The 56,230-nt window shown below is 74.0% G+C and carries 52 protein-coding genes and 1 tRNA gene (2 of these 53 running past the window's edge); 28 read left to right on the top strand and 25 right to left on the bottom strand.

The features are described 5' to 3' along the window. Positions 1-669, bottom strand: the 5' portion of a protein-coding gene (locus tag Q1A09_RS06980; RefSeq protein ID WP_299952900.1) for a ribokinase. 255 nt of this gene lie to the left of the window's left edge; only the first 669 of its 924 coding nucleotides appear in the window; the start codon lies at positions 667-669; its stop codon lies off the left edge, out of view. Positions 670-701: 32 nt separating this feature from the next. Further along, positions 702-1,199: a DUF6328 family protein gene (locus Q1A09_RS06975; protein ID WP_299952898.1), complete on the bottom strand. Its 498-nt coding sequence runs from the start codon at positions 1,197-1,199 to the stop codon at positions 702-704. 48 nt (positions 1,200-1,247) lie between these two features. Between Q1A09_RS06975 and Q1A09_RS06970 the strand changes: the two genes are divergently transcribed. Genes Q1A09_RS06970 through Q1A09_RS06955 form a run of 4 tightly spaced genes read left to right on the top strand, consistent with a single transcriptional unit; the run spans position 1,248 to position 3,586 of the window. Beyond that, complete coding sequence (locus tag Q1A09_RS06970; protein WP_299952896.1) at positions 1,248-1,601, top strand: DUF3140 domain-containing protein; 354 nt, start codon at positions 1,248-1,250, stop codon at positions 1,599-1,601. Between the two features lie 9 nt (positions 1,602-1,610). Then, positions 1,611-2,357 carry a methyltransferase domain-containing protein gene (locus Q1A09_RS06965; protein ID WP_299952894.1) on the top strand — a complete coding sequence of 249 codons (747 nt, stop codon included), beginning with the start codon at positions 1,611-1,613 and terminating at the stop codon, positions 2,355-2,357. A 43-nt stretch (positions 2,358-2,400) separates the two neighbouring features. Next, positions 2,401-3,429 (top strand): type III polyketide synthase, encoded by a 1,029-nt coding sequence (locus Q1A09_RS06960; protein WP_299952893.1) that lies wholly within the window; start codon positions 2,401-2,403, stop codon positions 3,427-3,429. A 7-nt stretch (positions 3,430-3,436) separates the two neighbouring features. Further along, a complete protein-coding gene (locus tag Q1A09_RS06955; RefSeq protein ID WP_299952891.1) occupies positions 3,437-3,586 on the top strand; it encodes a hypothetical protein in 150 nt (49 codons plus the stop codon). A gap of 145 nt (positions 3,587-3,731) precedes the next feature. Here Q1A09_RS06955 and dhaM read toward each other — a convergent pair whose 3' ends face one another. From dhaM to dhaK, 3 genes are read right to left on the bottom strand one after another with little or no spacing between them, the layout of a single operon-like run. Continuing rightward, positions 3,732-4,142, bottom strand: coding sequence for a dihydroxyacetone kinase phosphoryl donor subunit DhaM (gene dhaM, locus Q1A09_RS06950; protein WP_299952889.1), 411 nt, complete (start codon positions 4,140-4,142; stop codon positions 3,732-3,734). A gap of 2 nt (positions 4,143-4,144) precedes the next feature. After that, positions 4,145-4,771, bottom strand: coding sequence for a dihydroxyacetone kinase subunit DhaL (gene dhaL / locus Q1A09_RS06945; protein ID WP_299952887.1), 627 nt, complete (start codon positions 4,769-4,771; stop codon positions 4,145-4,147). A 2-nt stretch (positions 4,772-4,773) separates the two neighbouring features. Beyond that, a complete protein-coding gene (gene dhaK, locus Q1A09_RS06940) occupies positions 4,774-5,775 on the bottom strand; it encodes a dihydroxyacetone kinase subunit DhaK (protein ID WP_299952885.1) in 1,002 nt (333 codons plus the stop codon). A 263-nt stretch (positions 5,776-6,038) separates the two neighbouring features. Between dhaK and fdhA the strand changes: the two genes are divergently transcribed. Then, positions 6,039-7,265: a formaldehyde dehydrogenase, glutathione-independent gene (gene fdhA / locus Q1A09_RS06935; RefSeq protein WP_299952883.1), complete on the top strand. Its 1,227-nt coding sequence runs from the start codon at positions 6,039-6,041 to the stop codon at positions 7,263-7,265. Positions 7,266-7,297: 32 nt separating this feature from the next. Here the strand turns inward: fdhA and Q1A09_RS06930 are convergent, their stop codons facing one another. From Q1A09_RS06930 to Q1A09_RS06905, 6 genes are all read right to left on the bottom strand, one after another. Then, on the bottom strand, positions 7,298-7,474 hold the full coding sequence (locus Q1A09_RS06930; protein ID WP_299952881.1) for a hypothetical protein: 177 nt from the start codon (positions 7,472-7,474) through the stop codon (positions 7,298-7,300). Between the two features lie 44 nt (positions 7,475-7,518). Beyond that, entirely contained in the window at positions 7,519-8,064 is a 546-nt protein-coding gene (locus Q1A09_RS06925; RefSeq protein ID WP_299952880.1) for a GNAT family N-acetyltransferase, read from the bottom strand. Between the two features lie 49 nt (positions 8,065-8,113). After that, a tRNA-Gly gene (locus Q1A09_RS06920) sits at positions 8,114-8,184 on the bottom strand. 87 nt (positions 8,185-8,271) lie between these two features. Then, entirely contained in the window at positions 8,272-10,986 is a 2,715-nt protein-coding gene (locus Q1A09_RS06915; RefSeq protein ID WP_299952878.1) for a S8 family serine peptidase, read from the bottom strand. A gap of 133 nt (positions 10,987-11,119) precedes the next feature. After that, the gene (locus Q1A09_RS06910) at positions 11,120-12,079 is read right to left on the bottom strand and encodes a methyl-accepting chemotaxis protein (RefSeq protein WP_299952876.1); all 960 of its coding nucleotides are present in this window, start codon (positions 12,077-12,079) and stop codon (positions 11,120-11,122) included. Further along, entirely contained in the window at positions 12,076-12,654 is a 579-nt protein-coding gene (locus Q1A09_RS06905; RefSeq protein ID WP_299952874.1) for a PAS domain-containing protein, read from the bottom strand. The genes Q1A09_RS06910 and Q1A09_RS06905 overlap by 4 nt, the downstream gene beginning before the upstream one ends. A 123-nt stretch (positions 12,655-12,777) precedes the next feature. Here Q1A09_RS06905 and dcd point away from each other — a divergent pair, with 123 nt between their 5' ends. Together dcd and Q1A09_RS06895 are read left to right on the top strand one after the other, a co-directional pair. Then, on the top strand, positions 12,778-13,383 hold the full coding sequence (gene dcd, locus Q1A09_RS06900) for a dCTP deaminase (RefSeq protein WP_299952872.1): 606 nt from the start codon (positions 12,778-12,780) through the stop codon (positions 13,381-13,383). Between the two features lie 111 nt (positions 13,384-13,494). Continuing rightward, positions 13,495-14,268 carry a methylase gene (locus Q1A09_RS06895; protein ID WP_299952870.1) on the top strand — a complete coding sequence of 258 codons (774 nt, stop codon included), beginning with the start codon at positions 13,495-13,497 and terminating at the stop codon, positions 14,266-14,268. A gap of 7 nt (positions 14,269-14,275) precedes the next feature. On the opposite strand, the gene Q1A09_RS06890 is transcribed toward Q1A09_RS06895, so the two are convergent. The 5 genes from Q1A09_RS06890 to Q1A09_RS06870 form a co-directional block, all read right to left on the bottom strand. Further along, positions 14,276-15,580, bottom strand: a complete 1,305-nt coding sequence (locus tag Q1A09_RS06890; protein WP_299952869.1) for an MFS transporter — start codon at positions 15,578-15,580, stop codon at positions 14,276-14,278. A gap of 45 nt (positions 15,581-15,625) precedes the next feature. Next, positions 15,626-16,591 (bottom strand): DUF389 domain-containing protein, encoded by a 966-nt coding sequence (locus Q1A09_RS06885; protein WP_299952867.1) that lies wholly within the window; start codon positions 16,589-16,591, stop codon positions 15,626-15,628. 143 nt (positions 16,592-16,734) lie between these two features. Beyond that, a complete protein-coding gene (locus Q1A09_RS06880) occupies positions 16,735-17,295 on the bottom strand; it encodes a hypothetical protein (protein WP_299952866.1) in 561 nt (186 codons plus the stop codon). Between the two features lie 121 nt (positions 17,296-17,416). Beyond that, entirely contained in the window at positions 17,417-19,708 is a 2,292-nt protein-coding gene (locus tag Q1A09_RS06875; RefSeq protein WP_299952864.1) for a (Fe-S)-binding protein, read from the bottom strand. A gap of 202 nt (positions 19,709-19,910) precedes the next feature. Then, the gene (locus Q1A09_RS06870; RefSeq protein ID WP_299952862.1) at positions 19,911-20,912 is read right to left on the bottom strand and encodes a type IV toxin-antitoxin system AbiEi family antitoxin domain-containing protein; all 1,002 of its coding nucleotides are present in this window, start codon (positions 20,910-20,912) and stop codon (positions 19,911-19,913) included. A 253-nt stretch (positions 20,913-21,165) separates the two neighbouring features. Here Q1A09_RS06870 and Q1A09_RS06865 point away from each other — a divergent pair, with 253 nt between their 5' ends. The 7 genes from Q1A09_RS06865 (at position 21,166) to Q1A09_RS06835 (ending at position 27,743) form a co-directional block, all read left to right on the top strand. Then, entirely contained in the window at positions 21,166-21,492 is a 327-nt protein-coding gene (locus Q1A09_RS06865) for a PadR family transcriptional regulator (protein ID WP_299952860.1), read from the top strand. Further along, the gene (locus Q1A09_RS06860; RefSeq protein ID WP_299952858.1) at positions 21,489-22,490 is read left to right on the top strand and encodes an HAAS signaling domain-containing protein; all 1,002 of its coding nucleotides are present in this window, start codon (positions 21,489-21,491) and stop codon (positions 22,488-22,490) included. Before Q1A09_RS06865 ends, Q1A09_RS06860 begins: the two co-directional genes overlap by 4 nt. 231 nt (positions 22,491-22,721) lie before the next feature. Continuing rightward, positions 22,722-24,599 (top strand): molecular chaperone DnaK, encoded by a 1,878-nt coding sequence (gene dnaK, locus Q1A09_RS06855; RefSeq protein ID WP_299952856.1) that lies wholly within the window; start codon positions 22,722-22,724, stop codon positions 24,597-24,599. Positions 24,600-24,663: 64 nt separating this feature from the next. Beyond that, complete coding sequence (gene grpE / locus Q1A09_RS06850) at positions 24,664-25,404, top strand: nucleotide exchange factor GrpE (protein WP_299952855.1); 741 nt, start codon at positions 24,664-24,666, stop codon at positions 25,402-25,404. A gap of 82 nt (positions 25,405-25,486) precedes the next feature. Further along, a complete protein-coding gene (gene dnaJ / locus Q1A09_RS06845) occupies positions 25,487-26,737 on the top strand; it encodes a molecular chaperone DnaJ (protein WP_299952853.1) in 1,251 nt (416 codons plus the stop codon). Then, the gene (locus tag Q1A09_RS06840) at positions 26,734-27,165 is read left to right on the top strand and encodes a heat shock protein transcriptional repressor HspR (RefSeq protein ID WP_299952851.1); all 432 of its coding nucleotides are present in this window, start codon (positions 26,734-26,736) and stop codon (positions 27,163-27,165) included. The genes dnaJ and Q1A09_RS06840 overlap by 4 nt, the downstream gene beginning before the upstream one ends. A gap of 44 nt (positions 27,166-27,209) precedes the next feature. Further along, entirely contained in the window at positions 27,210-27,743 is a 534-nt protein-coding gene (locus Q1A09_RS06835) for a MarR family winged helix-turn-helix transcriptional regulator (protein ID WP_299952849.1), read from the top strand. A 204-nt stretch (positions 27,744-27,947) separates the two neighbouring features. On the opposite strand, the gene Q1A09_RS06830 is transcribed toward Q1A09_RS06835, so the two are convergent. The 4 genes from Q1A09_RS06830 to aceB all read right to left on the bottom strand — a co-directional run bounded on the left by Q1A09_RS06830 (position 27,948) and on the right by aceB (position 33,870). Beyond that, positions 27,948-29,351, bottom strand: coding sequence for a (Fe-S)-binding protein (locus Q1A09_RS06830; RefSeq protein ID WP_299952847.1), 1,404 nt, complete (start codon positions 29,349-29,351; stop codon positions 27,948-27,950). After that, complete coding sequence (locus tag Q1A09_RS06825) at positions 29,351-30,613, bottom strand: FAD-binding oxidoreductase (RefSeq protein WP_299952845.1); 1,263 nt, start codon at positions 30,611-30,613, stop codon at positions 29,351-29,353. The genes Q1A09_RS06830 and Q1A09_RS06825 overlap by 1 nt, the downstream gene beginning before the upstream one ends. Further along, positions 30,613-32,169, bottom strand: coding sequence for an FAD-linked oxidase C-terminal domain-containing protein (locus Q1A09_RS06820; protein WP_299952843.1), 1,557 nt, complete (start codon positions 32,167-32,169; stop codon positions 30,613-30,615). Before Q1A09_RS06820 ends, Q1A09_RS06825 begins: the two co-directional genes overlap by 1 nt. Before the next feature lie 99 nt (positions 32,170-32,268). Then, positions 32,269-33,870: a malate synthase A gene (gene aceB / locus Q1A09_RS06815; protein ID WP_299952841.1), complete on the bottom strand. Its 1,602-nt coding sequence runs from the start codon at positions 33,868-33,870 to the stop codon at positions 32,269-32,271. A 248-nt stretch (positions 33,871-34,118) separates the two neighbouring features. Between aceB and Q1A09_RS06810 the strand changes: the two genes are divergently transcribed. Next, entirely contained in the window at positions 34,119-34,904 is a 786-nt protein-coding gene (locus Q1A09_RS06810; RefSeq protein ID WP_299952839.1) for an IclR family transcriptional regulator, read from the top strand. A gap of 392 nt (positions 34,905-35,296) precedes the next feature. Here Q1A09_RS06810 and Q1A09_RS06805 read toward each other — a convergent pair whose 3' ends face one another. Continuing rightward, positions 35,297-36,811 carry an SLC13 family permease gene (locus Q1A09_RS06805; RefSeq protein WP_299952838.1) on the bottom strand — a complete coding sequence of 505 codons (1,515 nt, stop codon included), beginning with the start codon at positions 36,809-36,811 and terminating at the stop codon, positions 35,297-35,299. A 256-nt stretch (positions 36,812-37,067) separates the two neighbouring features. Here Q1A09_RS06805 and Q1A09_RS06800 point away from each other — a divergent pair, with 256 nt between their 5' ends. The 4 genes from Q1A09_RS06800 to Q1A09_RS06785 all read left to right on the top strand — a co-directional run bounded on the left by Q1A09_RS06800 (position 37,068) and on the right by Q1A09_RS06785 (position 43,694). Beyond that, positions 37,068-38,240, top strand: coding sequence for an alanine--glyoxylate aminotransferase family protein (locus Q1A09_RS06800; protein ID WP_299952836.1), 1,173 nt, complete (start codon positions 37,068-37,070; stop codon positions 38,238-38,240). Continuing rightward, positions 38,237-41,167, top strand: a complete 2,931-nt coding sequence (locus tag Q1A09_RS06795; protein ID WP_299952833.1) for an FAD-binding and (Fe-S)-binding domain-containing protein — start codon at positions 38,237-38,239, stop codon at positions 41,165-41,167. The genes Q1A09_RS06800 and Q1A09_RS06795 overlap by 4 nt, the downstream gene beginning before the upstream one ends. A gap of 296 nt (positions 41,168-41,463) precedes the next feature. Then, a complete protein-coding gene (locus Q1A09_RS06790; RefSeq protein ID WP_299952831.1) occupies positions 41,464-41,928 on the top strand; it encodes a MarR family winged helix-turn-helix transcriptional regulator in 465 nt (154 codons plus the stop codon). A gap of 56 nt (positions 41,929-41,984) precedes the next feature. After that, positions 41,985-43,694: an MFS transporter gene (locus Q1A09_RS06785; protein WP_299952829.1), complete on the top strand. Its 1,710-nt coding sequence runs from the start codon at positions 41,985-41,987 to the stop codon at positions 43,692-43,694. 129 nt (positions 43,695-43,823) lie between these two features. On the opposite strand, the gene Q1A09_RS06780 is transcribed toward Q1A09_RS06785, so the two are convergent. Further along, the gene (locus Q1A09_RS06780; protein WP_299952827.1) at positions 43,824-44,258 is read right to left on the bottom strand and encodes an OsmC family peroxiredoxin; all 435 of its coding nucleotides are present in this window, start codon (positions 44,256-44,258) and stop codon (positions 43,824-43,826) included. 293 nt (positions 44,259-44,551) lie between these two features. Next, on the bottom strand, positions 44,552-45,013 hold the full coding sequence (locus Q1A09_RS06775) for a MarR family winged helix-turn-helix transcriptional regulator (RefSeq protein WP_299952825.1): 462 nt from the start codon (positions 45,011-45,013) through the stop codon (positions 44,552-44,554). A 211-nt stretch (positions 45,014-45,224) separates the two neighbouring features. Here Q1A09_RS06775 and clpB point away from each other — a divergent pair, with 211 nt between their 5' ends. Continuing rightward, positions 45,225-47,894: an ATP-dependent chaperone ClpB gene (gene clpB / locus Q1A09_RS06770; RefSeq protein WP_299952823.1), complete on the top strand. Its 2,670-nt coding sequence runs from the start codon at positions 45,225-45,227 to the stop codon at positions 47,892-47,894. A 291-nt stretch (positions 47,895-48,185) separates the two neighbouring features. Continuing rightward, on the top strand, positions 48,186-48,842 hold the full coding sequence (locus Q1A09_RS06765) for a hypothetical protein (RefSeq protein ID WP_299952821.1): 657 nt from the start codon (positions 48,186-48,188) through the stop codon (positions 48,840-48,842). Between the two features lie 6 nt (positions 48,843-48,848). On the opposite strand, the gene Q1A09_RS06760 is transcribed toward Q1A09_RS06765, so the two are convergent. After that, on the bottom strand, positions 48,849-49,334 hold the full coding sequence (locus tag Q1A09_RS06760) for a hypothetical protein (RefSeq protein WP_299952818.1): 486 nt from the start codon (positions 49,332-49,334) through the stop codon (positions 48,849-48,851). 149 nt (positions 49,335-49,483) lie between these two features. Between Q1A09_RS06760 and Q1A09_RS06755 the strand changes: the two genes are divergently transcribed. From Q1A09_RS06755 to Q1A09_RS06725, 7 genes are all read left to right on the top strand, one after another. Then, positions 49,484-50,176, top strand: coding sequence for a fasciclin domain-containing protein (locus tag Q1A09_RS06755; protein ID WP_299952816.1), 693 nt, complete (start codon positions 49,484-49,486; stop codon positions 50,174-50,176). Between the two features lie 62 nt (positions 50,177-50,238). After that, entirely contained in the window at positions 50,239-50,796 is a 558-nt protein-coding gene (pyrE, locus tag Q1A09_RS06750; protein ID WP_299952813.1) for an orotate phosphoribosyltransferase, read from the top strand. 89 nt (positions 50,797-50,885) lie between these two features. Next, entirely contained in the window at positions 50,886-52,322 is a 1,437-nt protein-coding gene (locus Q1A09_RS06745; protein WP_299952811.1) for an FAD-binding oxidoreductase, read from the top strand. Positions 52,323-52,350: 28 nt separating this feature from the next. Next, the gene (locus Q1A09_RS06740; protein ID WP_299952809.1) at positions 52,351-53,700 is read left to right on the top strand and encodes an FAD-dependent oxidoreductase; all 1,350 of its coding nucleotides are present in this window, start codon (positions 52,351-52,353) and stop codon (positions 53,698-53,700) included. A gap of 124 nt (positions 53,701-53,824) precedes the next feature. Then, a complete protein-coding gene (gene fbaA, locus Q1A09_RS06735) occupies positions 53,825-54,853 on the top strand; it encodes a class II fructose-bisphosphate aldolase (RefSeq protein ID WP_299952807.1) in 1,029 nt (342 codons plus the stop codon). 3 nt (positions 54,854-54,856) lie between these two features. Beyond that, positions 54,857-55,264, top strand: a complete 408-nt coding sequence (locus Q1A09_RS06730; RefSeq protein ID WP_299952805.1) for a DUF3151 domain-containing protein — start codon at positions 54,857-54,859, stop codon at positions 55,262-55,264. A gap of 118 nt (positions 55,265-55,382) precedes the next feature. After that, positions 55,383-55,526, top strand: a complete 144-nt coding sequence (locus Q1A09_RS06725; protein ID WP_299952803.1) for a GPGG-motif small membrane protein — start codon at positions 55,383-55,385, stop codon at positions 55,524-55,526. A 38-nt stretch (positions 55,527-55,564) separates the two neighbouring features. Here Q1A09_RS06725 and Q1A09_RS06720 read toward each other — a convergent pair whose 3' ends face one another. Then, positions 55,565-56,230: the 3' portion of an ATP-binding cassette domain-containing protein gene (locus Q1A09_RS06720; RefSeq protein ID WP_299952800.1), read on the bottom strand. 219 nt of this gene lie beyond the right edge of the window; the window shows 666 of its 885 coding nt (coding positions 220-885); its start codon lies off the right edge, out of view — the gene reads right to left on this strand; the stop codon is at positions 55,565-55,567.

Genomic DNA, 56,230 nt, shown 5'->3' with positions numbered 1-56,230 from the left:
CACCACCAGCGCTCCCCGCGCACCGAGGGTGACCACCACGTCGGTGGCGGCCAGCCCGCGGGCCAGCCCGGCCAGGTCAAGCAGCGTCAGGTCGCCGTCGGGGGCGCCCGCCAGCCGGCGCAGCTCCGGCTCGTTCGGCACCAGCACGTCGACCCGGGCCAGCAGCTCGGCCGGCAGCTGCTGCGGCGGCGCCGGGTTGAGCACGACGGTGCCCCGGGTGGCCTCGGCGGCGGCCCGCACGGTGGCCAGCGGGGTCTCCAGCTGCAGCAGCAGCACCCCGGCCCGGTGCACCGACTCGACGTCCACGTCGGCCGGGGTGAGCTCGGCGTTGGCCCCGGGCACCACCACGATCAGGTTCTCCCCGCCGTCGGCCTCCACCGGGATGGTCGCCGTCCCGGTGGGTGCGCCGGGGGTGCGGTGCACCCGGCCCACGTTGACCCGGCAGTCGGCGAGCGCGGCCAACTGCCGGCCGGCGGCGGGGTCGTCGCCGACCCGGCCGACCATGTGCACCCCGGTGCCCAGCCGGCCGGCGGCGGCAGCCTGGTTGGCGCCCTTGCCGCCGGGCAGCACGGCCACGCCTGAGCCGATCACCGTCTCGCCCCGGCCGGGCAGCCGGTCGACGGTCACCACGACGTCCTCGTTGAGGCTGCCCACCACGGTCACGGACACGGCACGCTCCCGGTGATCAGCACGGGGGCAGCCTAGGAGGGGCCGGTGGCGCGCTGCCGCAGCGGCAGCCCGTACCAGGTGACCAGCCCGATCGCGACGACGGCGGCGCACACCGTGATCGCCGGGCTGCGGCCGAGCACCACGTCCAGCACCAGCAGCACCGCGCTGGCGATGCCGGTGAGCAGCAGCGTCAGGCCGACCACCAGCGACCGGTCGGCGAACTGGACGATCGCCGCCTTCTGCCGCCGCCGGAACAGCATCCGGTGGAAGGAGACCGGCGCGATGAGCACCACCGTGGCCAGGGCGGTGCTGATCATCGTCACCGCGTAGACCGTCGTCCCGAAGGTGCCCAGGTCGGCGAAGCGGGACTGGAACGGCAGGGTGAGCAGGAAGGCGAACAGCACCTGGACGGCGGTGATCGCCACCCGGATCTCCTGCAGCACCTCGTTGACGTTGCGGTCCAGCACCTCGTCGGGGCTCTCGCCGCGGGCGAGGGCGGACCGCTCGGCGTCACTCCGTTTCTCCGCCACCCGCCTGCGGTACCGCAGGCACAGCCGATCGACACCCGGGGAGAGACCGTGCCCGAGCACCAGACCGAGGACGCCGACACCATCCGCCGTGAGTTCGGCGAGGCGGTGAACATGACCGCCGGCGAGCTGGAGGAGTGGCTGGGCACCGAGGAGTCCCGGTCGGTCGGGCAGAAGAGCAGCGGCTCGGCGGAGTCCACCGGGCACGAGTCGGGCCGGCGGATCGTGCAGCTGCTGCACACCAAGAAGGCCGACCTCACCGACGACGACCTCGCGCACATGCGCAAGGTGCACGGCTACGTGCAGCGGCACCTGGCCCAGGAGCCGGCCAAGGAGGACGTCGAGACGTCGCGGTGGCGGTGGTCGCTGATGAACTGGGGCCACGACCCGCTGAAGAAGAAGTAGCGTCGCCGCGTGCAGCGCAACGACCCCGCGCAGTACGACCAGCTGGCCGACCAGTGGTGGGACCCCCGCGGGGGGTTCGCGATGCTGCAGTGGATCGCCGCCTCCCGGGCCGGGCACGTGCCCCCGGCGCCCGGCCCCGACGCCGTCCTGGTCGACCTGGCCTGCGGCGGTGGCCTGATGGCCCCGCACGTGCAGCGGCTGGGGTACCGGCACGTCGGCGTGGACATCGGCCGGGCCGGGCTCGAGGTCGCCCGCCGGCACGGGGTCTCCGCCGTCCGCGGGTCGGTGCTCGCCGTCCCGCTGGCCGACGGGTGCGCCGACGTCGTCACCGCCGGGGAGATCCTCGAGCACGTCGCCGACCCCGGGCAGGTGCTCGCCGAGAGCGCCCGGCTGCTCAAGCCCGGCGGGCTGCTGGTCATCGACTCGATCGCGGCCTCCCGGCTCGCCCCGCTGGTGGCCGTGCGGATCGCCGAGCGGCTGCCCGGCGGACCACCCCCGGGCATCCACGACCCCGCGCTGTTCGTCGACCGCCGCGAGCTGCTGGCCACCGCCCGCCGGCTGGGCCTGGACCTGCGGCTGGTCGGCCTGCGCCCCTCGGTCCGCGACCTGGTCGCCTGGCGGCGCGGACGGCGGGACGGCGTGCGGATGCGCACCATGCCCTGGACCGGGATCCTCTTCGCCGGCACGGCGACCAAGACCGCGGTGCCCGCAGCCGAGCGGCGGACGACGGGGTCCGCACGTACCGTCGGGGCATGAGCGACAGCCGTCCCGTGACCCCGTACGCGCCGGGGACGGCCTGGTGACCGCCGCCGTCGTCACGGGCGCGGGCCGCGCCCTGCCGGCCCGGTACGAGCAGGGCGAGGTCTGGGACGGGTACTTCGCCGAGAAGTACGCCGGGCTGCGGGCCGCCGAGCGGGTGTTCCGCGGTGCCGGCGTCGACAGCCGGCACGCGGTGGTCAACCCGGTCGACGAGGACGTGTCGCAGTGGGGCACCGGCGCGCGGATGGAGCGATTCGTCACCGAGGCGATGCCGCTGGGCAAGCAGGCCGTCGCCGCCGCGCTGGACGCCGCCGGCCTGGCGCCGGGCGACGTGGGGCTGTTCGCCGTGGCGACCTGCACCGGCTACGCCACCCCGGGCATCGACATCCGGCTCTCCAGCGACCTCGGCATGCCGCTGGGGCTGCAGCGGCTGCTCGTCGGGCACATGGGCTGCTACGCCGCGCTCCCCGGGCTGGCCGCGGTCAGCGACTTCGTGACGGCCCGGTCCCGTCCGGCCGTGCTGCTGTGCCTGGAGCTCACCAGCCTGCACGTGCAGCCGGCCGTCGCCGACCTGGAGCAGGTGGTCACCCACGCGCTGTTCAGCGACGCCGCGGCCGCCGTCGTCGTCGAGCCCGGCGCTGCGCGGGGCCGGCGGGTGGCCGGGATGGTCGCCCGCACCGACCACGCCACCGCCGACCACATGACCTGGGACGTCACCGACCTCGGCTTCCGGATGGGGCTGTCGCCGAAGGTGCCCGACGTGCTGTCCCGGCACGTCGGCGGCGTGGTCGACGAGCTGCTCACCGAGGCCGGCCTGCGCATCGAGGACGTCGCCGGCTGGGCGGTGCACCCCGGCGGGCCACGGATCATGGACGTCGTCCGGGACGAGCTGGGCCTGGCCGAGGAGCAGATGACCGCCTCGCGCAAGGTCCTCGCCGAGCACGGCAACTGCTCGTCGGCGACCGTGCTGCTGGTGCTCGAGGAGCTCGCCGACGTCGACGGCCCGATCGTCGCCATGGCCTTCGGGCCCGGCCTGACCCTCTACGCCACCCTCCTCCTCCCGGCCTGAGCCGCCGGTGACCGCGCTCCTGGTGGTCGGGCTGGTGCTGCTCGCGCTGATCGGCGGGCTGGCGCTGCTGCTGCGCCGGGTCCGGGCCGACCACGACGCGGCGATCGAGGAGCACTGGCGCCGCAACGGCCGGGAGCGCCCACCGCGCGGCTGGTGAGGTCGGCCGGTCACCCCGGCCCGCCGGTCGGGGCCTCGGCCGGCAGGCGCTCCGCCGGGTCAACCCGCACCGGGTGACGTTGAGCCGCGTGGGCGCGCGGCTCAACGCCGACTCGTCCGGCTCAACCCGGGCGGCGCCAGGCCGCTCAGCCCAGGTGCGCCTGCTTGGGGGCCAGGCCGCGGAGGGCCTCGGTGGCGACCCGGTCGCGGTCCGCGCCGCCGGCGGCGACCACGGCTGCGCCGACCAGGCCCTCGACCAGCGGCGCCGCGCTGAGCAGCACCCGGGCCCGGACGTCGTCGTCCAGCAGCTCCAGCGCCGTCTCGGCCGACATCACCGCGCTGCCCAGGTCCATCAGCACGAGCACGCCGTCGCCGGAGTCGGCCGCGGTGATCGCCGCGGAGACGGCGACCGCGTCGGTGCCCAGCCCGCCGTCGTCGGTGCCGGCGGCCACCTCGATCGGCACGGTCGAGCCGGGCAGCATCTGCCGGGCCAGCTCGACCGCGGCCTCGGCCAGCGGCCGGCTGTGCGAGACGACGACGATCCCCACCTGCGCCACGGTCAGCTCCTCGCCAGGGTCGTCGCGGCGGCCTCGACCAGCAGGACGGCGGAGGCGGCCCCGGGGTCGACGTGGCCGGCGCTGCGCTCGCCCAGGTAGCTGGCCCGGCCCTTGCGGGCGACCGACGGCGTCACCGCGTCGCGGCCCCGCGCCGCGGCATCGGCGGCCGCGCGCAGCGCCGCGTCCAGCTCCTGCCCGGCGCCCACCGCCTCGGTGAGCGCGTCGGCGGCCGGGAGCAGCGCGTCCAGCAGCGTCTTGTCCCCGGGCTCGGCCTTGCCCCGGGCCACCACGCCCTCGACCCCGGCCCGGAAGGAGGCGGCGAAGGCGGCCGGGGAGCCGTCGCCCAGAGCGCCGGACATCCGCAGGAAGAAGGTGCCGTAGAGCGGGCCGCTGGTGCCGCCGACCTTGCTGATCATGGTCATCGCCACGGTCTTCAGCAGCGCCGCGCCGTCGGCCGGCGGGGTGGCGTCCAGGGCGGCGACCGCGGCGGTCATCCCGCGGTCCATGTTGGTGCCGTGGTCGGCGTCGCCGATGGCCGAGTCGAGCTCGGTCAGTTCGTCGCGGTGCTCGCGGACGGCGCGGGCGAACTCGCCCACCCAGGCGCCCAGGGCGTCGGTGTCGAGCGTCATGCTCAGACCCCCCACCGCAGCGCCGGGGTGCGCACCGGGGCGTCCCAGAGCCGGATCAGCTCGTCGTCCACCTTGAGCAGGGTGATCGAGCAGCCGGCCATCTCCAGGCTGGTCATGTACGAGCCGACCAGCGACCGGGCCACCGTCACCCCGGCCTTCGCCAGCACCGCCTGGACCTCGGCGTAGACGACGTAGAGCTCGAGCAACGGCGTGCCGCCCATCCCATTGACGAAGGCGAGCACCCCGTCGCCGCCGGTGAAGTCCAGGTCGGCGAGCACCGGCTCCAGCAGCATCTCGGCGACCTCGCGGGCCGGGGCGAGCGGCACCCGGCGCCGGCCGGGCTCGCCGTGGATGCCCACACCCAGCTCCATCTCGTCGGCCGGGAGGTCGAAGGTGGGCTTGCCGGCGGCCGGCACGGTGCAGGAGGTCAGTGCCATGCCCATGCTGCGGCCCTGGCCGTTGACCCGGCGGGCCACCTCGGCGACCTCGGCCAGCGGCCGGCCCTGCTCGGCGGCGGCACCGGCCAGCTTCTCCACCAGCACGGTGACGCCCACCCCGCGGCGTCCGGCGGTGTAGAGGCTGTCGGTGACGGCGACGTCGTCGTCGGTGACGACCGAGACCACCTCGGTGCCCGACTCGGCGGCGACCAGCTCGGCGGCCATCTCGAAGTTCATCACGTCGCCGGTGTAGTTCTTCACGATGTGCAGCACGCCGGCGCCGGCGTCCACGCCCTGGGTGGCGGCGACCATCTGGTCGGGCACGGGCGAGGTGAACACCTCGCCGGCGCAGGCCGCGTCGAGCATGCCCATGCCGACGAAGCCGCCGTGCAACGGCTCGTGCCCGGAGCCGCCGCCGGAGACCAGGCCGACCTTCCCCGCCACGGGGGCGTCGCCGCGGAAGACGATCCGGTGCTCGGGGTCGATCCGCAGGTCGGGGTGGGCCGCGGCCATCCCGCGGAGGGCGTCGTCGACGACGTCGGCCGGGTCGTTGATGAGCTTCTTCATCGCAGGCTCCTGATCATCTGGGTGCCAGCGAACCGTAGTGGAAGGACCCCCTCCTCCCCACCCCTCGCGAGCTCGGGGCGGTGCCCGGGAGGGGGCCGACGTCGGCAACGGGGGGTGGTCCGCATCGTCGGACGACGCTGGGCAGCGGCCGGTGATCTGGAGCACACTCGCGTCACATGCCCTCCGCCGCATGCAGGGAGAGGAGACGGGCGCCGGAGGGCAGTACGACCCAGACGCGGTCCGACGAGGTGAGGAGCTCCCAGATGACTGGCAACAGAGGCGTTGCGTACATCGAGCCCGGCAAGGTCGAGGTGCACGAGACCGACTACCCGAAGCTGGAACTGCTGGACGGGCCGGGGGTGAACCCGGCCAACGTGGGCCGCAAGCTCAACCACGGCGTGATCCTGAAGGTGGTGACCACCAACATCTGCGGCAGCGACCAGCACATGGTCCGCGGTCGGACGACGGCCCCGCCGAACCTGGTGCTCGGCCACGAGATCCTCGGCGAGGTCGTGGAGAAGGGCCCCGACGTCGAGTTCATCGAGGTCGGCGACCTGTGCTCGGTGCCGTTCAACATCGCCTGCGGCCGCTGCCGCAACTGCAAGGAGGGCAAGACCGGGATCTGCCTGAACGTGAACCCGGCCCGCCCCGGCGCGGCCTACGGGTACGTGGACATGGGCGGCTGGGTCGGCGGGCAGGCCGAGTACGTCACGGTGCCCTACGCCGACTGGAACCTGCTCAAGTTCCCGGACAAGGACCAGGCGATGGAGAAGATCCTGGACCTGACGATGCTGTCGGACATCTTCCCGACCGGCTTCCACGGGGCGGTCACCGCCGGGGTGAAGCCGGGGTCCACGGTGTACATCGCCGGCGCCGGCCCGGTGGGGCTCGCCGCGGCGGTGGGCGCCCAGCTGCTCGGCGCCTCGGTCGTGATCGTCGCCGACCTCGTGGAGCAGCGGCTGGCGCAGGCGCGCAGCTTCGGCTGCGAGACCGTCGACGTCTCCCAGGGCTCCCCGCAGGACCAGATCGAGCAGATCCTCGGCATCCCGGAGGTCGACGCCGGAGTCGACGCGGTGGGCTTCGAGGCCCGCGGCCACGGTGACGGGTCGGGCAAGGAGGCGCCGGCGACGGTGCTGAACTCGCTGATGGAGGTCACCGCGGCCGGTGGGGCGATCGGCATCCCCGGCCTCTACGTCACCGGTGACCCGGGCGGCATCGACGAGGCCGCCAAGGTGGGCTCGCTCTCGCTGAGCCTGGGCACCGGCTGGGCGAAGTCGATCTCCTTCACCACCGGTCAGTGCCCGGTGATGCGCTACAACCTCGGCCTGATGAAGGCGATCCTCAACGACAAGGTGCAGATCGCCAAGGCCGTCAACGCCACGACGATCTCGCTGGACGAGGCGCCGCAGGGGTACCAGGACTTCGACTCCGGCGCGGCGAAGAAGTACGTGATCGACCCGCACGGGATGGTCGGCACGAAGGCCGCCTGACGTGGGGCCCCGCCGCTGGCGCGTCTGTGGCGTCAGCGGCGGGGCAGGCCGGGGCTGTGCCAGCGGCGCAGCCGCCCGCGGGTGAGCGGGACCGAGCAGTCCAGGAAGAAGAGCACCTCACGCAGGCCGGTGACCCGGATGAACCGGGCCCACCGGCGCTGCGCCGGGGTCAGCACCACGAAGCCGATGTCGCCGTAGCCGTCGTCCATGGCGGCACCCTCGCGGCCGGCCGGCCCGCCGGCAAGCCCCCGCGTCACCACAGGTCGCCGCGGCGCCAGTCGCAGACCAGCCGGACGGCGGTGTCCAGCGGCACCGGGGTGGCCGGGGTGGGCAGCACGAACACCGCCTCGTCCGGGCTGTCCACGATGCCGTCGGGGGTGAGGGCAGCGGTCTGCCCCGCCCAGCGCAGCCAGCCCCGGCGCGCGTAGAGGGCCGCGCCGTCCTCGCTCGCCGCCAGCGCGCCCAGCTCGAAGCCGCCGCGGACCAGCCGCTCGACCTCGGCCATCACCGCGGTGCCGACACCGCGGCGCCGCAGGGCGGCATCGGTGGCCACCGCCTCGACGAAACCGGTGCGCAGGGTGGCGGCCCCGACGATCAGCTGCCGGACGACGACCGCCGCGTGGCCCGCCGGCTCGCCGTCCACCGTGGCGAGCACGTGCACCCCGCCCAGCGCGTGCGACCAGTCGTCGTCGCCGAAGCGGCCGGCGTAGGCGCTGTCCAGGAAGGTGCGGAGCCGGTCGAGCTCGGCGGCGGAGAGATCGGCCGTCGGGACGGTGCGGACGGCGGGGGAGGCGCTCACCGGGCCAGCGTCGCCGAACGGCGCGCTCGGCGCAGTGGGAGAAGAGGAGAGCGGGTGACGAGAATCGAACTCGCACTGTCAGCTTGGGAAGCTGATGTTCTACCATTGAACTACACCCGCGTCAGACCGATGGCCTGTGTGGACACCCTAGCAAGACAGTCGCCCCCGACCGGAACCCGGTCGGGGGCGACTGTGCGTCTCAGCGGGTCAGAGCCGCACGCCCCGGCAGCTGGTGCTGCAGTCCAGCGACCAGAACGACGCGCCCAGCGACCGGAACGCCGCCGACCGCACCAGCCGCTCCCCGTTCGGGCCGACCGTCGTCACCGGGTCGCCGGCGCCGCCGCCGGTGCCGTCGGCCGGGGTGGTCCCGCCGCCGGTGCCGTCCGAGCCGTCGCTGCCCGACCCGTCGTCGGTGCCGGGGCTGCTGCCGCCGCCGGCCGGGTCGTCGACGTAGCTGAGGGCATCGGTGAGCACCGAGGACTCCGCGCCGCCGGCGCTGAACACCCAGACGTCGTAGCTGCCGGCCACCCGCGCCGGTGCCTCGAACTCGACCGAGGTGCCATCGGCCCGCAGCACGGTCGCGGCCTGGGCACCCCCGATCCGCACCCCGACGTCGTCGGGCAGGTTCGTGCCGGTGACGGTCACCCGGGTCCCGCCGGCGGTGCTGACCACCGACGGGGAGATGCTGGTCAGGCCGAAGACGCCGGTCTCGGGGTAGGTCACCACGTCGGGCGTGCTGCCGTCGCCGGTCCCGGTGTCGGGGCTGTCCGTGCCCGGCGTCGTCCCGGGCGTGCTCGGGCTGTCGCCCGGCGTGGTGCCCGGTGTGGTGCCGGTGTCGGTCCCGCTGTCGGTCCCGCTGTCCGGTGTCGTGCCCGGGGTCGAGCCGGTGCCGTCGCCGGAGCCCGGGTCGGCGGTCCCGCCGTCACCCGTGCCGGAGTCACCGGTACCGGAGTCGCCGGTGCCGGGGGTGCTGGTGCCCGGTGTGGTGACCGGTGCGTCGGGCGCGCTGCCCGAGTCGCCGGTGCCCGGCTCCGTGGAGCCGCCACCCGAGCCGCCCGTGCCGGTGCCGGTGTCGCCGGTGCCCGACCCGCCGGTGCCCGGGTCGCCCGAGCCACCCGTGCCCGATCCGTCGGTGCCGGTGTCGGTGCCCGTCCCGGTGTCCGAGTCGCCCGTGCCGGGGGCTGCGGGCGTGCTGCCACCGGTCCCGTCCGGGGCCGGCGTGACGTCGCCGACCAGCAGCGGCGCGGCGAACGTCTCGCCCAGCGGCTGGCCGTCGACGAGCAGCTGCACGCTGAGCGCGTACCGCCCCTGGGCGAGGTCGGCCGTGGGGGCCACGGTGAGCCCGTCGGCGGTGGTCTGGTCGCCCAGGGGGAAGGTGACCTGCCCGGCGTCGTCCGTGGTCAGCGTCGTGCCGGCGAAGGTGAGCGGCTCGCCGGAGAGGGCGAAGACCTCGCCGCCGTGCTCCATGCCCAGGCCGACGACGACCTCGTAACGGCCGGCCACGGCCGGGCCGGTGGCGCGGACCTGCGGGCTCACCGGGCCCACCGGGCCGGTCATCGAGGTGAACTCGTACCCCACGCGGACGGCGCCGGCCGGGTCCAGGCGGCTGACGTTGAGCCGGCCGCCGGTGACCGACCGGCCGGTGAACGCCGCCACCGGGTCGACGTCGGCGAGCATCGCCGCGCGCACGTCCGCCAGCGAGGCCGTGGGCATCGTGGCCTGGTACAGGGCGAGCGCGGCCGCGACCTGCGGAGCGGCGATGGAGGTGCCGGACACCAGGCGGTAGTCGCCGTCGTTCCAGGTGGTGATCACCAGGGTGCCCGGGGCGAACAGGTCGACCGAGGTGGCGCCGTAGGCCGAGCTGGGGGCCACCGTGTCGGCGGCGGTGGAGTTGCCGACGGTGACCACGTTGGGCTGGGTCAGGCTGGCCGGGTAGACCAGCGAGGTGTCCCGGTTCCCCGAGTCGTTGCCCGCGGCGGCGACGACCAGCACGCCCTTGCTGGCGGCGTAGTCGACGGCGGACTGCAGGGCGGTCAGCGCCGTGCCGGTGACCGGCCCGCCCCAGGAGGCGTTGACGACGGACGCGCCGTGGTCGGCGGCGTAGCGGATCGCCTGTGCGCCCAGGTTCACGTCGACGCCCTCGCCGGAGCCGATCACCAGCGGCATCAGGGTGATGTCGGGGGCGACGCCGGCCGAGCCGAGGCCGTTGTCCTTGCGGGCACCGATGACGCCGGCGACGGTGGCGCCGTGCGACCCGCCGGTGCCGTTGTCGACGTCCGGGCTGTTGGTGGTGAAGTTCCAGCCGTGGCAGTCGCCGGTGAGCCTGTCGCCGTCGGCGTCCTCCGGACCGCAGGACGGGTTGGTCCACAGCGCGCCGGCCAGGTCGGGGTGGTCGGAGTCGTAGCCGGTGTCGACGACGGCGACGACCATCCCGTCGCCGGTCGTGGCGTCCCAGGCCACCGAGCCGTCGATGTCGGCGTCGGCCCGGACCTCGGTCTGGCCGTAGGCGTTGGCGCCGGTGTTCTCCAGGTGCCAGCCGTACGGGGCGTAGTAGGGGTCCGAGGCCGTGCCGAGCACCGGGACGGACGGCGAGAGCTCGACACCGGACACCCCGGCGACCGCGCGCAGCTGCTGCGGCGTCACCCCGTCGGCCGCCACCAGCGCGCTGCCGTCGAAGAGGCGTTGGGCCGAGTCGACGCCGTCCTGGCCGGCCAGGGTGGCCAGCAGCTCGGGTGAGGCGTCCCCGGAGGTGGCGCTGACGACGTAGCGGGTCAGGCCGTCGCCGGCGCCGAAGCCGTCGGCCACCGCCACGTCCGGCTGGGCCATCGCGTCGACCGCGGCGGCGCCGCCGAACCCGGTGAGCGCAGCCGCCACCACGGCGACGGCGCGCACCTGCCGACTGCTGGTCCGCACGAGACCCATCCGGTCCTCCTCCACCCGCGCCCGGGGAGGGCGCTCGACGGGAGGGCATCGGCGCGCCGGTGGCGGAACTGGAGGAGGCCGGCCGCGGTTCGCCCCATCGGGTGACCGGCGGCCGGCCCCGGCCCGCGGCAGGTCAGCTGCGCATCTCGGCGAGGAAGCCGGTCATCTCGGTGCGCAGCTTCTCCGCCATCCGGGACAACCCGGTGGTGTCCCCGGCCGGGCCCAGGGACGCCGAGCCGTCCACGGCGGCGACGATCCCGTCCACCAGGCCGTTCATCTCCGCCACCGTGGTGCCCACGGTGCTCATGCCGGCGGCGACGTCGTCGCACGCGGTGCGCATCGACTCGACCTGGGCGGTGATCCGCTCGGTCGACCGGGCGGTCTCGTCGGCGAGGTCCTTCACCTCGGAGGCCACCACCGCGAAGCCCTTGCCGGCCTCGCCGGCCCGGGCCGCCTCGATGGTGGCGTTGAGCGCCAGCAGCCGGGTCTGCGCCGCGACCGAGTCGATCATCGCCACGATGCCCTTGATCTCCGCCGACGAGCGGGTCAGCGAGTCGATCGTGCCGCGGGCCGCTGTCACCTCGCCGCTGGCCGCCGTCGCGGCCTGGGTCAGGCCGTGGGCCGAGGCGGACAGCTCGGTCGATGCCGTCGCCACCTGCTCGCTCATCCCGAGCACGACCGTCTCGAACTCGTCGGCCAGCCGCAGCCGGGAGGTCTGCGCCTCGGCCACCCGGGCCGCGGACTCCCGCATCGCCGCGCGGGCGGTGTTGATCACCTCGGCGCCCCGGCGGTAGGCGCCGGACAGCCCGGTCAGCAGCAGCCGGCGGTGGAACCGGCCCTCGGCCGCCGACGTCAGCGCCGCCCCGGCCTCGCGCACGAACGCGTCGGAGACGTCCAGCACCCGGTTGAGGCTGTTGTGCAGTGCGACGAGCTCGGGGACGCCGCAGGAGCCGGGCACCGGGCGGCTGCGCGCCTCCAGGTCGCCGGCGGCCGCGCTCTCGCACGCCGTCACGAGCTGCCGGACGAACGCCCGGTACACCTCCAGCTCCGCGGCGTCGCTGAGCTGGCCGTCTCCGCGGCGACGCACGCTCACAGCTCCTCCTCCCCGATGACCGACCACACGAACTCCTCGTAGGACGACGCGTGCTGCGCGACCAGCTCGCCCAGCAGCCGGCTGGACGCCTCGACCGCGGCCCGGCCGTTGGGCTGGCGGCGTTCCTCGGCGACCAACTGCGCGTACAGCGGGCGTACCGCGGCCACGGCGCGGGCCGACGGACGGCGCCGGTTGGAGTGGTAGCCGACCACCCGCCCGTCGGCGCGGAAGGACGGCGTCACGTGCGCCAGCACCCAGTAGTTGGCGCCGTCGGCGGCCAGGTTGTCGATGTAGGCGAAGACCTCCTGCCCCTCGGCGAGGGTGTCCCACAGCAGCTTGAACACCGCCTTGGGCATCTCCGGGTGCCGGATCAGGTTGTGCGGCTGACCCATGACCTCGTCCAGGTCGTAGCCGCTGACCCGCAGGAAGACGTCGTTGGCGTAGGTGATCACGCCTCGGGGGTCGGTCTTGGAGACGATGAGCTCGTCGGCGGAGAACGTCCGCTCGACGCCGGTCGGTCGGACGACCTGCCGCCTCGATCGGGCCTCGTCGGGCGCCGGCCGCGTCGTGACCATCTCGCCCCTCTCTGTGCGCTGGAGTTCCGGCACCGGCTGGTGCCCCCTCGTCATCGGCAGTTCGACGGCCAGGTGGACGGGACGACGGCCGCCGTCCTCCAGGCGGTCCCTAGACTCCGCGCCATGCTGCTGTCCGACCGCGACATCCGTGCCGCCCTGACCGCCGGCCGGCTCGGCATCGAGCCCTACGAGGCCGCGATGGTGCAGCCCTCGAGCATCGACGTGCGGCTCGACCGGTTCTTCCGGGTGTTCAACAACGCCCGGTACACCCACATCGACCCGGCGCAGCAGCAGGACGACCTGACCACGCTGGTCGAGCCGACCGGGGACGACCCGTTCGTGCTGCACCCGGGCGAGTTCGTGCTCGGCTCGACGCTGGAGGTCGTGCGCATCCCCGACGACCTCGCCGCCCGGCTGGAGGGCAAGTCCTCGCTGGGCCGCCTCGGGCTGCTGACCCACTCGACCGCGGGGTTCGTGGACCCGGGCTTCACCGGGCACATCACCCTCGAGCTCTCCAACGTGGCGAACCTGCCGATCACCCTCTGGCCGGGGATGAAGATCGGCCAGCTGTGCCTGTTCCAGCTCAGCTCCGCCGCCGAGCACCCCTACGGGTCGGCCGTCTACGGCTCGCGCTACCAGGACCAGCGGGGGCCCACGCCGTCCCGGTCGTTCCGCAACTTCAGCCGCGCCGACACCCGGCGCGCGGACCCGGCGACCCCGCCGTCCTGACCCCGCCGTGCTGATCGGCGCCGGGAACGGCTCGGCGACGGCGGCGGCACCACTGGGTGAACGGTTGCCCGGCACCGGGTGACGGAGCGCCGATCGGGGTAGGGGGTCTGCATGGACCCCCGGGACACCGCTGTTCTGCTGCCCCAACCGTCGGGCAACCACGTCGTGGACGGCTTCTTCGACTGTGCCGAGGAATCGGCCCACTACGCGTTCTCCGTGCAGCTGCTGCTCACCCAGTACGCGTCGGTGGTGCCCTGGCAGAGCGAGGGCGTGGCCGAGCTCGGCAGCGGTGACGCGCGGGCCATCGCCCACGTGGTGCGCGCCGTGCCCGGGCTGCGGGTGCACGGCACCGACATCAGCGCGACCTCGGTGGAGCGGGCCCGGCAGACGATCAGCGGCCTGGACGTCGCCGACCGCTACACCGTCGAGCACGGTGACTTCTTCGGCTGGGCCGACTCGCCGAGCGGCCGGGACGTCTCGACGGTGATCGCCAACCCGCCCTACATCCCGGCGCCGGACGGCGACATCATGATGCCCGAGCTGTGGGGTGGCTGGTACGGCAACGACCTGGTGCTCCGGCTGCTGAAGGCCGGCTTCGACCACCTGCTGGTGGCCCTGCCCAGCTACTCCGACCCGGCCGCCACCCTGGCCACCGCCGCAGACCTCGGCTACCGGGTGGTGAACTTCCTGGCGATGGGCCTGGAGTTCGGCGCCTACAGCCGTGAGCCGAAGGTGCGCGAGCACATCACCCGGCTCACCGCGGCGGGCCACGGCTGGGCGGGGGAGGACGAGTACGTGGTCGCGGTCGCCCTGCTCACCCGCTCCCCGCAGGTCACCCGGGACCGGGCCACGGAGCTGAAGCGGGCACTCCAGCTCTCCGCCTGAGGGGCGGCTACTCGCGCGGGCGGAGGGTCACCGGCGGCTCGGCGCCGGCGACCTCGACGTCGTCCCGACCGGGGACGGGCCGGTCGCCCGGGGCCACCAGCCCGGCGACCTCGTCGTCGACGTACCGCTCCCGGCAGATCGACCACCCGGTGACCAGCAGCAGGCCGACGCCGGCGTAGACCAGCACGAACATGCCGGTGTAGCCGCCGGTCAGCCCGCGCAGCAGGCCGACCAGCAGCGGACCCACCCCGGCCACGGCGTAGCCCCAGCCCTGGGCGACCGTGGACAGCGCGCCGACCGACTCCGGCGTGCGGCCGCGGAGGCCGAACAGCGCCAGGATCATCGCGAAGGTGCCCATGCCCAGGCCCAGCAGGCAGACCCACAGCCAGGTGAGGGTCAGCGGCGCCACCAGCAGGCCGGTCCAGCCGGCCAGGTAGCAGGCGACGAACGCCAGCAGCATCGGCCGCTGGAGGTGCTGGCGGACCGCACCCAGCGGGACGACGGCGTTGAGCGGGATCACGATGAGCGCGTTCAGCCCGACCAGGAAGCCGGCCGCGTGCGCCGACATCCCCTGGTCGCGCAGGTACTGCGCCGTCCAGCCGACGATCACGTAGGCCTGCATGGACTGCAGCCCGAAGAAGGCGGCCATCGTCCAGGCCAGCCGGCTGCGGCCCAGCGCGCGCAGCCGGACGGCGGTGTGCCCGCCGCGCGAGGCTCCCGGCCGGACCGGGACGGCGAGCCAGGGCAGCGCGGCGACGAGGGCGAAGACCGCCCAGATGCCCAGCGCCCACCGCCACCCGTCGGCGCCGACCGCCTCGGCGATGGGCGCGGTCGAGACGCTGGCCACCGCGCCGCCGACGGCCAGCGCGGTGCTGTACGCGCCGACCAGCAGGCCGGTGCGGTCGGGGAACCACCGCTTCACCAGCCCGGGCAGCAGCACGTTGCCGAGCGCGCCGCCGACCATCGTCGCCACGGTGCCCACCAGGAACACCCAGATGCTCGGCACGGCCACCCGCAGCAGGAGGCCGAGGGTCATCACCAGCAGCGCCGCGGCGAGCACGTGCCCGTCCCGGAACCGGGCAGCCAGCGGCGGGCCGGCGAAGCCGATCAGCGCGAAGCAGATCAGCGGCATGCTGGTGATCAGCCCGGCCAGCCCGGAGGAGATGCCCAGGCCGTGCTCGATCTCCTCCAGCACCGGGCCGACGCTGTTGACCGCGGTGCGCAGGTTGAAGCCGGTCAGCACGATCGCCGTCCCGACCAGGACCAGGCCCCGGCGGCTCGTCTCGGGAGCGGGGGCGGCGGCGCGGGTCACGTCCGCCCATCCTGCTCCACCCGGGCGCCGGCGCCGCGGATCGGGTCAGTGGTGGGCGCGGCCGACCGTCCGGACCCGGGGCGCGGTGGTCGGCACCCGGTGCCACAGCGCCCGCTGCACGGCCAGCGTCACCAGCGCGGCGAGCACGATGCCGACCAGGTTGATCACCAGCTGGGTGGTCGCCTCGCGGAACTCGGTGCCGCCGCCGAGCGCCAGCGACAGCGCCATGTCCCCGGCCGCCGGCACGGTGGTCACCGAGATGAACACGCCGACCAGCGCGCCGGAGCGGGCCGAGGTCAGCGACAGCACGCCGGCGACCCCGGCCAGCACGGCAACCACCACCGACCACCGGTCGGGCTGGGTGATGAAGCCGGTGGCCGGGCGCTCCTCCGCCAGCAGCTCCGGGCCGAACCAGCCCAGCCCGCGGCCGGCCAGCACGGCCAGCGCGGTGACCGCGATCGCCACCGCGAAGCCGGCGGCCAGCGAGACCAGCGCGCGGCGGGTCATCGCCCGCCGGCGGTGCACCAGGCCCACGGCGAGGGCGGCCAGCGGACCGAACTCCGGGCCCAGCACCATCGCGCCGATGACCAGCACCGCGGAGTCGTTGATGATCGCCACGGTCGCCAGCAGCGTGGCGATGGTGAGGAACGCCAGGTAGGAGACCGACAGGGCGGCGTCGGTGTCGGTGGTGCGCACCACCTGCTCCCACACCACCGCGTCGGTCCCGTCGCCGGGCGCCCGCCGTTCGGCCTCCTCGGCCATCCGGGAGACCGCGGCGTCCACCGCCTCCATGGCGATGCCGCCGTCCACGTCGACCCGCAGCCCACGCAGGCCGTTGACCAGCGAGTCGGCCGACTCCCGGGCCACGTCGACGAGGAACACGTCACCTGCGGGGCGCAAGGAGGCAGCGGGCAGGACGGCGAGGTGGGCGACGCCGGGGCAGGCGTCGAGCAGCTCGGTGACGGCGTCGGTGCGATCGGCCGGCACGGTGACCCGCAGGTGGAGGAGCACCGGGTCACTCTGCACGGTCCCACCGCTGACCCGTGGGTGGTGGGGCCGGAGTCGTCGTCCCGCTACAGCATCCGCGTGGGTCGGCCGCCCTGCAGGGTCCCGCCGCGAGCTTGCGAGTGGTGGGGGGCGGGGTGGTCCTTCCGCTAGCGGGTGCCGGTCACCGTCACCGTGACCGCCGTGACCTGCTCGGTCGTGCCGTCGGCGGCCACCCGGGACGCGGCCAGCTCGCGGGGACCGTCGCCGGCCGGGGTGGCCAGCCGCAGTGTCGGGCTCAGGCACTGGGCCAGCTGGAACGTCGGCCCCGCCGGGGTCTGGGTGTAGGCCACCGTCCCGCCGGCGTCACCGCGCACCGGTTCGCCGTCCAGGGTCATCACGTAGTCGACGTCGTCCGGTCCGGTCAGCCGGAACCGCAGCGGCTGGCCGGCGGTGACCAGGCTGGACTCCACGGCGATGGCCGGCTGGTCGCAGTCGGCGGTCAGCGGCACGTCCTGCGGGCCCCGGCTGCCGGCGAAGGCCAGCACCGACATGACCACGACCGCGACGGCCAGCCAGGTCCAGTTCCGTCCGCGGCGGATGGCCGGCCGGTCGTCGGCCAGCGCGCGCTCGTCGTTGACGTCCCGGGCGTAGTGCATCCGGGTGCGGCGGTTGCCGGCCGCCAGCTCGGGGTCCTCGTGGCCGCGGACCCCGCCGAAGATGAAGCTCACCCGGCCAGTGTCCCCCGGCGCCGGGCTCCCGCCGTCCCCCTGCACCAACGACTGTCCCCCCGCACCAACGCTGGTGCGGGGGGACAGTGGGTGATCAGGTGAGGTGATCAGTGCTGGGTCTTCAGTCGTGCTGGGTGGCGGCGGAGCCGGTGCCGGCGGGGTCGTCGGGCTCGGTGCCCACGCCCGGGCCGGACGCCGTCCCGGGGGCGCCCGCCGGGGCCATCGAGCGGAGCAGGATCTGGCTGACGTCGAGCACCTCGACGTGGTCCTTGGCCTCGCCGGCCTGCTGCTTGCTGGTCACCGCGTCGCTGAGCATGGTGATGCAGAACGGGCAGGCGGTGGAGATGACGTCCGGGTCGAGGTCGAGCGCCTCCTCGGTGCGCTCCACGTTGATCCGCTTGCCGATCTTCTCCTCCATCCACATCCGCGCCCCACCCGCGCCGCAGCAGAAGCCGCGGTCCTTGCAGCGGTGCATCTCCTGGGTGGTCAGGCCCTTGACCGAGTCGAGGATCTCCCGCGGCGGCGTGTAGACCTTGTTGTGCCGGCCCAGGAAGCACGGGTCGTGGTAGGTGACCTTGCGGTCGATCGGGGTGACCGGGGTCAGCCGCCCCTCCTCGACCAGCTGACCGAGCAGCTGCGTGTGGTGCACGACGTCGTAGTCGCCGCCCAGCTGCGGGTACTCACGGTTGATCGAGTTGAAGCAGTGCGGGCAGGTGGCGACGATCTTGCGCCGTCCGGCCGGGCGCTCCTCGAAGACGGCGTTGAGCGTCTCCACGTTCTCCTGCGCCAGCTGCTGGAAGAGGAACTCGTTGCCCATCCGGCGGGCCGGGTCGCCGGAGCAGGTCTCCCCGTTGCCCAGCACGGCGAACTCCACGCCGGCGATGTGCAGCAGCTCGGCGACGGCCTTGGTGACCTTCTTGGCCCGGTCGTCGATGGCGCCGGCGCAGCCGACCCAGAACAGGTACTCGACGTCGTCCTCGATCGCGCCGTCGACCTGCCGGACCTCGAAGTCCAGCTCCTTCATCCACTCCTCGCGGATGTTGCCGCCCACGCCCCACGGGTTCCCGCGGTTCTCCAGGTTGCGCATCATCACGCCGGCCTCGGAGGGGAAGGAGGACTCGATCAGCACCTGGTAACGGCGCATGTCCATGATGTGGTCGACGTGCTCGATGTCGACCGGGCACTGCTCGACGCAGGCACCGCAGTTGGTGCAGCTCCACAGCACGTCGGGGTCGATGACCCCGCCCTCCTCGAGGGTGCCGACCAGCGGGCGGTGCGCCTGGGCGTCGTTGGTGCCCTCGATCCGGGCGTAGCCCGAGGCCCAGACCTGCTCGTCGCTGGCCTTCAGCGTGGAGTAGTCGGCGAAGTCGGGGGCGTTGTCCGACGCCTTCGTCGCGCCGGTCAGGTACGGGGCCTTGGCGTACAGGTGGTCCCGCAGGTCCATGATCACCATCTTCGGCGACAGGGGCTTGCCGGTGTTCCAGGCCGGGCACTGGCTCTGGCACCGCCCGCACTCGGTGCAGGTGGTGAAGTCCAGCATCCCCTTCCAGGTGAAGTCCTCGATCTTGCCGCGGCCGAAGACGTCGTCCTCGCCGGGGTCCTCGAAGTCGATCGGCTTGCCGCCGGAGGTCATCGCCGGCAGCGGGCCGAGCGCCTGGCCGCCGCCGTCCTCGCGCTTGAAGTAGATGTTGAAGAAGGCGCTGAACCGGTGCCACGCGACGCCCATGTTGAGCACCCGGGAGATGGTGATCAACCAGCCCAGGCTCACCGCGATCTTGACGAACGCGACGACCGACAGCAGGTCGGGGCTGGCCGGTACGACGTTCGCCAGCAGCCCGGAGATCGGGTGCGACCAGGCCGGGGCGTCGGTCAGGTCGGCGGAGACCTTGATCGCCCGGATCAGCAGGATGCAGATGCCGATGGTGAGGACGACGGCCTCGACGAAGTAGCCGCGGCCCTCGTTGGACCCGGCGAACCGGCTGTCCCGGCCCTTGCGGCGCGGGTGGTCCAGCTGCCGCCGGACGATCAGGTACAGGATGCCCAGGATCGTGGCGGTGCCGATCAGGTCGGCGAAGAGGTTCCACAGGCTCCACTCGCCGATGAGCGGCAGGTGCCACTCCGGGTTCCACACCTCCCCGAACGCCTCGACCAGGGTGAGGAACAGGCCGTAGAACCCGATGAAGACGAACCAGTGGGCGGCGCCGATGGCCGACCACTTGAGCATCCGGGTGTGGCCCAGCGACTCGACCGCCAGCGTCTTCAGCCGCGGGCCGACCGGACCCGAGCGGGTCGGGTCGGGCTGGCCGGTGCGGAAGATCCGCAGCATCGCGCGGACGGCCTTGGTGGCGTAGACCACCGAGACGACCAGCAGGAGCACGGCCAGCGTGCCGAGGACGATCTGCAACGGGCCCATGAGCTCCCTCTCGTGCGTGCGCGGGCGTCATCGCCCACCCGGCACGGACACTAACCGGGCGGCCACAGGCTACTCGCCGGTAACCCCGGCGACGCCGCTCCGTGAGGGCCGGCGCGGCCCGGGCGTCGTCCTCACCTGGTGGTCGCGGACCGCACCCGGTGGGCGGAGGTTGGCCACCACAGGGTGAGGTCGGAGGGGGCGGTCAGCGGGTGCGGAGCACGCCCGCCTGCCGGCGGACGACGGTGAACCGCCGGACAGTCGGTCCCGGCCGGCTCAGCAGGTCGCGCAGCCGCTGCTCCACCGGCGGCCAGCCCCGGGTCACGTCGGCGTCGGCGATGCGGAGCACCCGGACCTCCAGGCCGCGGAGCGCGTCCTCGCGCCGCTTCTCCTCCCACAGCACCTGGCCCGGGGAGCGGTCGCGCCACGGGTCGGTGTACTTCTCCCGGCCGTCGAACTCCACGGCGACGGCGGCGTCGTCGTACCAGCCGTCGACCACGGCGACCAGCCGGCCGCCGGCCCAGATCTCCACCTGTGGCTCGAAGCTCGCCAGACCGGCGCCGATGACGCGCAGCCGCCCGCGCGTCTCCAGCGGCGACTCGGCCCGCCCGTCGGCCAGCGCGACGGCCCGGGCCGCCCGCGCCGCGCCGCGCCAGCCGCGCGCCGAGGCGAGGGCCTGCGCCAGTTCGTCCGGGCTGGTGTGCCCGCGCAGGAGCGCGGCGTCGAGGGCCACCACCGCATCGACCAGGTGCCACTCGCGGGCGCAGTCGACCAGCGTGCGGGCGGCCGCGGTGACCGGGACCGGTCCCCGGGTGCCGACGTGGGTGGCCGGCAGCGGGGCGCACGCGATCGCGTGGTCGTCTCGACGGCGCCACTGGTCGGGGTCGGTGAGCCGGACCAGTGGGCTGAGGTCGCGCGCCAGCGGCCATCCCCAGAGTCGCGCCGCAGAGGAGTGGCTGGCCACGGTGGCGGGGCGCCCGAGGGTGAGGAGCACGGCGAGGCAGTCGACCGCGTGCCTCGCGGCGACCCGGCCCTCCACCCGGCTCAGGTCGTCGGCGGTGATGAACACGCCTCGTCGCAGTCGCACCCACCTGCCGGACGTGCACAGGTGCCGCACCTCGCCATGGGAGTACCCCGCCGCGAGCGCCTCCGCCGAGGTGAAGACGCCGTGTCGCTGCGATGCCCGGTGGCGGAGGGTCGGGTGCACCGGGCGAGTCTCGGGTGCCCGGCCCGGGTGTGGGGCCGGGTGACGTCGACCTGTGGACACCGGCCCTCGACTCGGGCGTCGTCCTCACCTGCTGGTCGCCGCCCTCACGTCCTGTGGTGCGGGCGGCGGCCACGAGGTCAGGTCGAGGGGTGAGTCGGGACGGCGACACGCCGCTGTCCTCGCCCGTCCGCGGTACTGCGCATGGTGCACTACCGCGGACGCCGCCACCGGGCCGTGTCGGAAGGGGGTGGCGATGGACGCCAGTCAGCTGCTCAAGGGCGTGCTGGACGTCGCGGTGCTGGCGGTCGTACGGGAGGCCGACGGCTACGGCTACGACGTCGTCCGGCGGCTGCGCACGGCCGGCCTGGAGGACGTGGGCGACGCCTCGGTCTACGGGACGCTGCGCCGGCTCTACCAGGCCGGGGCGCTCACGTCCTACGTCGTCCCCAGTGACGAGGGGCCGCACCGCAAGTACTACGCGATCAACGACAGGGGACGTTCGGTGCTGGAGGACTCGGGCAAGACGTGGAGGACGTTCGTCGACGCCGTCGACGGCCTGCTGAGCGGGGCTGCGGCATGAGCTCGCCGACCGCCCCCGGGGTGACGCAGGAGGCGCGGGACTACCTGGCCGACGTCGAGCGCGAGCTCGCCGACCTGCCCGCCGAGGAGTCCGCGGCCCTCCTGGAGGACCTCGAGCAGCACCTCGCGGCGCTGGCCGAGGAGGGGGACGACTGCCCGGTCGTCATCCGGCTCGGGTCGCCCGCCGCCTACGCCGAGGAGCTCCGGGCCGCCGCCGGGCTGCCGGCGCGCGGCGTCGCCCGCCCGCCGGTCCGGCGGGACGAGCTGCGGCGGACGGTCGCCGAGCTGCGTGCCCACCCGTTCGCCAGGGAGGTCTCCCGGCTGTGGGCCGAGCTCCGCCCGGCCTGGTGGGTGCTGCGCGGCTACCTGGTCATCGCCGTCCCCTGCGCACTGGCCGGGCAGTGGGACTTCCCCGTGCCGGCGCCGCTGGGCAGCGACGAACTGGGTCTGCTGCTGGTGCCGGCCGCGATCGCCGGCTCGGTCGTGCTCGGCCGGCGGCAGCTCACCCCGGTGACCGCCCGGCTGCTGACCGGCGCCGGCGCCTTCCTGGCGCTGGTGGCCTTCGTGCTGGCCGCGGACGGCACCTCGTACCCGTCCTACGACCCCGGCTACGCCTACCCGGCGGTCTACGACCAGGCCGTGGGGGAGCAGCCGCTGGTGTCCCGGTACGGGCCGGTCACCGACGTGCTGCCCTACGCCGCCGACGGGACGCCGCTGGAGGACGTGCTGCTCTACGACCAGGACGGCCGCCCGCTGCAGGTCGGCTTCCAGGAGTGGTGGGCCGACGGGTGTGCCCGCGTCCTCCGGCAGCCGCTGGCGGCCGACGGCGTGCCGGTGCCGCACGCGTTCCCGCAGACCTACGCACTGGACCCGGTCTTCGGCGACCCGGCGCTGTGCGACGCCACGGTCGCCCGGCCGGAGGTCTCGGTGCCGACCTTCCCGCAGCCGGTGCCGACCGCGGCGACCGGCACCGGCCCGGCGGGGGTCGCCGGCGACTGACCGCCGGGCCCCACCGTGCGCGCCGCTCGCCCGGCCCGCACGGTGGGGGAGGCGGAGCTCGGCGGGGCCCGGGAACAGTGCGGCGCAGACTGCCGTTAGGGTGGGCAGGAAAGTTGAGCGGACCACGCGCAAGGCGATCGGCCGGCGTCCCGGACCCGGCGTCCCCGGCGTGGTGGCCCTCAGCTCCTGGACCAGCACCACCCCGTCAGCAACGCACAGGAGAGTCCTTCCATGGCACGAGCAGTCGGAATCGACCTGGGCACGACGAACTCCGTCGTGGCAGTCCTCGAGGGCGGCGAGCCCACCGTCATCGCCAACTCCGAGGGTGCCCGCACCACCCCGTCGGTCGTGGCCTTCGCCCGGAACGGCGAGGTCCTGGTCGGCCAGTCGGCGAAGAACCAGGCGGTCACCAACGTCGACCGCACGATCCGCAGCGTCAAGCGCGAGATCGGCACGACGTGGAAGACCGGCGACATCGACGGCAAGCAGTACACCCCGCAGGAGATCAGCGCCCGGGTGCTGCAGAAGCTCAAGCGCGACGCCGAGACCTACCTGGGCGAGCCGGTCACCGAGGCCGTCATCACCGTCCCCGCCTACTTCGAGGACGCCCAGCGCCAGGCCACCAAGGAGGCCGGTGAGATCGCCGGCCTGAACGTGCTGCGCATCGTCAACGAGCCGACCGCGGCCGCGCTGGCCTACGGGCTGGACAAGGGCGAGACCGAGCAGACCATCCTCGTCTTCGACCTGGGTGGTGGCACGTTCGACGTGTCCCTGCTCGAGATCGGTGACGGCGTCATCGAGGTCAAGTCCACCGCCGGTGACAACAAGCTCGGTGGCGACGACTGGGACGAGCGGGTCGTCAAGCACCTCGTGCAGACCTTCAACGCCACCAGCGGCATCGACCTGTCCAAGGACAAGCTGGCCATGCAGCGCCTCCGTGAGGCCGCCGAGAAGGCCAAGATCGAGCTGTCCGGCGCGCAGTCGACCAACGTGAACCTGCCCTACATCACCGCCGGCGCCGAGGGTCCGCTGCACCTGGACGTCACGATCACCCGCGCGGAGTTCCAGCGGTTGACCCAGGACCTCCTGGACCGCACGAAGGCCCCGTTCAACCAGGCGATCCGGGACGCCGGCGTCAAGGTCGGCGACATCGACCACGTCGTCCTGGTCGGTGGCTCCACCCGCATGCCCGCCGTGAGCGAGCTGGTGCGCGAGCTGACCGGCGGCAAGGAGCCCAACAAGGGCGTCAACCCCGACGAGGTCGTCGCCGTCGGCGCCGCGCTGCAGGCCGGTGTGCTCCGTGGCGAGGTCAAGGACGTCCTCCTCCTCGACGTCACCCCGCTGTCCCTGGGCATCGAGACCAAGGGCGGGATCATGACCAAGCTCATCGAGCGGAACACCACGATCCCCACCAAGCGCTCGGAGATCTTCACCACCGCCGACGACAACCAGCCGTCGGTGCAGATCCAGGTCTTCCAGGGCGAGCGCGAGATGGCCGCCTACAACAAGAAGCTCGGCATGTTCGAGCTGACCGGTCTGCCGCCGGCGCCTCGCGGCGTCCCGCAGATCGAGGTCGCCTTCGACATCGACGCCAACGGCATCGTGCACGTGTCCGCCAAGGACCTGGGCACCGGCAAGGAGCAGTCGATGACCATCACCGGCGGCTCGGCCCTGCCCAAGGACGACATCGAGCGGATGATGCGCGACGCGGAGTCGCACGCCGAGGAGGACAAGAAGCGCCGCGACGAGGCCGAGACCCGGAACCTGGCCGAGTCGCTGCAGTACCAGACCGAGAAGTTCCTGGCCGAGAACGGTGACAAGATCCCGGCCGACAAGAAGGACGAGCTCGGTGAGGCGCTGACCGAGCTGCGCTCGGCCCTCGGTGGCTCGGACATCGACGCGATCAAGTCCGCGCAGGAGAAGGTCGCCCGGGTCTCCCAGGAGGTCGGCGGGGCGCTCTACGCCCAGGCGCAGGCCGACGGTCCCGACGGCGCTCCCGCCGCTGACGCGGGCTTCGACGGTGCCACCGGTGCCACCTCCTCCGGTGCCGCGGCCGACGACGACGTCGTCGACGCCGAGATCGTGGACGACGACACCGACAAGCGGTGACCCCAGCTGCCACGTGCGTGTCCACCGGCCCGGTCCGCCGGGCCGGTGGGCACCGGGGGAGACGATGAGCCAGCAGGACGAGGTGTCGCGAGTCGTCGACGGCGACGAGCGGCGCACCGACCCGACCAGCGGAGCGGGCCGGGTGCCCGACGGCGACGCGCCGGCGGGCACCGCGAGCGAGCAGGGAGAGCAGATGAGCGAGCAGCACAGCGACATGGCCGGGATCGACGACGGGGCGGCTCCGCTCGCCGACCAGCCGGTGGCCGGCGCGGCCGACGGCGGGTCCGATCCGGCCGCCCGCCAGCTGGCCGAGCGGACCGAGGACCTGCAGCGGGTCACCGCCGAGTACGCCAACTACCGGCGGCGGGTCGAGCGGGACCGGTCCCTGGTGGTGGACCAGGCGGCGGAGCGCTTCGCCGGTCAGCTGTTCCCGATCGTCGACGACATCGAGCGCGCCCGGGACCACGGCGACCTCACCGGCGCCTTCAAGGTGGTCGCCGACCGGGTGCTGGGGCTGCTGGACGGCCTCGGCGTGACCACGTTCGGCCAGCCGGGCGACGTGTTCGACCCCGCACTGCACGAGGCGGTGCTGCACGACACCTCCCCCGAGGTGAGCGAGCCGACCGCCACGACGGTGCTGCGCCCGGGCTTCCGGCGCGGTGACCGGGTGTTGCGCACCGCGATGGTCGGCGTCACCGACCCCGAGGCGCCGGCCCCTGCCGCCGAGCCGGCCGCGGTTGCCGCCGACGGCGAACTGCCGGTCACCGAGGACGACCAGCCGGGCGCGGGCCCGGCCGCCGGCTGAGCACCACCCTCAGGCCGGTCCGGCCTCCGGTCCCCGGAGGCCGGACCGCCCCGTTCCCAGCCCAGCAGAGAGGAGGCGTCCGATGAGCAGCACCCGGGACTTCATCGAGAAGGACTACTACGCGGCCCTGGGCGTCGCCAAGGACGCCGATGCCGCGGCCGTCAAGAAGGCCTACCGCCAGCTGGCCCGTGAGCTCCACCCGGACAAGAACCCGGGGAACACCCGGGCCGAGACCAGGTTCAAGGAGGTCTCCGAGGCCTACGACGTGCTGTCGGACCCCAAGCGGCGGGCCGAGTACGACGAGGCCCGCCGGCTGTTCGGCAGCGGTGGCTTCCGGCCCGGCGCGGGCGCGCCGGGCGCGGGCTTCCCGGGCGGTTTCCCCGGCGGCGGTGCCGGCGCGGGTCAGCCCTTCGACCTCGGTGACCTCTTCGGCGGAGCCGGCGCGGGCGCTCCCGGGGCCGGTGGTCGGGCCGGTGGGCTGGGTGACCTGTTCGGCGGCCTGTTCACCGGTGCCGGGGCCCCTGGCGGCGCCGGCACGGCCCGGAGCCGCAGCCAGGCCGGGTCCGGCCCGGCCCGAGGTCAGGACGTCGAGACCGAGGCGACGCTGGCCTTCGACGAGGCCGTGCTCGGCGTGACCGTCCCGCTGCGGATGCAGAGCCCGGGCACCTGCCCCACCTGCTCGGGCAACGGTGCCCGCCCGGGCACCACCCCGCACACCTGCCCGGTCTGCAACGGCGCCGGCGTCACCAGCCGCAGCCAGGGCGCGTTCGCCTTCTCCGAGCCGTGCAAGGAGTGCCGCGGCACCGGCTCGGTGGTCGACGACCCCTGCCCGGAGTGCCGGGGCAGCGGCGTCACCAACCAGACCCGCACCATCACCGTCCGCATCCCGGCCGGCGTCAAGGACGGCCAGCGGATCCGGCTGGCCGGCAAGGGCGCTCCCGGACGGCGCGGCGGGCCGGCCGGTGACCTGTTCGTCGTCGTCCACGTGACCGGGTCGGAGCTGTTCGGTCGGTCGGGCAACGACCTCACCCTCACCGTGCCGGTCTCCTTCGCCGAGGCCGCGCTCGGGACGACGCTGACCGTGCCGACCCTGGACGGCTCGGTGTCGCTCAAGGTGCCGGCCGGCACGTCCAGCGGCCGCACGATGCGGGTGCGCGGGCGCGGCGTCCCCGGCAAGGGCGTCACCGGCGACCTGCTGGTGACCGTCGAGGTCGCCGTCCCCAGCCGGCTCACCCCCGGCGCGCGGGAGGCGATCGAGAAGCTCGCCACCGAACTGCCCGACGACCCGCGGCCGGAGATCACCGCCGCCCTGCGTGAGGGCGGCGCCCGATGACGCTGCCCGGCCCGGGCCGGTCCTTCGCCGAGGACGCGCCGGTGTTCGTCATCTCCGTCGCCGCCGAGCTCGCCGGCATGCACGCACAGACGCTGCGCCAGTACGACCGCCTCGGGCTGGTCAGCCCCGGCCGCACGGCCGGCGGCGGGCGCCGGTACAGCGCCCGGGACGTGGCGCTGCTGCGCGAGGTGCAGCGGCTCAGCCAGGAGGACGGCGTCAACCTGGCCGGGATCAAGCGGATCATCGAGCTGGAGTCCCGGGTCGAGGCGCTGCAGGCCCGGGTCGCCGAGCTGCTGGACGAGCTCGAGGTCTCCGAGACCCGCCGGATCGCTGCTGAGGCGGCGGTCTCGGCCACCTACCGCCGCGATCTGGTGCCCCGTACGTCCAGTTCTGCTCTAGTGGTGTGGCGGCCCCGGGGGCAGCAGTGACCGGTTCCGGGAACGCTGGGTCCGCGTCGGACGTGGAGAACCACGTGACCGTCGACAGCGCATCGCGACCGCAGACCGCCGAGGGCGGTGCCGGGCCGCAGGACACCTCCCGGGACAGCCACGCCGCCTACGTGGCGCTGGAGCGTGAGGTCGCCCTGCTGCTCCGCCGGTCCCGGGCGATCTCCGGCCGGCTGGGCGGCGAGCTGCACCAGGACCTGGACGGCGCGGCCTACGGACTGCTCGTGCTGCTGGACGACGCCGGTCCGCTGCGGGCCAGCGACGTCGTCGCCCGCCTCGGCCTGGACAAGAGCACGGTCAGCCGGCAGGTGGCCTCGCTGGTCGACCTCGGCCTGGTCGACCGGGCCGCCGACCCCGACGACGGCCGGGCGCAGGTGCTGTCCACCTCCGAGGAGGGGCACCGCCGGCTGAGCCGGCTCCGCGACGCCCGCCGTGCCCGCTGGGAGGCCGACCTCAGCGACTGGGACACCGCCGACGTGGCGACGCTGGCGCAGCTGCTGGGCCGGCTCAACCGGCTCGGTGAGGCGCACGAGGCCGAGGTCACCGGCCGCACCGACTGAGCACCGGACGACCCGTCCTCACGGGCCGTCCGTCCTCGCGATCAGGCCCCGTCCCGAGGCTCGCCCCGAGCGTGCGAGGGGTGAGGAGAACGGTCAGGCCCCGTTCCGAGGCTCGCCCCGAGCGTGCGAGGGGTGAGGAGAACGGTCAGGCCCCGTCCCGAGGCTCGCCCCGAGCCTGCGAGGGGTGAGGAGAACGGGGTCCTTCTAGTGCTGCGGGCCGAGGGTGTCCACCGGGAGCCCGCGGATCGAGGCGTCCAGCACCTCGATGGTGTGCGCCAGCCCGATCCGGGTGCCCTGCCGCTCCAGCGACGACGACACCTGCATGAGGCAGCCGGGGTTCGCCGTCACCAGCAGGGCCGCGCCGGTGGAGGCGATGTTGCGCGCCTTCCGGTCCCCGAGCTCGCGCGCGGGCTCGGGGTTCAGCACGTTCCAGATGCCGGCCGAGCCGCAGCAGATGTCGGCCTCCGGGATCTCCTTCAGCTGCAGGCCGGGCACCTCCTTGAGCAGGCTGCGCGGCTGGCTGCGGATGCCCTGGGCGTGCCCGAGGTGGCAGGCGTCGTGGTAGGCCACGGTCACCTCCAGCGGGTGCCGGACGGCGACGCTGCCCAGGTCGGCGAGGAACTCGGAGACGTCGCGCACCTTGCCGGCGAACGCCTTCGCCCGCTCGGCGTACTCGGCGTCGTCGGCCAGGATCTCGGCGTACTCCTTCATGCTGGAGCCGCAGCCGGCCGCGTTGACCACCACGGTGTCCACCCCGGCGGCCTCGAAGGCGTCGATGGTGGCCCGGGCGAAGGACTCCGCCTCCTCCTGCCGCCCGTTGTGCACCGACAGCGCGCCGCAGCAGCCCTGCCGCCGCGGGATGATCACGTCGCACCCCTCGGCGGCGAGCACCCGGGCGGTGGCGGCGTTCACGCCGGGGAAGAACTCGCCCTGCACGCAGCCGGTGAGCAGCCCGACCACGGCCCGCCGCGTGCCGGTGGCCGGCACCCGCTCGGGCAGCTTCTCCCGCTTCTCCAGCACCGGGGCGAGGCCTTCCATCGCGGCGAGCTTGGGGGCGAGCCGGTCGAGCAGCCCGCTCTTGCGGACGACGCTCGGCAGCCCGCTGGCCTGGTAGGCGCGCAGCGGCCCGCGCAGGGCGCGCAGCCGCTTCTTGTAGGGGAACAGCGCGAAGATGGCCGCGCGCATCGCCCGGTCGCCGGGGCTGCGCGTGTGGTGCCGCTCCACCTGCACCCGGGTGGCCTCGATCAGCTTGTCGTACTGGACGCCGGAGGGGCAGGCGGTCACGCAGGCCATGCAGCCCAGGCAGGCGTCGAAGTGCTGCACCATCGTGTCGCTCATCGGCGCGCCCTGGAGGCCGGCCTTCATCAGGTCGATCCGCCCGCGCGGGGAGTCCATCTCCTCGCCCCACAGCGTGTACGTGGGGCAGGTCGGCAGGCAGAAGCCGCAGTGCACGCAGTCGCTGATCAGCTCGGCCGAGGGCGGGCGCTCGTCGTCGAAGGCCGGCCGCACGGTCGGGGTGCCCACCGGCACCGGCCCGGCACTGAGGGCGTCGGCCTTGCGGGGGTCGCTCTGCGGCTCGTCGGAACGGGCGCGGGTGGACTCGACCATCAGATGCCTCCGACGAACCGGCCGGGCGCCAGGCGGCGCTCGGGGTCAAACTGTTCCTTCACACGGCGCATCAGGTCGATCGCCGGCACCGGGCCCCACGTGTCGAGGGCCGCCTTGACCGCCGGCGGGCCGTCGAGGACGACCAGCGCGCCACCGTGCTCGGTGCACACCGCCCGGGTGCGGGCGACCACGTCGGCCACGGCCTCCGTAGAGGCGTCCCCGCCGAGCGCGGCGTAGAGGACCCCGGCCGCACCGGAGCCGCGGACGGTGAGCGCCACCCCGGCGTCTGCCGCCGCCCGCTGGACGGCGGCGAGCACCGGGGCGACCCCGGAGAGCGCGCAGGTGAGCTTCAGGCCGGTCGCCCCGGGCTCGTCGGTCCACGGCAGCACGCCCCAGCCGGGAGGCGCGGTCTCCGCCGCCTCCGCGCCCGCGCCGAGCAACCGCCGGGTGGTGCCCGCCCGGGCCTCGACGCCGGCGGCGGTGCCCTCGAGCAGGACGACGACCGTGCCCGCGCCGTCGACGCGCCACTCCACCTCGACGGCGGCCGGCACGACCTGCGCGTGCACCACCGACTGGACGAGACGGGAGGCGTCCTCGGCCGTGCCGAACGGCACCGAGACGAACCGCCGGGCGGCCGGCACGGGGTGCAGCCGGAACACCGCCCGGGTGACGACGACGAGGGTGCCGAACGAGCCGATGACCAGCTTGCCCAGGTCGTAGCCGGCCACGTTCTTCACCACCCGGCCGCCGGCCTTGGCGATCACGCCGTCGGCGCGGACGACGGTCACGCCGATCAGCAGGTCGCGGGCGGTGCCCACGGCGACCCGGCCGGGCCCGCTGGCGTTGGTGGCCAGCATCCCGCCGACGGTGCCGCCGGCGACCGGCTCGTCCAGTGCGAGCCGCTGCCCGGCCGAGCCGACGGTCTGCTGGACGTCGGAGAGCAGCGCGCCGGCCTCGGTGTCGACGATGAGGTCGCCGGCGGCGTGGTCGAGCACCCGGTTCATCCGGCTGAGGTCCAGCACCACGTCGGCGGACTCCGGCGGCCGGCCCCAGGTGAGCTTGGTGCCCCGGCCGCGGGGGACGACGGTGAGCCCCTGCGCGGCGGCGGCGCGCAGCACGGCGGCGGTCTCCTCGGTGGAGCCGGGCCGGGCGACGAGCGCCGCGGGCACCCCGTCGACGGCGTCGGCCGGGGTGGCGTCGGTGACCTCGCCGCAGGCGTCGGAGAGGGCGGTGCGGGCGGCGTCCAGGCTGACGGTGGTCATCAGAACGCGTCCGCCAGGCCGGCCTCGACCAGCGGGTGCGCCTTCTTCCGCTTGCCGGGCACCTCGCCGCACAGCCGCGGGGTGGGGAAGACCTTGCCGGGGTTGGAGATGTTGCCCGGGTCGAAGGCGCACCGCACCAGCTGCATGGTGTCCAGGTCGTCGTCGGTGAACATCTTCGGCATGTAGGCGGCCTTGTCCACGCCCACCCCGTGCTCGCCGGTGATCGCCCCGCCGTGGGTGATGCAGAGGTCCAGGATCGCGCCGCTGACCTCCTCCGCGGCCTCGGTCGCGCCCTCCTTCTCCCCGTCGAAGAGCACCAGCGGGTGCAGGTTGCCGTCGCCGGCGTGGAAGACGTTGGCCACCCGGACGCCGGAGGACGACGACAGCTCGGCGATCGCCCGCAGCACCTCGGGGAGCGCGGTCCGCGGGATGACGCCGTCCTGCACGATGTAGTCGGGGCTGATCCGGCCGACCGCGGCGAAGGCGGACTTGCGGCCCCGCCAGATCAGCGCCCGCTCGGTGGCGTCGATGGCCAGCCGCAGCTCGAAGGCGCCGTTCTCCTGGCAGAACCGCTCGACCAGGGCGTACTCGTGCTCGACCTCGGCGGCGGCCCCGTCGAGCTCGATCACCAGTACCGCGCCGGCGCCGTCGGGGTAGTTGCAGTGCACCGCGGCCTCGGCGGCCTCGATGGCCAGGGCGTCCATCATCTCGATCGCCGCCGGCAGCACGCCGCTGCCGATGATCGCCGAGGTGGCCGCACCGGCGTCGTCGGTGCTGTAGAAGCCGACGAGCAGGGTGCGCACCTCCTCGGGCAGCCGCACCAGCCGGACGGTGGCGGTGGTGGCGATGCCCAGGGTGCCCTCGGAGCCGACGACGGTGCCCAGCAGGTCGTAGCCGGGGGAGTCCGGCGCCAGCCCGCCGAGCTGCACGACGTCGCCCTGCGGGGTGATCAGCTCGGTGCCGAGCACGTGGTTGCTGGTGAACCCGTACTTCAGGCAGTGCGCGCCACCGGAGTTCTCCGCCAGGTTGCCGCCGATCGAGCAGATCTGCTGGCTGCTGGGGTCGGGGGCGTAGTAGTAGCCCTCCCCGGTCGCGGCCCGGGTGACGTCGAGGTTGATCACGCCGGGTTCCACGATCGCGCGCTGGTCGGCGCGGCGGATCTCGCGGATCGTCCGCATCCGGGAGGTCACCAGCAGGACGCCGTCCGCGCGGGGGAGCGCACCGCCGGACAGGCCCGTGCCCGAGCCGCGGGCGACGAAGGGGACGCCGTGCTCGGCACACGCCTTGACCACGGCGGCGAGCTGCTCGGTCGTCTCGGGGAGGACGACCAGCGCGGGGGTGACCCGGTAGTGGGCCAGGCCGTCGCACTCGTAGGTGCGCAGCTGGGTGGGGTCGGCGATCACCCCGGTCTCGGGCAGCACCTCCCGGGCGACCCGGCCGACGGCCTCGATCCCCGCGGCGTTGTCGCCCGCCTCGCCGGTGGCCGACGTCGCCTCGGGTGGGGTGTTCCCGAGGACCGGGCCGGCCGTCGTCTGGGTGCCGTGCGTACCGCTCATGAGGTTCCGCCTTCGTTGCCGGACCTGCAGGTTCCTACGTGGTGATGCGGCCCCGCTGACCACCGAGATGGCCATCTTGGTGGTCAGCGGGGGTGGAGATCAGGGCATGCGCTCGTAGGCCGGGACGGTGAGGAAGTCGTTGTAGTGCTCCCCCAGGGCCATCTCGGTGAAGAGCGCACGGGCATCGTCCCACCGGCCCGAGGCGTACGCATCTCCCTTGGCCTCGGCGATGGCCGCGACCTCCTCGTCGATCACCCGCTGCACCAGCTCGGTGGTGACCTGCTGGCCGTCGTTGAGGGTCACGCCGTTGTTCAGCCACTGCCAGACCTGGCTGCGGCTGATCTCGGCGGTGGCGGCGTCCTCCATCAGGCCGTTGATCCCGGCGGCGCCGGAGCCGCGCAGCCAGGACTCCACGTACTGGATGCCGACGCTGACGTTGGCCCGCAGCCCGGCCTCGGTGACCTCGCCCGGGGTGGCCTTGACGTTGAGCAGGTCGGCGGCGCTGACCGACACGTCCTCGCGCAGCTTGTCCAGCTGGTTCGGCCGGTCACCGAGCACCTTGTCGAAGGCGTCCATCGCGGTCTGGACCATGCCCGGGTGGGCGACCCAGGAGCCGTCGAAGCCGTCGTTGGCCTCGCGCGTCTTGTCCTCGGTGATCTTGTTGAAGGCGAACTCGTTCTTCGCCGGGTCCTTGCTCGGGATGAACGCCGACATGCCGCCCATCGCGTGCGCGCCGCGCTTGTGGCAGGTGCGCACCAGCAGCTCGGTGTAGGCGCGCATGAAGGGCACGGTCATGGTGATCGAGTTGCGGTCGGGCAGCGTGAAGTCCTCGCCGCGGGTGCGGAAGGTCTTGATCACGCTGAACAGGTAGTCCCAGCGGCCGGCGTTCAGGCCGGAGGAGTGCTCGCGCAGTTCGTAGAGGATCTCCTCCATCTCGAACGCGGCCGGGTAGGTCTCGATCAGGCAGGTCGCGCGGATGGTGCCGCGCGGGATGCCCACGAAGTCCTGGCCGAGCGCGAACGCGTCGTTCCAGAGCCGCGCCTCGAGGTGGCTCTCCATCTTCGGCAGGTAGAAGTACGGCCCGTGGCCGCGGTCGATCTGCTTCTGCCCGCAGGCGACCAGGTAGAGCGCGAAGTCGACCAGGCTGCCCGAGGTCTGCTCGCCGTCGACGGTGATGTGCTTCTCCGGCAGGTGCCAGCCGCGCGGGCGCACGATGATCGTGGGCAGCTCGTCGTCCGGCTTGAGCTCGTAGGACTTGCCCTGCGGGCTGGTGAAGTCGATCGTGCGGTCGATCGAGTCCATCAGGTTCAGCGGGCCGTTGACGACGTTCTCCCAGAGCGGGGAGTTGGCGTCCTCCTGGTCGGCCAGCCAGCACTTGGCGCCGGAGTTCAGCGCGTTGATCGTCATCTTCCGGTCGGTCGGGCCGGTCATCTCCACCCGGCGGTCGACCAGCCCGGGGGCCGGGGGAGCGACCCGCCACGAGTCGTCCTCGCGGATCGAGGCGGTCTCGGGCAGGAAGTCCAGCGTGCCGCCGTCGGCCAGTGCCTGCACCCGCTCGGTGCGCGCCTGCAGCCGCTCGAGCCGGCGCCCGTTGAGCTCCCGGTGGAGCAGGGCGATGAGCTCGAGAGCCCGAGGTGTCAGGACCTCGTCGAACCGCGGGCCCATCGGGCCGGTGATCTCCACGCCGTCGACCGTGCTCATGACTCTCCCTGGAGGTCGGTCTCGCGCGGGGGCCGTCCGGCGCTCCGGGGCCGCACGCGGTGAGACGAAGCGAACGCACCTTCCGTGAAGCGGAAGGTTCCATCTGTGATGCGGAAAACGTATCCTCGGTCACCAGTCGGGTCAAGACGAGGCCGGGGCCAGCATCCCGCCCGTCCGGCCCGGGAGCACCCGTCGGTGGAGGCGACGACGGCCACGTCCGACGGGTGCCCACGACGGAGAGGAACGACATGGCCGACGGCACCGACGGTGGGGTCCAGTCCCTGGAGCGGGCGTTCCTGCTGCTGGAGCTGATGGCCGAGGACGGCGGCGAGGTGGCGCTCTCCCGGCTGGCGGTGGACAGCGGGCTGCCGCTGTCCACGATCCACCGGCTGGTGCGCACGCTGGTCGCCCGTGGCTACGTGCGGCAGCTGCCCTCCCGGCGCTACGTGCTGGGTCCGCGGCTGATCCACCTGGGCGAGAGCTCCTCCCGCACGCTGGGCACCTGGGCGCGGCCGCACCTGAGCGACCTGGTCGACGCCACCGGGGAGACGGCGAACCTGGCCATGCTCGACGGCGACCGGGTCGTCTACGTCGCCCAGGTCCCGTCCCGGCACTCGATGCGGATGTTCACCGAGGTGGGCCGGCGGGTGCACCTGCACTGCACGGGGGTGGGCAAGGCGCTGCTCTCCCAGCTGCCCGCCACGACCGCCCGCGACCTGCTCGAGCGCGGCGGCATGCCGCGGCGTACCGCCAAGACCCTCACCGACCCCGACGAGCTGCTGGCGCTGCTGCCGCAGATCGCCGCCCAGGGCTACGTGCTCGACGACGGCGAGCAGGAGATCGGCGTCCGGTGCGTGGCGGTGCCGGTGCCCGGCGGCCCGGCCCAGACGGCGATCTCGGTGTCCGGCCCCGAGGGACGGGTGCCGATGGAGAGCGTCCCGGAGATCGTGGCGCGGCTCCAGACGACCGCGGCCGCGCTCGCTGCCGAGCTGCACGAGGACGGCGGCCGCGCGCTGAGCGCCCGGTCCAGCTGACCGGACCGGCGCGGGGCACGCCCGGGGGCTCCCCAGCCCGCGGTGTGCCGAGCCCGGCCGGCTGCACCGGGGTGTGCGGCCGGCGGCGTCCCGTGCGGTGCTGTCGGTGGGTGCCTGGTCGTCCCGGGGCGGGGTGCGCACGGCTGCCTCCACGAGGTGGTCAGGTGCTCTCGGGTCGTCCGGCCCGGGACGCGACCGCGCCCCGGGCGGCGGGTGGCCGTCCGGCCCGGGACGAGACCGCGCCCCGGGCGGCGGGTGGCCGTCCGGCCCGGGACGAGACCGCGCCCCGGGCGGCGGGTGGCCGTCCGGGGCGCGGGTGGTGCACGTGCTGGTCGGCCCCGTCCCGGGTCCCGCCGCGAGCGTGCGAGGGGTGGGGAGGACGGGGCCCTTCCTCAGAGCCAGCCGGGGACGATCAGGATCAGCCAGGTGACGATCGGGATGATCGCCACCATCGAGAAGCCCCAGATCATCAGGGTCTTGAAGGTGCTGTCCCGTTCGGCCTCGGTGGCGTTGGCGACCACGAGTGCGCCGCTGGTGGAGAACGGGCTGGAGTCGACGATCGAGGACGACAGCGCCAGCGCGGTGATCAGGCCGATCGCACCGATCGCGTTGTCGCCCTGCAGGAAGGGCACGGCCAGCGGGATGAGCGCGCCCAGGATGCCGGTGGTCGAGGCGAAGGCCGAGACGACGGCGCCGATGTAGCAGATCAGCAGGGCGGCGATCAGCGGGACGCCGAGCCTGGCCACGTTGTCGCCGAGCCAGCCGGGCACGTCCTCCTCCTGCATGAGGCCGACGTAGGTGACGATGCCGCAGATCAGCAGCACGGTCGGCCAGGCGATCTGGCCCACGGCGCCCTTGGCGCCGCGCGGGGCGACGATCGACAGGATCACGCCGACGGTGACCGCCATGAGGCCGATGTCCAGGTCGAACACCAGCGCGCCGACGACCAGCAGCACCAGCCCGCCCAGGGTGAGGGAGCGGTCCCGGTCCAGGGTGGTGACCTGGCCCTGCGCCTCGGGGGCCAGGGCGGTGGTCTGCAGCGACCGCTGGTCGGCGCGCTCGCCGGCCGTCGGGTGGTGGTGGCCGGGCTGGCCGTGCACGGGCTCGGTGACCCGGCCGCCGGACAGCGCCGCCCCACCGGTGCCGGTGCTGCCCACCGCGGTGCGCTGCGCGCCGCTGCCGCCGCCGCCGGGGATGTCCTCGCCGGTGTCCTCGGTGGCGTCACCGGCGACGGTGGCGGCCACGAAGTCGTCGTCCCGCTGGTCGGTCACGTCGACCCGGCCACCGCCGAGCAGCTTGCGCCCGTCGAAGAGGAAGAAGACGGCGATCGACAGCAGGATGTTGATGACGATCGAGGCGCCCCACAGGAAGAGCGGGCTGCCGGCCAGGCCGTTGTCGTCGACCACGGTGTTGGTGATGACACCGAAGATCGACAGCGGCGAGAACCCGCCGGCGGTGGCGCCGTTGATGATGAACAGGCCCATCAGCACCGGGTTGATGCCGTAGCGGCGGGCGAAGGACATGCCGACCGGGGCGATGATCGCGACCACGGCCGGGACGACGCCGCCGATCGCGGTGAGTGCGCCGGTGACGGCGAACATCGCCCACGGGATGGCCGCGAGCCGCCCGCCGGACGCCTTCACCGCGGCGTGCACCAGCCAGTCGACCGTCCCGTTGTTCTTCGCGATCGCGAACAGGTAGGTCACCCCGACCAGCACGACGAACAGCGACCCGGGGAAGAACCCGAAGACCGCGTCGTCGTAGGGCAGGTCTCCGTCGGTGCCGAAGATGAAGTACCCGGCGACGAAGGCCGCGACCAGGGCCAGTGCGCCCATGTGCACGGGCAGCACCGTGGCGATCAGGAAGATCGCCAGGAGGATCAGGATCAAGACGAGCTGTACGGACACCGGCGTCCCCATGCGTTCGTCGGAACGGGACGGCGCCCGTTCGGTGGCGCTTCCGCGATACGGAAGCGTGTTCTCGCTCAGCGGGGATTGAAGTGGGCGCGGCGATCAGTGTCAAGGGTCACAGGACGTCCGAGAGGTCTGTTCGCGAATCCACCAGCCGGTAGTAGCCTCCCGCATGGTGGACTTCCGGCCGAGCGCGGTCTGCGCCGAGGCGGGAGTCCAGACTCAGAGCGCCAGATCCCATGGAGGCACGGGCATGTCAGTGACGACGACGACCGGCGGGCGGCACTTCCTGCAGATCCCGGGGCCGACCAACGTGCCCGACCGGGTGCTGCGGGCGATGTCCGCCCCGACCATCGACCACCGCGGCCCGGAGTTCGCCGCGCTGGGCCTGGAGGTCCTCGAGGCGGTCAAGCCCGTCTTCGGCACCACCCAGCCGGTGGTCATCTACCCGGCCTCGGGCACCGGGGCGTGGGAGGCGGCGCTGACCAACACGCTCTCCCCGGGTGACAAGGTGCTGGCCTTCGAGACCGGCCACTTCGCCACGCTGTGGCAGGACATGGCCACCCGGCTGGGCCTGCAGGTGGAGTTCGTGCCCGGCGACTGGCGGCACGGCGCCGACCCGGCCGCGGCCCAGGAGCGGCTCGCCGCCGACACCGGCCACGAGATCAAGGCCGTCATGGTGGTGCACAACGAGACCTCCACCGGCGTGACCAGCCGGGTGCCCGAGGTGCGGAAGGCCATCGACGCCGCCGAGCACCCCGCCCTGCTGCTGGTCGACACGATCTCCTCGCTGGGCAGCATCGACTACCGGCACGACGAGTGGGGCGTCGACGTCACCGTCGCGGGCTCGCAGAAGGGGCTCATGCTCCCGCCGGGGCTGAGCTTCAACGCGGTCAGCGAGAAGGCGCTGCAGGCGTCGAAGACCGCCGGCCTGCCCCGGTCGTTCTGGGACTGGCAGCCGATCCTGGCGGCCAACGAGCGCGGCTTCTTCCCCTACACGCCGGCCACGAACCTGCTCTACGCGCTGAAGGTCGCGCTGGAGATGCTCGACGACGAGGGCCTGGCCAACGTCTACGCCCGGCACACCCGGCACGCCGAGGCCACCCGGGCCGCCGTCCGTGGCTGGGGCCTGGAGGTGCTGGCCCTCGACGAGCGCGAGTACTCCGGCTCGCTGACCGCCATCTACCTGCCCGACGGCGGCGCGGACGCGATCCGCGAGGTGATCCTCCGCGAGTACGACATGTCCCTGGGCGCCGGGCTGGGCAAGCTCGCCGACAAGGTGTTCCGGATCGGGCACCTGGGCCACTTCAACGACCTGACCCTGGTCGGCACCCTGGGTGGGGTGCAGATGGGCCTGGTGCGAGCCGGCGTGCAGATCGACCCGACCGGGATCCAGGCCGCCCTCGAGCGCCTGCAGCAGGCATGACGGCGGCCCCGGAGCGCCCCCGGGTGGGGGTGGTGGACCTCGAGCAGGAGCTGACCCGGGTGCTGGACGGTGAGGTCGCCTTCGACGACTACACCCGGCACCTGTTCAGCCAGGACGCCTCGATGTACACGATGACGCCGGTCGGGGTCGCCTACCCGGCGCACACCGCCGACGTGGTGGCTGCGGTGCGGCTGGCCCGCGAGGCGGGCATCCCGGTGCTCGCCCGCGGCGCGGGCACCAGCCTGGCCGGGCAGACCGTCGGCCCCGGCCTGGTGCTCGACCTGTCCCGGCACATGCACCGGATCACCGAGCTGGACCCGCAGGCGCGCACCGCCCGGGTCGAGCCGGGCGTGGTGCAGGACGACCTGAACCGGGCCGCCGCCGAGCACGGGCTGATGTTCGGGCCGGACACCTCGACGTCCAACCGGGCCACGATCGGCGGGATGATCGGCAACAACTCCGCCGGCAGCGGCTCGGTGCGCTTCGGCATGACCATCGACCACGTCGAGGAGGTCGACGTCGTCCTGGCCGACGGGTCGACGGCGACCTTCGGGGTGGTGGACGAGGCCGAGCGGGCCCGCCGGGCGCAGGGCGACAGCCTGGAGGCGGAGATCTACCGCCGGCTGCCCGAGCTGGTGGCCGAGAACGCGGAGGCGATCGCCACCGGCTTCCCGTCGTTCTGGCGGCGGGCCGGTGGCTACCGGCTGGACCGGCTGACCGAGGGGCAGCCGTTCGACCTGGCCAAGTTCCTGGTCGGCTCCGAGGGCACGCTGGCGATCATCACCGCGGCCCGGGTCGGGCTGGTGCCCAAGCCGTCGAAGCAGGTCTTCGCGGTCGGGCACTTCGAGACGGTGCAGGCGGCGATCAACGCCACCGAGGACGCACTGTCGGTCGACCCCGCGCAGGTCGAGCTGCTGGACCGCACGATCCTCGACCTCTCCCGGCAGAAGATCGAGTACGCCGGGCTGGGCAAGATCCTGCAGGGCGACCCCGACGCGCTGTTGTTCGTCTCCTTCACCGGGGACGACGAGGCCCAGCTGGTCGCGTCGATGGAAGCCCTCGTCGAGCTGTGGGAGCGCAACGGGCACGGCTACCACACGCTGCGGGCGGTCACCCCGGCCCAGCAGGGTGCGCTGCTGAAGGTGCGCAAGTCGGCCCTGGGCCTGCTGATGGCCAACTCGGTGGGTGCCCGCCGGCCGCTGGCGTTCATCGAGGACACCGCGGTCGACCCCAGGCACCTGGCCGAGTACACCGCCCGGTTCAAGGACGTGCTCGACCGGCACGAGCTGGAGGCGGGCTTCTACGGGCACTGCTCGGTCGGCTGCCTGCACATCCGCCCCTTCGTCGACCTGAGCCAGCCCGGCCAGGTCGAGGTCATGCGCTCGGTCGCGGTGGAGATCAAGGACCTGGTGCGCGAGTACGGCGGGGTCAACTCCAGCGAGCACGGTGACGGCCTGGCCCGCAGCGAGTTCAACCGCGAGCTGTTCGGTGACGACCTCTACGAGGCGATGCGGCAGGTCAAGGGGATCTTCGACCCGCAGGGCACGCTGAACCCCGGCAAGATCGTCGACTCGCCGGCGATGACCGAGCACCTGCGGGACGCCAACCCGCCGATGCCCGGCCCGCTGCGCACCCGGCTGCAGTTCGACGTCGTGGGCGGGATGTTCGGCGCCGCCGACCGCTGCATGAACATCGGGCTGTGCCGCAAGTCCACCACCGGCGCGATGTGCCCGTCCTACATCGCCACCCGGATGGAGGAGCACTCCACCCGCGGCCGGGCCGGCGCGCTGGTCAAGGCGCTGAGCGAGGGCGACCCGCACACCGCGCTGGCCGACGAGCGGCTGCACGAGGTGCTCGACCTGTGCCTGATGTGCAAGGCGTGCAAGAGCGAGTGCCCGCTGGGCGTCGACGTCTCGGCGATGAAGAGCGAGGCACTGGCGGCCAAGCACGACGTGCACGGCACCCCGCTGCGGTCGCGGGCGTTCGGGGCGATCCGGACGCTCAACCGGCTGGGCTCGGCGACGGCGCCGCTGTCGAACCTGCCGCTGAAGATCAAGCCGCTGCGGGCGCTGATGGACGCCCGCCTCGGCATCGCCCGCCAGCGGGACCTGCCGGTCTTCCACCGGACGACGCTGATGCGCTGGTTCAAGCGGCACGAGGCCCCGACGGCGCTCACCCAGCAGCCGGTCACCATGCTGGCCGACTCGTTCACCAGCTACACCGAACCGGGCATCGGCCAGGCCGTGGTGCGGCTGCTGGAGGCGGCCGGGCACCCGGTGCGGCTGGAGAGCAAGGGCTGCTGCGGCCGCGCGAGCATCTCCAAGGGCCTGCTCGACGACGCCCGGGGCAAGGCGCAGAAGCTGGCGGCGAACCTCTGCGAGGGCTCCGAGCCCGGTTCGCCGATCGTGGGCTGCGAGCCCTCCTGCATCCTCACGCTGCGCGCCGAGCACGTGGAGCTGCTGCCCGACGACCCCAACGTCCGGGACGTCGCGGCCCGGGTGAAGCTGCCCGAGGAGCTGCTGGTCGAGGCGATCGACGCCGGCCGCCTGCAGCTGCGCGAGGACAGCTGGCTGGCCGGGCGGACCGTGGTCTTCCACGGCCACTGCCACCAGAAGGCCGAGGCCGGGACGGCGGCCACGGTCGCCCTGCTGTCCCGGATCCCCGGGGTCACGGTGCAGGAGCTGGACGCCGGCTGTTGCGGCATGGCCGGGTCGTTCGGCTTCGAGTCCGAGCACTACGACGTGTCCCTGCAGGTGGGGGAGGACCGGCTGTTCCCGGCCGTGCGAGCCGCGGCGGCCGACGCGGTCATCGCCGCGACGGGCGTCTCCTGTCGGCAGCAGATCTTCCACGGCACCCAGCGCACGGCCTGGCACCCCGCGGAGCTCGTGTTGGAGGCCCTGGCCCCGGAGGCGCGGGCCACCAGCTGATCGGCGCCGGCCGCCAGGCCGGCTGGGCACGGCCGCGACGGGCGGCGATCGGACCTCGATGGTCCGGTCGCCGCCCGTCGTCGTCCGTGCAGACGCCACCGCCGCTCCCGCGCCGCAGGGCCGCCACCGCCGCTCCCGCGCCGCAGGGCCGCCCCCGCCGTTGATACGGCCGTCCCGGTGGCGGGAGACGCGACTCACTCCAGCGGGTTGTTGCAGACACCAACCAACAGGTGCATCATGGTTGCTGTCTACACGTAACGGGCACCGGCCCGGCGACCGACGAGGCGGGGGACGACGTGGCACCCACCCGGGAGACGTCCGAGCGGATGACCGCCGGGGTGGCCCGGCTGGTCCGCACCGCCAGGCACCTGGGCACCCGGGTGGCCGACCACCTCTACGGCGACCTGCCGTCCTTCGGCTGGGCGCTGCTCGCCCCGCTCGAGCGCGACGGTGCCCAGCGCTGCAGCGTCCTCGCCGGGTACGCCGGCGTCGACGTCTCGGTGGTCAGCCGCCAGGTGTCGGCGCTGGAGCGGGCCGGCCTCGTCGAGCGTCGGCCCGACCCGCTCGACGGGCGGGCCAGCCTGATCAGCCTCAGCGCCGCCGGCGCCGCCGCGCTGGCCCACACCCGGCAGGTCCGGAGCCAGTGGGCGGTCGAGGCCCTCTCGGACTGGACCGAGGAGGAGGCGCAGCAGCTCAGCCGCCTGCTCGACAAGCTCGCCGACGGCCTGGACCGCGCCGGCCGCCGGCGCCCCGCCGCCTGACCCCCAGCGCACCCCCGCACCGCACCAGCCGCACAGCAGGACCAGGAGAGACGCAGATGAGCACGCCAGCACCCGTCCGGCCCACCGCCGGACCCACCGCGGCACCCGCCGCCGACCCGGCGGTCGCCCCGGCCGAGCAGCAGGGCCGGATGACCCACCGGGAGATCCTCAGCGCGCTGTCGGGGATGTTGCTGGCGATGTTCGTCGCCTTCCTGTCCTCGACGGTGGTCTCGAACGCGCTGCCGACGATCATCACCGACCTGCGCGGCAGCCAGAGCCAGTACACCTGGGTGGTCACCGCCACCCTGCTGGCCTCGACGGCGTCCACCCCGATCTGGGGCAAGCTCGCCGACCTGTTCAGCAAGAAGCTGCTGATCCAGATCGCGATCGTGGTCTTCGTCGTCGGCTCCATGCTGGCCGGGCTCTCGCAGTCGGTGCCCACGCTGATCGGCTGGCGGGTGCTGCAGGGCCTGGGCCTGGGCGGCCTGCAGGCGCTGGTGCAGATCGCCATGGCGGCGATGATCAGCCCGCGTGAGCGCGGCCGGTACTCCGGCCTGCTCGGCTCGGTCATGGCGGTGGCCACCGTCGGTGGGCCGCTGATCGGTGGCCTGCTGGTGGACACCAGCTGGCTGGGCTGGCGCTGGTGCTTCTTCGTCGGCGTCCCGTTCGCCGCGGTGGCCCTGGTGCTGCTGCAGCGCACCCTGCACCTGCCGGTCACCAAGCGGGCGGTCTCGATCGACTACCTGGGCGCGGCCTTCCTGACCGCGGGCGTCTCGGCGCTGCTGATCTGGGTCACGCTGGCCGGGGACAGCTTCGCCTGGATCTCGCTGGAGACCGCGCTGTTCGTCGGCGGCGGTGTGCTGGCGATCGTGGCGTTCGTGGTGACCGAGCTGCGGGCGACGGAGCCGATCGTCCCGCTGCGGCTGTTCCGCGACCGCACCACCACCCTGGCGATCATCGCCAGCGTCGCGATCGGCGTGGCGATGTTCGGCTCGACGGTCTTCCTCGGCCAGTACCTGCAGATCTCCCGCGGCTACTCGCCGACCGCAGCCGGGCTGCTCACCATCCCGATGGTCGGCGGGCTGCTCGTCTCCTCCACCGTCTCCGGGATCCTGATCACCCGCACCGGCTTCTGGAAGCGCTACCTGGTCGCGGGCTCCCTGCTGGTGGCCATCGGGTTCGGCCTGCTGGCCACGATCGACCACGCCACGAACATGGTCGTGCTGTGCGTCTTCCTCGCCGTGCTCGGCGCCGGCATCGGCATGACCATGCAGAACCTGGTGCTGGCCGTGCAGAACACCGTCGCCGCCACCGACCTGGGGGCGGCCAGCTCGGCGGTGGCCTTCTTCCGCAGCCTGGGCGGCACGATCGGCGTCTCGGTGCTGGGTGCGGTGCTGTCCGGCCGGGTGGGCACGCTCATCCAGTCCGGCCTGGCCGACGTCCCGGGTGGGGCGGCTGCCGCCGGCTCCGGGGACGTGGGGCTCGCGTCCCTGGCGGACGCGCCTGCCCCGGTCCGCGAGCTGATCCAGGTCTCCTACGGCGACGCGACCGGCCGGGTCTTCCTGATCTCCGCGGTGCTGTCGATCATCACGATCCTGGCGATCCTCTTCATCCGCGAGGTCGCGCTGCGCACCGAGTCCGGGAGCGAGCGGATGCAGGGCGGAGGGCAGGGCGAGGGGCAGGGCGAGGGCACGGTGGAGCCGAACACCACCGCGGACGTCGACGACCAGCTCGCCGGCCGGACGACGGCGGACCAGCGGGTGTGACGCCTGCCCGTCCCTGACGACGGAGGCCCGTCTCCCCTCGGGGGAGACGGGCCTCTGTCGCACCCGGACCGGCCCCCCCCTGCAGGGGTCGGCGCGAGCCTGCGAGTGCTGGGGGCAGGGGGGCCTTGATCAGACCAGCGCGGCGTCCAGGGAGATGTCCACCGCGGACAGGGCCTTGCTCACCGGGCAGCCGGCCTTGGCCGCCTGGGCCGCCTTGTCGAAGCCGTCGGCGTCCAGGCCGTCGACCTCACCGCGGACGGTGATCGCGATGGCGGTGATCGTCGGGGCGCCGTCCTGCTGGCCCAGGGTGACGTCCGCGCTGACCTCCAGCGACTGCGTCGTGCCGCCGGCCTTGCCGATCTCGCTGGACAGGGCCATCGCGTAGCAGGAGGAGTGGGCCGCGGCGATGAGCTCCTCGGGGCTGGTGGTGCCCCCGGCGTCGTCGGCGGCGCGCTTGGGGAAGCTGACGTCGAAGGTGCCGACCTTGGAGCTGGAGAGCTCGACCTGGCCGGACCCCTCCTGCAGCGAGCCGTTCCAGGCAGTGCGTGCGGTGCGGGTGGGCATCGGACCTCCTCTTCGGGGGTGAGCGCCGGGCGCGGGCTGCGCGCCGGCCGGTCACCGTGCTGTCCCAGACAACCTCACCGGGACGACGGTGTTCCCGCCACCCGGGGACCAGATGTCCCGGCGCCGTGGAGGACGGCGGGGACCTGCGGGCAGGGCTCGGCGGCCGTCCCGAGGGGACGGTCGGCCGCGTCGCGGGCCTCGCGCCGGTCGGCATGCTCCGGACCTCTCCGAGGTGGGGGATGGTCCGAGGCACGCCCCGAGCGTGCGAGGGCGACGAGGGGTGGGGCGCTCCGTCAGGCGGGGGCGTCCACACGGGCGTCGGAGACCCGTGCGGTGATCAGCCGCAGCTGGTCCTTGAGCTCGTCGAACTGCTGCTGGTCCAGCGCCAGGGCGTCGATCATCTGGCTGGAGATGGCGCACGCCGGGCCCTCCAGGGCGCGGCCGGCGTCGGTGAGCCGCACGGAGACCGAGCGCTCGTCGTCGGCCCGGCGGTGCCGGGTGACGAGCCCGGCGGTGGTGAGCCGCTTGAGCAGGGGGGAGAGGGTGCCCGAGTCCAGTGCCAGGCGGGAGCCGAGCTGCCCGACGGTCTGGCCGTCCTCCTCCCACAGCAGCATCAGCACCAGGTACTGGGGATAGGTCACGCCCAGCTCGTCCAGCATCGGCCGGTAGCGGGCCGTGACGGCCCGGGAGGCGGCGTACAGGGCGAAGCAGAGCTGGTCGTCGAGTGCCACGCTCGGCGACGGGGTGTCCGTCATGGGCCCCACAGTAGGACGCCACCCGGCCGCAGACCGCCGTGTGGTTCGTCTCGGCCAGCGAGTTGTCCTCTGCAATCGTTCCCGCCGGCCCGCTGCCGGGCAGACTGGACGTCCGGAGTTGAGCGGAACAGACTCAACTCCTGCTCCGTTGGACCCGCCGAGACGTCCCGCAGCCCGGCTGCCAGTCGCAGAGAGGACACCCGCACCGACCATGCAGAGCAAGCTCACCACCCGTTCGCAGGAGGCGGTCGCCGCAGCCCAGCGCATCGCGGTCGACCGCGGCCAGGCCGCCCTGGAGCCCCTGCACCTGCTCGTCGCCCTGCTCGAGCAGCCCGACGGCATCGCCGGCCCGCTGATGCAGGCCACCGGCGCCGACCCGGCCGACGTCCGGGCGAAGGCCGACGCCGCGCTGCGCCGGATGCCCAGCGTCAGCGGCGCCACGGTCGCCGCCCCCGCGCCGTCCCGCGAGCTGCTGCGGGCGATCAACGCCGCCGGCGAGCAGGCCGGTGCGCTCGGCGACGAGTACGTCTCCACCGAGCACCTGCTGGTCGGGCTGGCCACCACCGAGGGCGAGGCGGGAGCGGTGCTCACCGGCGCCGGCGCCACCCGCGACGCCCTGGTCGCCGCCTTCCGCACCGTGCGGGGCAACCGCAAGGTCACCAGCCCCGATCCCGAGAGCACCTTCCAGGCGCTGGAGAAGTACGCCGTCGACCTCACCGAGCGCGCCCGCGAGGGCCGGATGGACCCGGTGATCGGCCGGGACACCGAGATCCGCCGGGTCGTGCAGGTGCTCTCCCGGCGGACGAAGAACAACCCGGTGCTGATCGGCGAGCCCGGGGTCGGCAAGACCGCGATCGTCGAGGGCCTGGCCCAGCGGATGGTGGCCGGCGACGTCCCCGAGAGCCTCAAGGGCAAGCGGCTGATGGCGCTGGACCTGGGTTCGATGGTCGCCGGGGCCAAGTTCCGCGGCGAGTTCGAGGAGCGGCTCAAGGCCGTCCTCCAGGAGATCACCGACGCCGAGGGCCAGGTCGTCACCTTCATCGACGAGCTGCACACCATCGTCGGGGCCGGCGCCAGCGGTGACTCCGCGATGGACGCCGGGAACATGATCAAGCCGATGCTGGCCCGCGGCGAGCTGCGGATGGTCGGTGCCACGACCCTCGACGAGTTCCGCGAGCACATCGAGAAGGACCCGGCCCTGGAGCGCCGCTTCCAGCAGGTCTACGTGGGCGAGCCGTCGGTGGAGGACACCATCGGCATCCTGCGCGGGCTCAAGGAGCGGTACGAGGTGCACCACGGTGTGCGGATCACCGACGCCGCGATCGTCGCCGCCGCCACGCTGTCCGACCGGTACGTCACCGCCCGCTTCCTTCCGGACAAGGCGATCGACCTGGTCGACGAGGCCGCCAGCCGGCTGCGGATGGAGATCGACAGCCGCCCGGTCGAGGTCGACGAGGTCGAGCGGGTGGTCCGCCGGCTGGAGATCGAGGAGATGGCGCTGGCCAAGGAGGACGACCCGTCGTCCCTCCAGCGGCTGGCGGCGCTGCGCGACGAGCTGGCCGACCGGCGGGAGGACCTCGCCGAGCTGACCGCCCGCTGGCAGCAGGACAAGACCGCGATCGACCGCATCCAGCGCTCCAAGGAGGAGCTGGAGGGGGCGCGGCTGGATGCCGAGCGGGCCGAGCGGGACGGCGACCTGGCCCGCGCGGCCGAGCTGCGCTACGGCCGGATGCCGGCCCTGGAGCGGGCGCTGCGGGAGGCCGAGACGTCGGTGGCCGGCGAGTCGATGCTGAAGGAGGAGGTCGGCGCCGACGACATCGCCGAGGTCGTCCAGGCCTGGACCGGCATCCCGGCCGGTCGGCTGCTGGAGGGGGAGACCCAGAAGCTGCTCCGGATGGAGGACGAGCTCGCCCAGCGGGTCGTCGGCCAGCCCGACGCGGTCCGGGCCGTCGCCGACGCCGTCCGCCGGGCCCGGTCCGGCGTGGCCGACCCCGACCGGCCGACCGGGTCGTTCCTCTTCCTCGGCCCCACCGGCGTCGGCAAGACCGAGCTGGCCAAGGCGCTGGCGGAGTTCCTGTTCGACGACGAGCGGGCGATGGTCCGCATCGACATGAGCGAGTACTCCGAGAAGCACTCGGTCGCCCGGCTGGTCGGGGCCCCGCCCGGCTACGTCGGCTACGAGGCCGGCGGCCAGCTCACCGAGGCGGTGCGGCGCCGCCCCTACACCGTGGTGCTGCTCGACGAGGTGGAGAAGGCCCACCCGGACGTCTTCGACGTGCTGCTGCAGGTGCTCGACGACGGCCGGCTCACCGACGGGCAGGGCCGCACCGTCGACTTCCGCAGCACGCTGCTGATCCTCACGTCCAACCTGGGCTCGCAGGTGATCGCCGACCAGTCGATCCCGGAGGAGAGCAAGCGCCGCGCCGTGCAGGACGTGGTGCGGGCGCACTTCAAGCCGGAGTTCCTCAACCGGCTGGACGACGTCGTCACCTTCCGTGCACTGGGCTCGGACGAGCTGGCCGGGATCGTCGACATCCAGGTCGGGGTGCTCGCCCGCCGGCTGGCCGCCCGCCGGCTCACCCTGCACGTCACCGACGCGGCCCGCGAGTGGCTGGCGCTCAACGGGTTCGACCCGGTCTACGGCGCCCGGCCGCTGCGCCGGCTGGTGCAGTCGGCCATCGGCGACCAGCTGGCCCGCGCCCTGCTGTCCGGTGAGATCCGGGACGGCGACGAGGTCCTCGTCGACTGGCCGGCCGACGTCGCCGACGGCGACGCCGGGCTGAGCGTCACCCGCTCCGCCGGTCCGGGGGGCGACCCCGGCCCGGAGGCCGCCGCGGCCGACCCGGCGGCTCCGCTGGCGCTGGGGTCCGGCTCCGAGTGAGCGACCCGTGCCCGCCGTCCGCTGCCGCGGGCGGCGGGCACGGCGGTCTCGGGCTGCTCGTCGCGGCGGCCCGGTAGCCCGTCATGGGCTCGTCGAGGCGGTGGCGCCGGGGCGGAGGACGGGCCGGAGAGCAGTCCGGTCACCGGGCCGACGGGCGCCGCCCCGCGCGTGGTGCCGGAGGGACTCGTCCGGGTGGAGGGGGTGCGGCGAGGCGGCTGTTGCGGTGCCGGAAGAGCCGGGATACGGGATGATCATCGACGTTCGTACGCGAAGGTCACCCGAGGAGCCGTCATGACGTCAGGACCGCAGGACCCCCAGCAGGGTGGGTCCGGCCAGCAGCCCCCCTACGGCCAGCAGCCCGGGTACGGGCAGCAGCCCGGCTACGGCCAGCAGCCCGGGTACGGGCAGCAGCCCGGCTACGGCCAGCAGCCCGGCTACGGCCAGGGCGCCCCGGGCCAGCCGGGCCAGTACGACTACCCCGTGGCGCCGGGCGCCCCGTACGGCGGCGAGCCGAGCGCCCCGACGGAGCGGCCGACCACGGTCAAGGCCGGCATCGGCGCCTTCCTGGCGAACACCGTCATCGGGCTGATCAGCTCGATCCTGACCTTCGCCGACCTGGACGCCTACATCGACGACGCCGCGCTCGACCAGAGCCTCAGCCGCGACGAGGTGTCCACGGTCATCACCATCGGCGCGGTCATCGGCCTGGTCATCACGGCGGCCTTCCTGCTGGTGCTCTGGTTCGCCTGGAAGGGCCACAACTGGGCCCGCATCGTGCTGTTCGTCCTCGGCGGGCTCAACGTGCTGTTCAGCCTGCTCGGCGCCTCGGCGCTGGGGTTCCTCGGCCTGCTCCAGCTGCTGCTGGTCATCGCCGGCATCGTGCTGCTGGCGCTCAAGCCCTCCAACGAGTGGTTCAAGGCCGAGACACAGCGGCGCAACCGCTTCTGAGCCGGGTCAGTCCGAGCCGCGGCTGCGTGGACCAGCGGTCCACGCAGCCGTGGTGCGGGCCGCCAGGCTGGCCACGGCCGCCGCGCACAGCACCAGCACCAGCAGGGTCGAGACGGCGACGCCGCCGGCCAGGAACGTCGCCGCGAGGGTGACCAGCCCCAGCACCGCACTGGTCGCGATCCCCGCCCAGCGGGCCCAGCCGGACCGGCGGGCCAGCCCGGCCGCCGAGACGGCCGCCAGTCCCCCGAAGACCACCGCCTGCACCAGGTTGACCAGCACGATCCGCTCGGCGTCCGACCGGGGCGAGCCGGGCTGGGCGTCGGCGAGGGCGTCGACCACGGCGTCCCGGGCCAGGAACGTGAACAGCGCGTTGAGCAGCAGGAGCACGGCCAGCCCGGCGAGCAGGCCCACCGACATCCGCGCCGACAGCGGCATCCCCGGGCGGGCCTCGCCCGAGCCGAGCGGACCGGGGGACGACGAGCGGGCACTCACCCGCCCAGCCTGGCACGCCGTCGGCGCGTGCAGCCGCCGTCCGGGGCGGCACCGCGTGGCGAGCCGGCCCGGCTGCCATGCTCGACGGCCAGCGCACCCGACCGCCGCACCCCGCCGGCGTCGTCCCGACGAGCAGGAGCCCCCCCACCGTGAAGGCCCCCCGGTCCCGACCCCTCCTGCCGTCCCGGCCCGGCGCCGCCCGGCTGGCCCCGCTGCTGGCGGTCCCCCTGCTGCTCGGCGGGCTCGCGGCCTGCAGCTCCGACGACGAGAGCGGCGCCGCCGCCGCCAGCAGCGCGTCCGCGGGCGCGGCCGGCAGCACCGCGCCGAGCAGCCCCCCGGCGGTGACCGGCCCGATCGGGCCCGGCTGCGCGGTGTTCCCGGACGAGGGTCCCGCCAGCCCGGCCGCGCTGGCCACCACGCCGGTCGGCGCCGCCGCGGGCGCCGTCCCGGAACTGAGCACCCTCACCTCGGCCGTGCTGACGGCCAACCTGGTCGACGTGGTCAACACCCGCGAGGACGTCACCCTGCTGGCGCCCACGAACGCCGCCTTCGACGCGCTCGGCCCCGAGGCGCTGCCCGCCCTGCTGGCCGACGTGCCCCGGCTGACCGCGCTGCTCACCCACCACGTCCTCCCGGGCCGGCTGGCGCCCGAGGAACTGGTCGGCGAGCACACCACCCTCGCCGGCGACCGGGTGACCGTCACCGGGCCGGCCGAGGCCCCCAGCGTGTCTGCCGACCAGACGGTGGCCGGCGCCGCACCGGCGACCGTCGTCTGCGGCAACGTGCCGACGGCGAACGCCACCGTCTACCTCGTCGACCAGGTGCTCGCCCCCGTCGGCTGAGCGCTCCGGCGGGCTCCCCGGCCGCCGACCGGGCCCGCCGGGGCTCAGTAGGGTGGCCGGCCATGGACGTCCCCACGCCGGCGCACCCCGATCGCGACCGACTGCTCGAGCTCATCGTCGACCTCGCCGTGGTGCACGGGAAGGTGACGCTCTCCTCCGGGCAGGAGGCCGACTGGTACATCGACCTGCGCCGGGTGACGCTGCACCACGAGGCCGCGCCGCTGGTCGGCCGGGTGATGCGGCAGCTCACCGGCGACCTGCGCTACGACGTCGTCGGCGGGCTCACCCTGGGCGCCGACCCGGTGGCCACCGCGATGCTGCACGCCGCCTCCGCCGGGGAGGGCTTCCTGGACGCCTGCGTGGTGCGCAAGCAGACCAAGCAGCACGGCATGCAGCGCCGGATCGAGGGCCCGGACGTCGCCGGGCGCCCGGTCCTGGTCGTCGAGGACGTCTCCACCACCGGCGGCAGCCCGCTGACCGCGGTCGAGGCGCTGCAGGAGGCCGGCGCCGAGGTCGTCGCGGTCGCCGTCATCGTCGACCGCGGGGCGCGGGCGGCCGTCGAGGCGGCCGGCCTGGAGTACCGCGCGGCGTTCGACCTGGCCGACCTCGGTCTCGCCTGAAGAAGGACCCCCGTGCCCCCCACCACTCGCAGGCTCGCGGCGGGGCCCTGCACGGGGGCCGGGGGGCTGGGCGGACGTACCGTGGCGCCGTGACCGCCCTCACGACGACGTGGGTCCGCGAGCTCCAGGACGCACTGGGCCCGGACGGCGTGCTCACCGACCCCGACGTCACCACCGCCTATGCCCGCGACCAGGCGATGCTCGCCCCCGCCGGGCTGCCGGCCGCGGTGGCGCTGCCGCGCAGCACCGAGGAGGTCGCGGCCGTGCTGCGGCTGGCCGGCCGGCACGGGGTCCCGGTGGTGCCGCGCGGCGCCGGCTCCGGACTGGTCGGGGCGGCCAACGCCGTCGACGGCTGCATCACCCTCGCGCTGACCCGGATGGACGCCGTCCTGGAGGTCTCCGCGGCCGACCGGCTGGCCGTCGTCCAGCCCGGCGTGGTCAACAAGACGCTGCGCGACGCCGCCCGGGAGCTCGGGCTGTTCTACCCGCCGGACCCGGCCAGCTACGACTGGTGCACCCTCGGCGGCAACCTGGCGATGAACTCCGGCGGGCTGTGCTGCGTCAAGTACGGGGTCACCACCGACTACGTGCTCGGCCTGGAGGTGGTCCTCGCCGACGGGCGGGTGCTGCGTACCGGGCGGCGCACCGTCAAGGGCGTGGCCGGCTACGACCTCGCCCGGCTGTTCGTCGGCTCCGAGGGCACCCTCGGGGTGATCACCGAGGCGACGCTGGCGCTGCGCCCGGCCCCGCAGCCGCCGGTCACCCTGGTCGCCAGCTTCGGCACCAGCGCCCAGACCGGCCAGGTCGTCGAGCAGGTGGTCACCAGCGGCCTGGTGCCCAGCATGCTCGAGGTGATGGACCGGACCTGCATCCGCGCCGTCGACGACCTGATGAAGGCCGACCTGGACCGGGACGCCGCGGCCCTGCTGCTGGCCCAGTCCGACAGCGGCGGCGAGGTGGCTGCCGCGGAGATCGCCGCGTTGACCCGGCTGTGCGAGGCCGCGGGCGCGGACTTCGTGCACTCCACCGACGACCCGGCCGAGGGCGACCTGCTGATGATCGCCCGGCGGATGGCGCTGCCCGCGCTGGAGCGGCTGGGCAGCAGCCTGCTGCTGGACGACGTCGCCGTCCCCCGGTCGCAGGTGGCCACCTTCATCGACGGCTGCGACGCGATCGCCGCCACCGCCGGCCTGGTGGTGGGGGTGGTCGGGCACGCCGGCGACGGCAACATGCACCCGACCGTCGTCTTCGACGGCGCCGACCCCGACCAGCGCACCCGGGCCTTCGCCGCCTTCGACGCCATCCTGGAGCTCGGGCTGTCCCTGGGCGGCACGATCACCGGCGAGCACGGCGTCGGCACGCTCAAGGCCGACTGGCTGGAACGGGAGATCGGCCCGGTGTCGCTGTCGGTGCACCAGGCGATCAAGGACGCGCTCGACCCGGCCGGGATCCTCAACCCGGGGAAGGTCTTCCGCCGCGCCGCCGTCGGCGACCTGGCCGCCGTCGGCCGGCTGCCCGGCGCCTGACCGCCGCCGCGGTGGCAGGGTGGCCGGCATGAGCGAACGCCTGCTGGTCATCGGCGGGGACGCCGCCGGGATGTCCGCCGCCGCGCAGGCCCGCCGGTTGCGCACCGCCGACGAGCTGGAGATCGTCGTCCTGGAGCAGGGCGAGGACGTCTCCTACTCCGCCTGCGGCATCCCCTACTGGGTCGGCGGCCAGGTCACCGACCGGGCCGACCTGATCGCCCGGACGCCGGCGCAGTTCGCCGCCGCCGACATCACCGTGCGCACCGGCACCCGGGCCGAGGCGATCGACCTGGACGCCGGCGCCGTGCGCACCGCCGGCGGGGAGCGGATCGGCTACGACCGGCTGGTGGTCGCCACCGGTGGCCGGCCCACCCGGCCGCCGATCCCCGGCCTGGACGCCGACGGGGTGTTCGGCGTGCACCGGCTGGACGACGGCGCAGCGGTCCGGGCCGCGGTGGCGGCCGGTGCCCGCCGCGGGCTGGTGCTCGGCGGTGGCTACATCGGCCTGGAGATGGCCGAGGCGCTGCAGCGCCGCGGGCTGGAGGTCACCGTCGTGCTCGCCGACCCGCTGCCGATGCAGCTGCTGGACGCCGACATGGGCCAGCGGGTCTGCGACGGCATGGTGGCGATGGGCATGACGGTGCACACCGACCAGGCGGTGCGCGAGGTGCTGGTGGACGCGGCCGGCCGGGCGTGCGGGGTGCGCACCGACGTCGGCAGCTACGAGGCCGACCTCGTCGTCCTCGGGCTGGGCATGGGGCCGGAGGCGCGGCTGGCCGCCGACGCCGGGCTGGCGATCGGGCCGACCGGTGCGGTCGACGTCGACCGCAGCCAGCGCTGCCGCGACCATCCGGAGGTGTTCGCGGCCGGCGACTGCGCGCAGACCTTCCACCGGGTCACCGGCGAGGTGGCGCACGTGGCGCTGGGCACGCACGCCAACAAGCAGGGCCGGGTCGCGGGCTCGGTGATCGGTGGCCGGCCGGCCCGGTTCGCCGGGGTGCTGGGCACCGCGGTGACCAAGGTGGGGGAGCTGGAGATCGGCCGCACCGGGCTGTGCACCACCCAGGCCGAGCAGGCCGGGTTCGCCTACCGCACCGACGTCATCGAGGGCACGACCCGGGCCGGCTACTACCCGGGCGCCGAGGACATCGCGGTGAAGCTGGTCACCGAGGCCGGCTCGGGCCAGCTGCTGGGTGCCCAGGTGGTCGGCGGAACGGGGTCGGCCAAGCGGATCGACGTGCTGGCCACCGCCATCTGGGCCGGCATGACCGCCGAGGAGCTCGCCGGCAGCGACCTGTCCTACGCGCCGCCGTTCTCGCCCACCTACGACCCGGTGGTGGTCGCCGCCCGCGCCGTCAGCCGCATCGAGCAAGGCTGATCAAGGGCCCCGCTGCCCCCCACGCCACGCTGCGCGCGGCGCGGGCCCCTGCAGCGGGGCCGGAGGTTGGCGCGATACTGGCGGCGAGTGAGCGCAGCTGGTCCCGACGTCAGGAGAGCACCGCATGCCCATCGCGACCCCCGAGGTCTACGCCGACATGATCACCCGGGCGAAGGAGGGCGGCTTCGCCTACCCGGCGATCAACTGCACCTCGTCCGAGACGATCAACGCCGCGCTGCGTGGCTTCGCCGACGCCGGCAGCGACGGGATCATCCAGTTCTCCACCGGTGGCGCCGAGTTCGGCTCCGGCACCCGGGTCAAGGACATGGTCACCGGCGCGGTGGCGCTGGCCGAGTTCGCCCACGTGGTCGCCGACCGCTACCCGGTCAACGTCGCGCTGCACACCGACCACTGCCCCAAGGACAAGCTGGACGACTACGTCCGCCCGCTGATCGCGATCAGCAAGGACCGGGTCGACGCCGGCCAGGCGCCGCTGTTCCAGTCGCACATGTGGGACGGGTCGGCCGTCGAGCTCACCGAGAACCTGCAGATCGCGCAGGAGCTCATCGAGAAGTGCGCCGCCGCCAAGATCGTGCTCGAGGTGGAGATCGGTGTCGTCGGCGGCGAGGAGGACGGCGTCGCCCACGAGATCAACGAGAAGCTCTACACCGCCGACGGTGACTTCGTGCGCACCGCGGAGGCGCTGGGCTTCGGGGAGAAGGGCGTCTACCTGCTGGCGGCGACCTTCGGGAACGTGCACGGCGTCTACAAGCCGGGCAACGTCAAGCTCCGGCCCGACGTCCTCAAGCGGGGGCAGGAGGTCGTCGCCGAGCAGTTCGGCACCGCGGAGAAGCCGTTCAACCTGGTCTTCCACGGCGGCTCCGGCTCGGACCTCTCCGACATCCGCGAGGCGATCTCCTACGGCGTGGTGAAGATGAACGTCGACACCGACACCCAGTACGCGCTGACCCGGGCCATCGCCGGCCACATGTTCAGCAACTACGACGGCGTGCTGAAGGTGGACGGCGAGGTCGGCGTGAAGAAGACCTACGACCCGCGCACCTACATGAAGCTGGCCGAGGCCAGCATGGCCGACCGCATCGTGCAGGCCTGCGAGGACCTGCTCTCGGCCGGTCAGTCGCAGGCGGGCTGAGCCGTGACCTCCGCACACCGCAATCTGCTCGGCGAGCCGCCGGCCACCCTGCTGCCCGGCATCCCCGCCGCCGACGACGCGCTCGCCGCCGGCACCGACCCGGCCGAGGTGGCCGCCGCCCACCCGACCGCCAGCGCCGCCTGGGCCGCGCTGGCCGAGACCGCGCTGGAGGGCGGCCGCACCATCGAGGCCTACGCCTACGCCCGCACCGGCTACCACCGCGGCCTGGACGCGCTGCGCCGCAACGGCTGGAAGGGCTTCGGCCCGGTGCCGTGGTCGCACGAGCCCAACCAGGGCTTCCTGCGCTGCGTCACGGTGCTGGCGAAGGCCGCCGAGCGGATCGGTGAGCTCGACGAGCACGAGCGCTGCGCCCAGCTGCTGCGCGACTGCGACCCCTCCCTGGCTGCCTGAGCCCACCGGCCGCACGATTACGGCCCGTGACCGTCCTGATGCCGGGACGGTCACGGGCCGTTAGCGTCGACGTCCGGTCGACGCCAGCAGGGCGTCGCCCCGAGGAGAGGGGCTCGTCATGGTCACCCTGTTGTGGATCCTCGCAGTCGTGCTGGTGATCGCGGGCATCGTCGCGATCGTCCGGAAGCAGCTGCTGTGGGGCATCGTGCTCATCGTCGTCGGGCTGCTGGTCGGCCCGGGCGGTGTCAGCGTCTTCAACTGACGTCGCGCCCCCTCACGCCGTCGTGAGGGGGCGCCCGCTCAGCGGCGCTGGTGCCTCTCGCGCAGCGAGTCGGTCAGCCGCGACAGCTCGTCGCCGCCGGCCACCAGCCGGGTCAGGTCGTGCACGTCGACGTCCTCCCGGGTCAGGTCACCGGCCACCCGCCCACCGCCCAGCAGCAGGAACCGGTCGCCCACCAGGTGGGCGTACTGCGGGCTGTGCGTCACGAACAGCACGGCCAGCCCCGAGTCCCGGGCGGCCAGCACCGACTGCAGCACCAGGGCCCGCTGGGCCACCGTCATCGGCGCCGTCGGCTCGTCGATCACCAGCACCCGGGCACCGAAGTGCAGGGCGCGGGCGATCGCCAGGCTCTGCCGCTCCCCGGCCTGCAGCGCACTGGCCGCCTGGTCGGCGTCCAGCCCGGTGACCCCGACCCGGGCCATCGCGCGGGTGGTGATCTCCTCGGCCCGCCCCACGTCCAGCCGGCGGAACGGCCACAGGCCGCGGGTGGGCTCGGCGCCGAGGAAGAAGTTCCGCCACACCGACATCAGCGGGGCGATCGCCAGGTCCTGCCAGACGGTGGCGATGCCCTGCGCGCGGGCCTGTCGCGGCGAGCGCAACCGCACCGGGCGGCCGTCGACCAGCAGCTCGCCCTCTGCCGGCTGCTCCATGCCGGACAGGACGGCGACCAGCGTCGACTTGCCCGA

It is taken from the genome of uncultured Modestobacter sp., assembly GCF_947486615.1.
In the GTDB taxonomy this organism is placed as follows: domain Bacteria; phylum Actinomycetota; class Actinomycetes; order Mycobacteriales; family Geodermatophilaceae; genus Modestobacter.
The sequence above is the reverse complement of the archived record's forward strand: the minus strand, read 5'-3'. Positions and strand labels throughout refer to the sequence as shown.

Coding starts and splice junctions, on each gene's coding strand:
- Q1A09_RS06930 (WP_299952881.1), bottom strand. CDS start 7,474: ATGGACGACGGCTACGGCGACATCGGCTTCGTGGTGCTGACCCCGGCG.
- Q1A09_RS06785 (WP_299952829.1), top strand. CDS start 41,985: ATGAGCACGCCAGCACCCGTCCGGCCCACCGCCGGACCCACCGCGGCA.
- Q1A09_RS06895 (WP_299952870.1), top strand. CDS start 13,495: ATGGACCCCCGGGACACCGCTGTTCTGCTGCCCCAACCGTCGGGCAAC.
- fbaA (WP_299952807.1), top strand. CDS start 53,825: ATGCCCATCGCGACCCCCGAGGTCTACGCCGACATGATCACCCGGGCG.
- dcd (WP_299952872.1), top strand. CDS start 12,778: ATGCTGCTGTCCGACCGCGACATCCGTGCCGCCCTGACCGCCGGCCGG.
- Q1A09_RS06775 (WP_299952825.1), bottom strand. CDS start 45,013: ATGACGGACACCCCGTCGCCGAGCGTGGCACTCGACGACCAGCTCTGC.
- dnaJ (WP_299952853.1), top strand. CDS start 25,487: ATGAGCAGCACCCGGGACTTCATCGAGAAGGACTACTACGCGGCCCTG.
- grpE (WP_299952855.1), top strand. CDS start 24,664: ATGAGCCAGCAGGACGAGGTGTCGCGAGTCGTCGACGGCGACGAGCGG.
- Q1A09_RS06765 (WP_299952821.1), top strand. CDS start 48,186: ATGACGTCAGGACCGCAGGACCCCCAGCAGGGTGGGTCCGGCCAGCAG.
- Q1A09_RS06780 (WP_299952827.1), bottom strand. CDS start 44,258: ATGCCCACCCGCACCGCACGCACTGCCTGGAACGGCTCGCTGCAGGAG.
- fdhA (WP_299952883.1), top strand. CDS start 6,039: ATGACTGGCAACAGAGGCGTTGCGTACATCGAGCCCGGCAAGGTCGAG.
- Q1A09_RS06875 (WP_299952864.1), bottom strand. CDS start 19,708: ATGGGCCCGTTGCAGATCGTCCTCGGCACGCTGGCCGTGCTCCTGCTG.
- clpB (WP_299952823.1), top strand. CDS start 45,225: ATGCAGAGCAAGCTCACCACCCGTTCGCAGGAGGCGGTCGCCGCAGCC.
- dnaK (WP_299952856.1), top strand. CDS start 22,722: ATGGCACGAGCAGTCGGAATCGACCTGGGCACGACGAACTCCGTCGTG.
- Q1A09_RS06795 (WP_299952833.1), top strand. CDS start 38,237: ATGACGGCGGCCCCGGAGCGCCCCCGGGTGGGGGTGGTGGACCTCGAG.
- Q1A09_RS06905 (WP_299952874.1), bottom strand. CDS start 12,654: ATGGTCACGACGCGGCCGGCGCCCGACGAGGCCCGATCGAGGCGGCAG.
- Q1A09_RS06840 (WP_299952851.1), top strand. CDS start 26,734: ATGACGCTGCCCGGCCCGGGCCGGTCCTTCGCCGAGGACGCGCCGGTG.
- Q1A09_RS06725 (WP_299952803.1), top strand. CDS start 55,383: ATGGTCACCCTGTTGTGGATCCTCGCAGTCGTGCTGGTGATCGCGGGC.
- pyrE (WP_299952813.1), top strand. CDS start 50,239: ATGGACGTCCCCACGCCGGCGCACCCCGATCGCGACCGACTGCTCGAG.
- dhaL (WP_299952887.1), bottom strand. CDS start 4,771: ATGACGCTCGACACCGACGCCCTGGGCGCCTGGGTGGGCGAGTTCGCC.
- Q1A09_RS06800 (WP_299952836.1), top strand. CDS start 37,068: ATGTCAGTGACGACGACGACCGGCGGGCGGCACTTCCTGCAGATCCCG.
- Q1A09_RS06820 (WP_299952843.1), bottom strand. CDS start 32,169: ATGAGCGGTACGCACGGCACCCAGACGACGGCCGGCCCGGTCCTCGGG.
- Q1A09_RS06830 (WP_299952847.1), bottom strand. CDS start 29,351: ATGGTCGAGTCCACCCGCGCCCGTTCCGACGAGCCGCAGAGCGACCCC.
- Q1A09_RS06740 (WP_299952809.1), top strand. CDS start 52,351: ATGAGCGAACGCCTGCTGGTCATCGGCGGGGACGCCGCCGGGATGTCC.
- Q1A09_RS06915 (WP_299952878.1), bottom strand. CDS start 10,986: ATGGGTCTCGTGCGGACCAGCAGTCGGCAGGTGCGCGCCGTCGCCGTG.
- Q1A09_RS06860 (WP_299952858.1), top strand. CDS start 21,489: ATGAGCTCGCCGACCGCCCCCGGGGTGACGCAGGAGGCGCGGGACTAC.
- Q1A09_RS06810 (WP_299952839.1), top strand. CDS start 34,119: ATGGCCGACGGCACCGACGGTGGGGTCCAGTCCCTGGAGCGGGCGTTC.
- aceB (WP_299952841.1), bottom strand. CDS start 33,870: ATGAGCACGGTCGACGGCGTGGAGATCACCGGCCCGATGGGCCCGCGG.
- Q1A09_RS06825 (WP_299952845.1), bottom strand. CDS start 30,613: ATGACCACCGTCAGCCTGGACGCCGCCCGCACCGCCCTCTCCGACGCC.
- dhaK (WP_299952885.1), bottom strand. CDS start 5,775: ATGAAGAAGCTCATCAACGACCCGGCCGACGTCGTCGACGACGCCCTC.
- Q1A09_RS06865 (WP_299952860.1), top strand. CDS start 21,166: ATGGACGCCAGTCAGCTGCTCAAGGGCGTGCTGGACGTCGCGGTGCTG.